Annotated in this window: 41 protein-coding genes and 1 riboswitch; of the genes, 22 read left to right on the forward strand and 19 right to left on the reverse strand. The window is 73.0% G+C overall.

Annotation, left to right across the window (positions count from 1 at the left end):
- Window positions 1–147 precede the first annotated feature (147 nt).
- Genes F9B16_RS24065 through F9B16_RS24085 form a run of 5 tightly spaced genes read left to right on the forward strand, consistent with a single transcriptional unit; the run spans window position 148 to window position 3,925 of the window.
- Window positions 148–582, forward strand: coding sequence for a roadblock/LC7 domain-containing protein (locus tag F9B16_RS24065; protein WP_225991901.1), 435 nt, complete (start codon window positions 148–150; stop codon window positions 580–582).
- Window positions 579–932, forward strand: coding sequence for a DUF742 domain-containing protein (locus F9B16_RS24070; protein WP_151542385.1), 354 nt, complete (start codon window positions 579–581; stop codon window positions 930–932). Before F9B16_RS24065 ends, F9B16_RS24070 begins: the two co-directional genes overlap by 4 nt.
- Window positions 910–1,524 carry a GTP-binding protein gene (locus F9B16_RS24075; protein ID WP_151542386.1) on the forward strand — a complete coding sequence of 205 codons (615 nt, stop codon included), beginning with the start codon at window positions 910–912 and terminating at the stop codon, window positions 1,522–1,524. Before F9B16_RS24070 ends, F9B16_RS24075 begins: the two co-directional genes overlap by 23 nt.
- Window positions 1,521–2,732, forward strand: a complete 1,212-nt coding sequence (locus F9B16_RS24080; protein ID WP_151542387.1) for a cytochrome P450 — start codon at window positions 1,521–1,523, stop codon at window positions 2,730–2,732. The genes F9B16_RS24075 and F9B16_RS24080 overlap by 4 nt, the downstream gene beginning before the upstream one ends.
- Entirely contained in the window at window positions 2,729–3,925 is a 1,197-nt protein-coding gene (locus F9B16_RS24085; RefSeq protein WP_151542388.1) for a cytochrome P450, read from the forward strand. Before F9B16_RS24080 ends, F9B16_RS24085 begins: the two co-directional genes overlap by 4 nt.
- Here the strand turns inward: F9B16_RS24085 and F9B16_RS24090 are convergent.
- The gene (locus F9B16_RS24090; protein WP_151542389.1) at window positions 3,879–5,315 is read right to left on the reverse strand and encodes an SPFH domain-containing protein; all 1,437 of its coding nucleotides are present in this window, start codon (window positions 5,313–5,315) and stop codon (window positions 3,879–3,881) included. The genes F9B16_RS24085 and F9B16_RS24090 overlap by 47 nt on opposite strands.
- Before the next feature lie 94 nt (window positions 5,316–5,409).
- Between F9B16_RS24090 and F9B16_RS24095 the strand changes: the two genes are divergently transcribed.
- Window positions 5,410–7,203: a cytochrome c oxidase assembly protein gene (locus F9B16_RS24095; RefSeq protein ID WP_151542390.1), complete on the forward strand. Its 1,794-nt coding sequence runs from the start codon at window positions 5,410–5,412 to the stop codon at window positions 7,201–7,203.
- On the opposite strand, the gene F9B16_RS24100 is transcribed toward F9B16_RS24095, so the two are convergent.
- Complete coding sequence (locus F9B16_RS24100; RefSeq protein ID WP_151542391.1) at window positions 7,157–8,077, reverse strand: NADP-dependent oxidoreductase; 921 nt, start codon at window positions 8,075–8,077, stop codon at window positions 7,157–7,159. The genes F9B16_RS24095 and F9B16_RS24100 overlap by 47 nt on opposite strands.
- A 103-nt stretch (window positions 8,078–8,180) precedes the next feature.
- Here F9B16_RS24100 and F9B16_RS53670 point away from each other — a divergent pair, with 103 nt between their 5' ends.
- The 3 genes from F9B16_RS53670 (at window position 8,181) to trxA (ending at window position 9,383) form a co-directional block, all read left to right on the forward strand.
- Window positions 8,181–8,603: a winged helix-turn-helix transcriptional regulator gene (locus F9B16_RS53670; protein ID WP_192808968.1), complete on the forward strand. Its 423-nt coding sequence runs from the start codon at window positions 8,181–8,183 to the stop codon at window positions 8,601–8,603.
- A gap of 89 nt (window positions 8,604–8,692) precedes the next feature.
- The gene (locus F9B16_RS24110) at window positions 8,693–9,187 is read left to right on the forward strand and encodes a MerR family transcriptional regulator (RefSeq protein ID WP_151542393.1); all 495 of its coding nucleotides are present in this window, start codon (window positions 8,693–8,695) and stop codon (window positions 9,185–9,187) included.
- On the forward strand, window positions 9,069–9,383 hold the full coding sequence (trxA, locus tag F9B16_RS24115; protein ID WP_151542394.1) for a thioredoxin: 315 nt from the start codon (window positions 9,069–9,071) through the stop codon (window positions 9,381–9,383). Before F9B16_RS24110 ends, trxA begins: the two co-directional genes overlap by 119 nt.
- 56 nt (window positions 9,384–9,439) lie before the next feature.
- On the opposite strand, the gene secY is transcribed toward trxA, so the two are convergent.
- The 3 genes from secY to F9B16_RS24130 form a co-directional block, all read right to left on the reverse strand.
- Window positions 9,440–10,726: a preprotein translocase subunit SecY gene (secY, locus tag F9B16_RS24120; protein WP_151542395.1), complete on the reverse strand. Its 1,287-nt coding sequence runs from the start codon at window positions 10,724–10,726 to the stop codon at window positions 9,440–9,442.
- Between the two features lie 145 nt (window positions 10,727–10,871).
- The gene (locus F9B16_RS24125; protein WP_151542396.1) at window positions 10,872–11,294 is read right to left on the reverse strand and encodes a hypothetical protein; all 423 of its coding nucleotides are present in this window, start codon (window positions 11,292–11,294) and stop codon (window positions 10,872–10,874) included.
- Window positions 11,295–11,369: 75 nt separating this feature from the next.
- A complete protein-coding gene (locus F9B16_RS24130; protein WP_151542397.1) occupies window positions 11,370–11,840 on the reverse strand; it encodes an SgcJ/EcaC family oxidoreductase in 471 nt (156 codons plus the stop codon).
- Between the two features lie 91 nt (window positions 11,841–11,931).
- Between F9B16_RS24130 and F9B16_RS24135 the strand changes: the two genes are divergently transcribed.
- The gene (locus F9B16_RS24135) at window positions 11,932–12,369 is read left to right on the forward strand and encodes a MarR family winged helix-turn-helix transcriptional regulator (protein WP_151542398.1); all 438 of its coding nucleotides are present in this window, start codon (window positions 11,932–11,934) and stop codon (window positions 12,367–12,369) included.
- 13 nt (window positions 12,370–12,382) lie between these two features.
- On the opposite strand, the gene F9B16_RS24140 is transcribed toward F9B16_RS24135, so the two are convergent.
- From F9B16_RS24140 to F9B16_RS24165, 6 genes are all read right to left on the reverse strand, one after another.
- Window positions 12,383–13,360 (reverse strand): LysR family transcriptional regulator, encoded by a 978-nt coding sequence (locus F9B16_RS24140; protein WP_151542399.1) that lies wholly within the window; start codon window positions 13,358–13,360, stop codon window positions 12,383–12,385.
- Between the two features lie 51 nt (window positions 13,361–13,411).
- Window positions 13,412–14,116 (reverse strand): Crp/Fnr family transcriptional regulator, encoded by a 705-nt coding sequence (locus F9B16_RS24145; RefSeq protein ID WP_151542400.1) that lies wholly within the window; start codon window positions 14,114–14,116, stop codon window positions 13,412–13,414.
- A 327-nt stretch (window positions 14,117–14,443) separates the two neighbouring features.
- Window positions 14,444–15,214, reverse strand: a complete 771-nt coding sequence (locus F9B16_RS24150; protein ID WP_151542401.1) for a succinate dehydrogenase/fumarate reductase iron-sulfur subunit — start codon at window positions 15,212–15,214, stop codon at window positions 14,444–14,446.
- The gene (locus tag F9B16_RS24155; protein WP_151542402.1) at window positions 15,211–17,184 is read right to left on the reverse strand and encodes a fumarate reductase/succinate dehydrogenase flavoprotein subunit; all 1,974 of its coding nucleotides are present in this window, start codon (window positions 17,182–17,184) and stop codon (window positions 15,211–15,213) included. Before F9B16_RS24155 ends, F9B16_RS24150 begins: the two co-directional genes overlap by 4 nt.
- 12 nt (window positions 17,185–17,196) lie before the next feature.
- On the reverse strand, window positions 17,197–18,027 hold the full coding sequence (locus F9B16_RS24160) for a hypothetical protein (protein WP_151542403.1): 831 nt from the start codon (window positions 18,025–18,027) through the stop codon (window positions 17,197–17,199).
- Window positions 18,028–18,372: 345 nt separating this feature from the next.
- On the reverse strand, window positions 18,373–19,032 hold the full coding sequence (locus F9B16_RS24165) for a helix-turn-helix domain-containing protein (protein WP_225991902.1): 660 nt from the start codon (window positions 19,030–19,032) through the stop codon (window positions 18,373–18,375).
- A gap of 133 nt (window positions 19,033–19,165) precedes the next feature.
- Here F9B16_RS24165 and F9B16_RS24170 point away from each other — a divergent pair, with 133 nt between their 5' ends.
- Together F9B16_RS24170 and F9B16_RS24175 are read left to right on the forward strand one after the other, a co-directional pair.
- Window positions 19,166–19,711 (forward strand): hypothetical protein, encoded by a 546-nt coding sequence (locus F9B16_RS24170; RefSeq protein ID WP_151542404.1) that lies wholly within the window; start codon window positions 19,166–19,168, stop codon window positions 19,709–19,711.
- Between the two features lie 5 nt (window positions 19,712–19,716).
- Window positions 19,717–20,292, forward strand: coding sequence for an OmpA family protein (locus tag F9B16_RS24175; protein ID WP_151542405.1), 576 nt, complete (start codon window positions 19,717–19,719; stop codon window positions 20,290–20,292).
- A 9-nt stretch (window positions 20,293–20,301) separates the two neighbouring features.
- Here F9B16_RS24175 and F9B16_RS24180 read toward each other — a convergent pair whose 3' ends face one another.
- Window positions 20,302–21,156: a serine/threonine-protein kinase gene (locus F9B16_RS24180; protein WP_151542406.1), complete on the reverse strand. Its 855-nt coding sequence runs from the start codon at window positions 21,154–21,156 to the stop codon at window positions 20,302–20,304.
- A gap of 181 nt (window positions 21,157–21,337) precedes the next feature.
- Here F9B16_RS24180 and F9B16_RS24185 point away from each other — a divergent pair, with 181 nt between their 5' ends.
- On the forward strand, window positions 21,338–22,813 hold the full coding sequence (locus F9B16_RS24185) for an LCP family protein (RefSeq protein WP_151542407.1): 1,476 nt from the start codon (window positions 21,338–21,340) through the stop codon (window positions 22,811–22,813).
- A gap of 30 nt (window positions 22,814–22,843) precedes the next feature.
- On the opposite strand, the gene F9B16_RS24190 is transcribed toward F9B16_RS24185, so the two are convergent.
- Window positions 22,844–23,464: a prepilin peptidase gene (locus F9B16_RS24190; protein WP_151542408.1), complete on the reverse strand. Its 621-nt coding sequence runs from the start codon at window positions 23,462–23,464 to the stop codon at window positions 22,844–22,846.
- A gap of 212 nt (window positions 23,465–23,676) precedes the next feature.
- On the opposite strand from F9B16_RS24190, the gene F9B16_RS51125 reads away from it, so the two are divergent.
- The 6 genes from F9B16_RS51125 (at window position 23,677) to F9B16_RS24225 (ending at window position 31,653) form a co-directional block, all read left to right on the forward strand.
- Entirely contained in the window at window positions 23,677–24,162 is a 486-nt protein-coding gene (locus tag F9B16_RS51125; RefSeq protein WP_192808969.1) for a DUF4282 domain-containing protein, read from the forward strand.
- A gap of 11 nt (window positions 24,163–24,173) precedes the next feature.
- A complete protein-coding gene (locus F9B16_RS24205; protein WP_151542411.1) occupies window positions 24,174–26,564 on the forward strand; it encodes a serine/threonine-protein kinase in 2,391 nt (796 codons plus the stop codon).
- Window positions 26,561–27,691 (forward strand): response regulator receiver protein, encoded by a 1,131-nt coding sequence (locus F9B16_RS24210; RefSeq protein WP_151542412.1) that lies wholly within the window; start codon window positions 26,561–26,563, stop codon window positions 27,689–27,691. Before F9B16_RS24205 ends, F9B16_RS24210 begins: the two co-directional genes overlap by 4 nt.
- A gap of 97 nt (window positions 27,692–27,788) precedes the next feature.
- The gene (locus tag F9B16_RS24215; protein WP_151542413.1) at window positions 27,789–29,702 is read left to right on the forward strand and encodes an AAA family ATPase; all 1,914 of its coding nucleotides are present in this window, start codon (window positions 27,789–27,791) and stop codon (window positions 29,700–29,702) included.
- Window positions 29,699–30,469 carry a 4Fe-4S single cluster domain-containing protein gene (locus F9B16_RS24220; protein ID WP_225991903.1) on the forward strand — a complete coding sequence of 257 codons (771 nt, stop codon included), beginning with the start codon at window positions 29,699–29,701 and terminating at the stop codon, window positions 30,467–30,469. The genes F9B16_RS24215 and F9B16_RS24220 overlap by 4 nt, the downstream gene beginning before the upstream one ends.
- Complete coding sequence (locus tag F9B16_RS24225) at window positions 30,457–31,653, forward strand: FHA domain-containing protein (RefSeq protein WP_151542414.1); 1,197 nt, start codon at window positions 30,457–30,459, stop codon at window positions 31,651–31,653. Before F9B16_RS24220 ends, F9B16_RS24225 begins: the two co-directional genes overlap by 13 nt.
- A 67-nt stretch (window positions 31,654–31,720) precedes the next feature.
- Here the strand turns inward: F9B16_RS24225 and typA are convergent, their stop codons facing one another.
- Complete coding sequence (gene typA, locus F9B16_RS24230; RefSeq protein ID WP_151542415.1) at window positions 31,721–33,574, reverse strand: translational GTPase TypA; 1,854 nt, start codon at window positions 33,572–33,574, stop codon at window positions 31,721–31,723.
- 214 nt (window positions 33,575–33,788) lie between these two features.
- Window positions 33,789–33,933, forward strand: a riboswitch (cyclic di-AMP (ydaO/yuaA leader).
- A gap of 7 nt (window positions 33,934–33,940) precedes the next feature.
- On the opposite strand from typA, the gene F9B16_RS24235 reads away from it, so the two are divergent.
- On the forward strand, window positions 33,941–34,969 hold the full coding sequence (locus tag F9B16_RS24235; protein WP_151542416.1) for a C40 family peptidase: 1,029 nt from the start codon (window positions 33,941–33,943) through the stop codon (window positions 34,967–34,969).
- 39 nt (window positions 34,970–35,008) lie between these two features.
- Here the strand turns inward: F9B16_RS24235 and F9B16_RS24240 are convergent, their stop codons facing one another.
- The 3 genes from F9B16_RS24240 to F9B16_RS24250 are packed head-to-tail and all read right to left on the reverse strand — an operon-like array spanning window position 35,009 to window position 37,523.
- Window positions 35,009–35,377: a (deoxy)nucleoside triphosphate pyrophosphohydrolase gene (locus tag F9B16_RS24240; protein WP_264159775.1), complete on the reverse strand. Its 369-nt coding sequence runs from the start codon at window positions 35,375–35,377 to the stop codon at window positions 35,009–35,011.
- A gap of 42 nt (window positions 35,378–35,419) precedes the next feature.
- Window positions 35,420–36,196 carry a Mut7-C ubiquitin/RNAse domain-containing protein gene (locus F9B16_RS24245; protein ID WP_225991904.1) on the reverse strand — a complete coding sequence of 259 codons (777 nt, stop codon included), beginning with the start codon at window positions 36,194–36,196 and terminating at the stop codon, window positions 35,420–35,422.
- 40 nt (window positions 36,197–36,236) lie between these two features.
- Complete coding sequence (locus tag F9B16_RS24250) at window positions 36,237–37,523, reverse strand: amidohydrolase family protein (RefSeq protein WP_151542418.1); 1,287 nt, start codon at window positions 37,521–37,523, stop codon at window positions 36,237–36,239.
- Window positions 37,524–37,583: 60 nt separating this feature from the next.
- Between F9B16_RS24250 and F9B16_RS24255 the strand changes: the two genes are divergently transcribed.
- A complete protein-coding gene (locus tag F9B16_RS24255) occupies window positions 37,584–38,108 on the forward strand; it encodes a MarR family winged helix-turn-helix transcriptional regulator (protein WP_151542419.1) in 525 nt (174 codons plus the stop codon).
- Between the two features lie 106 nt (window positions 38,109–38,214).
- Complete coding sequence (locus F9B16_RS24260; RefSeq protein ID WP_151542420.1) at window positions 38,215–38,646, forward strand: ribonuclease domain-containing protein; 432 nt, start codon at window positions 38,215–38,217, stop codon at window positions 38,644–38,646.
- Between the two features lie 51 nt (window positions 38,647–38,697).
- Here F9B16_RS24260 and F9B16_RS24265 read toward each other — a convergent pair whose 3' ends face one another.
- On the reverse strand, window positions 38,698–39,762 hold the full coding sequence (locus F9B16_RS24265; RefSeq protein WP_151542421.1) for a C40 family peptidase: 1,065 nt from the start codon (window positions 39,760–39,762) through the stop codon (window positions 38,698–38,700).
- A complete protein-coding gene (locus F9B16_RS24270) occupies window positions 39,759–40,397 on the reverse strand; it encodes a hypothetical protein (protein WP_151542422.1) in 639 nt (212 codons plus the stop codon). Before F9B16_RS24270 ends, F9B16_RS24265 begins: the two co-directional genes overlap by 4 nt.
- Between the last annotated feature and the right edge of the window lie 152 nt (window positions 40,398–40,549).

Here is a 40,549-nt window from a genome sequence, read left to right on the forward strand (position 1 = left end):
CACCTGGGCCGAGCCGGTGCGCCCGCCGCGGGAGACCGCCGCCGGGCTCGGCGCCTGGCAGCGCGGCACCCGGTCCGGCCGCGCGGGCACGCCGGCCACCGGCACTCCGGTGCCGCCCCCGGGCGTTGAAGGAAAGGACCTGCGGCCATGAACGAGGGGTGGAACGGCGCGATGGACGACGGCACGAACCGGCTCGGATGGATGCTCGACGACGCCCTGCGGATGCCCGAGACGCGGTACGCGATCCTGCTGTCGGCCGACGGGCTGCTGATGGCCCACTCGGAGCGCATCGGCCGGGACGAGGCGGAGCGGCAGGCGGCCGGCATGTCCGGGCTGCAGTCGCTGGCCCGCAGCACCGCCGAGTTCTGCGGCGACGCGGGCACGACGTGGCGGCAGACCGTCAGCGAGTTCGACGACGGGTACGTGTTCCTCGTCGCGGCGGGGCCGGGCGCCTACCTGGCGGTGTCGGCGACGCAGCACGTGGACATGGAGACGGTGTCGTTCCGGCTCCAGGAGCTGGTGCAGCGGCTGGGCAAGGAGCTGACCAGCCCGCCGCGCCCGGGCGCGGACACCCGCGCATGAGCCGCCGCAACGAGCGCGCGCTGGTGCGCCCGCACGTGGTCACCGGCGGCCGGGCGCACCCGTCCCGCAACGTGTTCGACCTGGTCACGCTGGTGATCTCGGCCGGCGACCTGCCTCGCGCGGGGCTGTCCCCGGAGAAGCTGCGGATCGTCGAGCTGTGCCGGGGCGGCGCGCTGTCGGTCGTGGAGATCGCCGGGCACCTGGCGCTGCCCGTCGGGGTGACGAAGGTGCTGCTGTCCGACCTGGTCGACAGCGGGCACCTCACCACGCGCGCGCCGGCGGCGGCCGCCCCGGCGTCCCGGACCCGGCTCCTGCAGGAGGTGCTCGATGGACTCCGCGCCAGCCTCTGACACCGCTCTCGCGGGGAGCGGCCCGTACCTGCGCGAGACCGTCCGGACCGCGGTCAAGATCCTCATCGTGGGGCACTTCGCGGTCGGCAAGACGACCTACGTCGGGACGCTGTCGGAGATCCGTCCGCTGCGCACCGAGGAGCGGATGACGCAGGCGGGCGCGACCGTCGACGACCTGGCCGGCGTCCGCGACAAGACGACGACCACCGTCGCGATGGACTTCGGCCGGCTGACGCTGAGCGACGACCTCGTCCTGTACCTGTTCGGCGCGCCCGGCCAGCAGCGCTTCACCCGGCTCTGGAACGACCTGGCGCGCGGCGCGCTCGGCGCGCTGATCCTGGTGGACACCGCGCGGCTGCAGGAGTCGTTCGCCGTGATGGACATCGTGGAGAAGCAGGGCCTGCCGTACGCGGTGGCGGTGAACCGGTTCGACGGGTCGCCGGAGTTCCCGGACGCGGAGGTGCGCGAGGCCCTCGACCTCGCGCCGTCGACGCCGCTGGTCACCTGCGACGCGCGGGACCGGGCGTCGTCGACGCACGCGCTGATCGCCCTCGTCGACCATCTGCTCGCCCTCGGCCAGGAGGCGCCGTGACCGTCGACCAGACCCGTCCCGTGGACGGCGCCGGCGGCGACGAGCCCGAGCCCGGGCGGCTCTACGGGCCGGAGTTCGCCGCCGACCCCGGCCGCGTGTACGCGGCGCTCCGCGAGCACGGCGACCTCGCCCCGGTCGAGCTGTCGCCCGGGGTCCCGGCGACGCTCGTCCTCGGCTACGACGCGGCGCTGGAGATCATGCGGGACGCCGAGACCTTCCCGCGCTGCAGCACGGTGTGGGAGGTGGCGGTGGGCCCGGAATGCCCGGTGCTGCCGATGATGATGAGCCGGCCCAACGCCCTGTTCACCAACGGCGCCACGCACGCGCGCCTCCGCGCGGTGATCAAGGAGAGCCTCGACCGGGTGGACCCGGCCGCGCTGCGCGAGCACACCGAGAAGGCCGCGGCGACGCTGATCGACGCGTTCGCGGGCGCGGGCGAGGCCGACCTGATCGGCGAGTACGCGCGCGTGCTGCCGCTGCTGGTGTTCCGCGAGCTGTTCGGCTGCCCGCCCGAGATCGGCGACCGGCTCGTGCGCGGCATGAGCGGGATCTTCGACGGCGTCTCCCCGGAGGAGGCCAACACCATGCTCGGCGAGGCCGCGCGGGACCTCGTCGCGCTGAAGCGGCAGAGCCCGGGCGCGGACGTGGCGTCCTGGATGATGAGCCATCCCGCCGAGCTCGACGACGACGAGATGGCCGAGCAGCTCACGCTGCTGCTCGGCGCCGGCACCGAGCCGGAGCAGAACCTCATCGCCAACGGGCTGCGGCTGCTGCTGTCCGACGACCGGTTCGGCGGCGACCTGTCCGGCGGCAGCCTGCCCGTCGAGGACGCCCTCGACGAGATCCTGTGGACCGACCCGCCGATGGCGAACTACAACACCGCCTTCCCCCGGCAGGACGTCGACTTCCACGGCCACCGGCTGCCCGCCCACCAGCCCGTGCTGATCTCGTACGCGGCGGCGAACACCGACCCGTCCCGCGCCTCGCACGCCCGGACGGGCAACCGCGCCCACCTGGCCTTCGGCGCGGGCCCGCACACCTGCCCGGCCAAGGGCCACGCGCGGGTCATCGCGTCCGCGGCGATCGAGATGCTGCTCGACCGGCTGCCCGACATGGAACTGGCCGTCCCGGCGGACGAGCTGGAATGGCGCCCCGGCCCCTTCCACCGCGCGCTGGTCGCGCTGCCCGTGAGGTTCCCCCCGCAATGACCGGAGCGCCTGTCGAGGCAGACCGCGTGCCCATGTACGGGCCGGAGTTCGCGGAGGCGCCCGAACGCGTCTACGCGCGGATGCGCGAGCACGGCGACCTCGCCCCGGTCGAGCTGGCGCCGGGCGTCCCGGCGACGCTCGTCCTCGGCTACGACGCGGCGCTGGAGGTGCTGCGCGACCCGGCGACGTTCCCGAAGGACGCGCGCCGCTGGCAGGAGGGCGTGCCCGCGGACTGCCCGGTGCTGCCGGTGATGATGTGGCGGGAGAACTGCCAGGCCGCGGACGGCCCCGCGCACGCGCGGCTGCGGTCCGCCGTCGTCGACGGCCTGGCCCGCGTCGACCCGGCCGCGCTGCGCGAGAACATCGAGCGCAACGCCGACCTCGTCATCGACGGCTTCGCCGCGGACGGCGAGGTCGAGCTGATCTCCGGATACGCGCGGACGCTGCCGACGCGGGTGGTGCTGGAGCTGTTCGGGTGCCCGCCGGACATCGGCGAGCGGATGCTGACCGGGCTCGGCGGCATCCTCAACGGCGTCGACGCCGAGGCGAGCAACGCGCTGCTGGGCGGCGCGACGATGGAGCTCGTCGCGCTGAAGCGGGAGAAGCCGGGCGCGGACGTGACGTCGTGGCTGCTGGCCCACCCGTCCGAGCTGACCGACGGGGAGATGCTGCACCAGCTCGTCACGCTGCTCGGCGGCGGTGTCGAGCCGGAGCAGAACCTCATCGCCAACGGCATGCGGCTGCTGCTGTCCGACGACCGGTTCGGCGGCGACCTGTCCGGCGGCAGCCTCCCCGTCGAGGACGCCCTCGACGAGATCCTGTGGACCGACCCGCCCATGGCGAACTTCGGGATCACCTATCCGCGGCAGGACGTCGAGTTCCACGGCCGCCTGCTGCCCGCCGACCAGCCCGTCGTCATCTCCTACGCGGCGGCCAACACCGACCCGTCGCGCGCCGCCGCCGGGCGCGCGGGCAACCGCGCCCACCTGGCGTTCAGCGCCGGCCCGCACACCTGCCCCGCGAAGGGCCAGGCGCGACTGATCGCGTCCGTGGCCATCGAGAAGCTCCTCGACCGGCTGCCCGACATGGAGCTGGCCGTCCCGGTGGACGAGCTGGAATGGCGTCCCGGCCCGTTCCACCGGGCGCTCACCGCGCTGCCCGTCCGCTTCCCTCCGGAGCCGCCCCGCCCGTGACGGAGGGGGCCTCCGCGGTCGCGGCGCGCAGCGCGCCGATCACCGCGGCGAGCTGGGTCAGCAGCCCGGCGACGCTGGTCTGGTCGGCGCCGTTGACGGTGACGGTGCGCAGCTCGTCCGGCTTCGGCAGCCGCTCCAGGATGTCGGGCAGCCGGGTGATCAGCCGCGCCTGGATCGCCGCGGGCGTCTGCTCGTTGTCCATCGCCGCGCGGGCCCGGTCGCGCTCCAGGCCCAGCAGCGCCGTCTCGTGGTGCGACCGCTCCCGCGTCTCCTTCAGCGCCAGCTCGCCCTCGACCCGCAGCCGGTTCAGCTCGTGGTCGCGCTCGATCCGCAGCCGTCCCGTCTCGGCCTCCTCCGCGTGCCGCTCCCGCTCCATCCGCAGCGCGTGCCGGGTCGTCTCCGTCTCCAGCTCGGCGACCTCGCGGGCGTCGTCGTGCTCGCGGCGGGTGCGGCGCAGCCTCTCGGCCGTCTCGGTGTCGAACCGCTCCGCCTCGTTGCGCGACCGCAGCTCCGCCAGCTCCCGCTCGTGCTCCAGCCGCTGCGTCTCCTTCACCCGCTGCGCCGCCATCTCCCGCTGCGCGACGGCCTCCTCCGCCTCCAGCTCCGCCAGCCGCGCGATGCGGCCCTGCTCGGCCCGGTACGGCTTCTGCAGGTTCTCCCACAGCCGCGACGAGCTGACCACCGCCTCCTTGATCTGGACGGTGACGATCCGCAGCCCGAGCCCGCGGTCGCTGTGGTCCTCGCCCTCGGCGACGGCGCGCAGCCGCGCGGTCAGCTCCTCGATGATCGGCTGCTTGTCGCTCAGCACGTCCCGCACGCCCATGCTGGAGACCTTGTCCTTGATGGCCGCCTCCGCCTGCTCGCGCAGCTGCAGGTTCACCACCCGCATCGGGTCCTGCGCGTCGCCGAAGTCGAGCTTGCGGTAGGCGGTCGCGAAGTCCTGGATGATCCACTGGACGTAGCCCTGGACGAGCACGCCCTGCAGCTCGCTGCAGATGCAGTACGCGTTGATCAGGATGGTCTGCGTCGCGCCCGGCACCACCAGGAACGAGTCCGTGGACGGGTTGAACCGGAACGACACCCCCAGCCCGATGTGCAGCGGCTCCGCGCGCCCCCGGCGGGTGTGCACGACGAAGGCGTTCGGCGGGACCAGCACGTTCTTCCACCGCCAGAAGCCCTTGATGCGCACCTCGACCGGGCCCGCTTCGGCGTGCTCGGGGGCGGCGGGCGCACCGCCGAGCACGCGGTCCCGCTTGGCCAGCGGCCCCGGCGGCGGCACCGCGCCGGGCGGCGGCGGCGCCGACCGGCGCGACCTCAGGTCGCCCTCCAGGACGGCCTGCTGCGCGACGACCTTCTCGAGGTAGGTGTTGCCACCGTCGTTGGCGCTCATCGTCCCCTCACCGGATGTCCGTACGCGTCGCCGGAATGGCGGACACTTTAGTGCGCGCTGAACCTTCCGCCCCGGTTCCTGCGTATCCTCCGCCGTGGCAACGCAACCGCGGCAGGCACCCGGGACCGACCGCCCCCTCCTCGTGACGGTGGCGCTCGCGGCGGCCCTGCTCGTCCTCGCGCTGGTCGTACGGCTCGGCGGGTCGCTCGGCGCCGCCGCGGCGCCCGGGCTGTCGGAGGCCGGCGCGCTGACCGAGACCGGCCTCGCCGTCGCCAAGCTCGGCGTGAACGCCGCGTCCACCGTGACGGTCGGCTGGCTGCTCGCCGCCGCCGTGTACGTCCCGGCGACGGACGCCGCGCGCCGGTGCCTGCGGGCGGCGTCGCTGAGCGCGCTGGCGTGGGCGCTGTGCACGCTCGCGCTCGCGGCGTTCAGCGTGTCCGACCTGTTCGGGATCGGTCTCACCGGGATCAGCGGCGACATGCTGCGGGCGTTCCTCATCGACCTGCCGCAGGGCCGGGCGCTGGTCCTCGTCTTCGCGACCGCCGCCGCGCTCTGGTGGACGGCCCGGCTGCCCGCCGCCCCCGGCGCCGCCGGATACCTGCTGCTCGCGGCGGTCGCCGGGCTGATGCCGCCGCTGTTCACCGGCCACGCCGCGACCGGGTCCCACCACGCGCTCGCCGTGTTCAGCCTCGCCGCCCACATCGCGGGCGCCGCGCTGTGGATCGGCGGGCTCGTGGCGCTCGTCCTCCTCGCACCGGAGATCCGGGACCGGTTGCCACGTGTGGTGGAGCGCTACAGCGGGCTCGCGCTGGTCGCGTTCACCGTCGTCGGTGTGAGCGGCGCGGTGAACGCGTGGATCCGGCTCGGCGGCCTGCACCTCGGATCGCGCTACGGCGCGCTGATCGTGGCGAAGGCCGCCGCGCTCGTCGCCCTCGGCGCCATGGGCTGGTGGCACCGCCGCGCCACGATCCCCGCGCTGGCGTCGGCGCCCCGGCCGTTCGTCCGGCTCGGGTCGGCCGAGATCGTGACGATGGCGGCGACGATGGCGCTCGCGACCGGCCTGTCGCGGACGCCGCCGCCCGAGGTCTCGCCCGGCACCATCGACGCGGTGGCGCTGCGGCTCGGCTTCCCGCTGCCCGGCCCGGCCGGCGTCGCCGCGTACCTAACGCACTGGTGGATCGACCCGTTGTTCCTGGTACTCGTCCTCCTCGGCGCCGTCCTGTACGGAGTCGGGGTGGCACGGGCAGGGAGCTGGCCCGTGGGACGTAGCGTCGCGTGGGCCGCCGGGTTGAGCGTCCTACTGTTCGCCATGGGCAGCGGCATCGCTCGCTACAGCATGGTCCTGTTCAGCGCCCACGCCCTGCAGCACGTCCTGGTCGGAGTGGTGGCGCCGATACTGCTTCTGTACGGACGTCCCTTGCAGCTCGTACCTGCGGGCTCGCTGCCCGCCGCCGCCGTCGACAGCCGGGGCGTGCGGTTCCTCAGAGAACCGGCCGTGTCCTCAGCGCTGTTCCTTCTGAGCCTCTACGCCTATTACGTCTCGCCCCTGTTCGGTGCGTCGCTCGCCAACCACGCACTCCACTCGCTGGCGATGGCCTGCTTCCTCACGATCGGCCTGGCGTTCTTCAGCAGCGTGCGCGTACCGGTCGTCCTGCCACTGCTGCTCGTCGCCGCCGGGATCGTCCTCATGCTGGACGGGACCGTCCTCGGCGGCGGCTGGTACGAGGGCCTCGGACGCCGCTGGGGCGCGGCTCCGCTGCACGACCAGCACGCGGGCGCCGCTCTCCTGTGGACCGCGGCTGCGCCCGCGGCGCTGTTCCACCTCGTCCGGCGGGTCCGCCTCACACGGCGAGGACGATCTTCCCCGTCACCCGTCCCGTCTCGCTGAGCGCGTGCGCCTTCGCCGCGTCCGCCAGCGGCAGCACCTCCTCGACCACCGCCCGCACCCCGGCGTCCGCGGCCTCCGCCAGGTCCGCGCCGGACGGCGTGAACCCGAACTCGACGAACCGCACGCCCCGCTCCTCGGCCAGCCGCCGCACCTCCGTCCGGTCCGGACCGGTGCCGCGCACGTCGACCAGCAGCCCGCCGGGCTTCAGCGTCCGCAGCGACCGGGGCCCGTAGTCGCCGGCGATCGGGTCCAGGACCACGTCGACGTCCCGGACGGCCTCCGCGAAGTCCTCCGCCGTGTAGTCGACCAGCTCATCCGCGCCGAGCCCGCGCAGGAACGCGTGCTTGGCGGCGCGCGCCGTGCCGATCACGTGCGCGCCGCGCGCCTTGGCGATCTGCACGGCCAGATGCCCGATCCCGCCCGCCGCCGCGTGTACGAGCACCCGCTGCCCCGCGCTCACCCCCGCGACCCGGACCAGCGGCTGCCACGCCGTCAGCACCGCGGTGGGCAGCGCCGCCGCCTGCACCAGGTCCAGGCCGTCCGGAACGCGGGCGAGCCGCTCCTGCGGGACCGCGACGAACTCGGCGTACGAACCGTTCGGCGGGAACGTGTTCCCGAACACCGCGTCCCCCGGCCGGAACCCGGACGCGCCCTCGCCGACGGCCTCGACCACGCCCGCGACGTCCAGGCCGAGCGTGAACGGCGGCTCGGCGAGCCTCCGCACGGCCCCCGAACGGATCTTCCAGTCCGCCGGGTTCACCCCGGCCGCCGCGACCCGGACCAGCACCTCGCCCGGCCCCGCGTCCGGCCGCGGGACCTCGGCGACCTCCAGCACCTCCGGACCGCCCCACGTCCGCTGGACCACAGCACGCATCTCCGGCACCCCTTCCCCGCGGCCGCCCGGCCGCCCGGCGTCCATGCTGGAGGAGCCCGGTACCCGTTGTGAAGAAGGCACCTGTTTGATATCCAGGTACCTTGTGGATACCACCCCGAGTGATCGCTGGCCCCTGACCTACCGCCGCGACTGCCCGTCCCGCACGGTCATCGAGGTCCTCGCGAACAAGTGGACGCTCTACGTGCTCGGCGCCCTCCGCCGCAGCGACGGGCCGATGCGCTTCAACGAGATGCGCCGCGCCCTCGACGGCATCACCCAGAAGATGCTCACCCAGACCCTGCGCGCCCTCGAACGCGACGGCCTCGTCAGCCGCACCGTCTACCCGACCGTCCCGCCGCGCGTCGAGTACGGCCTCACCCCGCTCGGCGCCGAGGCCGGCCGCCTGACCAGCGCCATCGCCGACTGGGCCATCGCCAACGTGGGCGACATCCTCACCGCCCGGGAGTCCTTCGACGCCCGTCCCGACCCCGCGCCGCTCGACCTTGCCGCGCCCGCTCGACCTTGACGCGCCCGCTCGACCTTGACGCGCCCGCTTGACCTTGACGCGCACGTCAAGGCGTACGGTCGCTGACGGCCACCGAAGGAGGATCTCCGATGCTGATCGGCGAGCTGGCCGAACGCGCCGGCGTCAGCACCCGCACGCTGCGCTTCTACGAGCAGCAGGGGCTGATCACCGCGCGCCGCGCGCCCAACGGGTACCGCCAGTACGACGAGTCCGACCTGCGGCTCGTCGCGCAGATCCGGTCGCTGCTCGCGGCCGGGTTCACGCTGGAGGACACCCGCCCGTTCGTGGACTGCCTGCGCTCCGGGCACGCCACCGGCGACGCGTGCCCCGAGCCGGTCGCGGTCTACCGCCGCAAGCTCGCCGAGATCGACGCCGAGATCGCCACCCTCGTCCGGCGCCGCGCCGACGTGGCCGCCCAACTCGCCCGGGCGTGCCCGGGCTGCACCGTCCCGCAGGAGGCGACCGATGATCACCGTGACCAGCGCGACCTTCGACGAGCAGGTCCTGAACGCCCCGGGCCCCGTCCTGGTCGACTTCTGGGCCGACTGGTGCCCGCCGTGCAAGATGATCGCGCCGATCCTTGAGCAGCTCGACGCCGAGCTCGGCGACCGCCTCACCATCGCGTCGCTGAACGGCGACGAGAACCCCGACATCGCGAGCCGGTACGGCGTCCTCGGCTTCCCGACGCTGACGCTCTACAAGGGGGGCGAGGTCGTCCATCAGATGGTCGGCGCCAAGCCCAAGCGCCACCTGCTCGCCGCTCTGACCCCGCACCTGTGAACCCGCGGTGACGCGGGTCCGCCGCCGGGACGGCGCGTCCCGGCGGCGGGCCACGTTCAGCGGAGGAACCCCTCGTAGTTGTGCTGCTGGAGCCGGCTCTCGATCTGCTTGACGGTGTCCAGCCCGACGCCGACGGCGATGAGGATCGTCGTCCCGCCGAACGGGAACTGGTCGCCGACGTCCAGGAGCGTCAGCGCCGCCATCGGGATGAGCGCGACGAGGCCCAGGTAGGCCGCGCCGGGCGCGGTGACGCGGGTCAGGACGTGGTCGAGGTACTCGGCGGTGGGGCGTCCCGGCCGGATGCCGGGCACGAAACCGCCGTACTTCTGCATGTTGCCGGCGACCTCCACCGGGTTGAACGTGATCGCCACGTAGAAGTAGGTGAAGAACACGATCAGCGCGAAGAACGCGCCCATGTGCCACGGGTTCGCCTGGTCCAGGTAGGGCTGGATCCGCTGCAGCCATCTCACGTCAGGCCACAGCCGCGTGGCGAGCAGCGGCAGGTACAGCAGCGACGAGGCGAAGATGACCGGGATGATCCCCGCCTGGTTGACCTTCAGCGGGAGGTAGGTCGAGGTGCCGCCGTAGACGCGGCGGCCGACCATCCGCTTGGCGTACTGCACCGGGATGCGCCGCTGCGCCTGCTCGACGAGGACGACACCGGCCATGATCGCCAGCCCGACGACGATGACCAGCGCGAACACGAACCCGCCCTTGGCCTGGTAGATGCCCCACAGCTGGCCGGGGAAGACGGCCACCACCTGCGTGAAGATCAGCACCGACATCCCGTTGCCGACGCCCCGCTCGGTGACGAGCTCGCCCAGCCACATCGTGACGGCCGTCCCGGCGACCATGCAGACCACCATCGTCGCGATCGGGAAGATCCCCTTGTCGTGCAGGATGCCGTCCGAGCCCTGGAACAGCTGCCCGGCGGACGTCATCGCGACGACGCTCGTGCCCTGCAGAATCGCGAGCGCGACCGTGAGGTAGCGGGTGTACTGCGTGATCTTCGTGGTGCCGGACTGCCCCTCCTTCTTCAGCGCCTCCAGCTTCGGGACGACCACCGTCAGCAGCTGCAGGATGATGCTCGCGGTGATGTACGGGTAGACGCCGAGCGCGAAGACCGACAGCTTCAGCAGCGCGCCGCCGCTGAACAGGTCGAGCAGCCCGTACAGCTGGTTGCTCTTCTTCGCGGCGTCGGCGGCGGACTTCAGCGCCGCCACGTCCACGTTCGGCAGCGGCACGTTCTGCCCCAGCCGGAACACGAGGACGACGAACAGGGTGAACAGCAGTCTCTTGCGCAGGTCCGGGGTCCGGAACGCGCGGGCGAACGCGGTCAGCACGCCGCGTCCACTGGGGGGTGCGCGGGCAGGGTGAACCGGGCGAGCGCATGGCGCGCTCGCCGCATGGCGAAGCGGAAGATGACCGACCTCCATACGGGGACGCCGCAGCGTCCGCAGGACTACTGCGGCCGATGACAGATGAGCGTCAGGAACCCGTGCAGGTAGGAGGCCCTCGCACCGGTGCGGTGCCGATGTGGACGGACGCCGGGACGACCGTGCGCGACCGGGCGGCCGCGGCGCGGACCCGCTGGAGTGCCAGGTCGGGAGCGGCGGACGGCAGGACCGAGTGGTCGCCGTGCCGCTCGGGCGAGACGAACCCGAGCCGTTTCCAGAGGTGGACGTCCGCCGCGGAGAACCGCGGCCAGGCGGGCGCGGAGCGGCGTTCGCGGGCGGGCGAGGACGCGAGGCCCCGCGAGCCGGCGCCGCTCGCCGCCGCTGCCGTCCCGACCCGGACGATCTCGACGGCCGCGGCGTTCGGGACGACGGACAGGGTGGCCGTCAGGGCGAAGCCGAAGAAGCCCGCCAGCAGCCTCACCAAGTGGCGCTGCCGGGAGGTGCGGTCGTCCACACCGGCCTCCCCTCGCCGCCCGCCGCCCGTCCCGCAACCGTACAACGCCTTCGGCGGCCGGGCCGCCGAACCGGATCAGCGGGCCGCCGGCGCCGCGGCGGGCATCGTGTTGGGCGCCGCGGCGGGCTTGGTGGCGGGCTGGAACCGGAAGGAGACGGCCTCCATCAGCGACTTGTGCAGGGTGTTCTGGAAGGCCGCAAGCCGCCACCGGCCGTCGGCGCAGCGGACCACGGTGTTCGTCTGCAGCTTCTTCAGCTTGCCGGGCGCCTTCTTGTAGGTGTCGCCGCGCGTGACGACCACGGCGCTGCCGGGCGCCGTCATCCGGATGTCGACGATCTCGCAGGCCAGCTTCGTCCCCTTCAGGAAGCTGTCGAAGAGGGCCTGATGCGCGGCGCCGATCTCCTCCGCGCCGCGGTAGAGGGTGCCGACATAGGTGATGTAGGTGGCGTCGGCGGTGAAGCAGGCGCCGTAGGCGGCGCCGTCCCCGCGGTCCCAGGCGTCGGTGAGCTGCTCGAACAGGGCGCGGATCGCGGTCTCGTCGGTCATGGCGGATCCCTCCATGATAGCTTCTTTGCAGAAGTTTCTGCTTTGAAGATTTCTCTTCGTTGAGGAAGAGATTAAGTGGCGGGAGGTCGCAATGTCAACGCCCGAGCCCGAGTCGGAGACCTACCGGCGCTACCTCAGCGCCGTCATGCTGCACGGGGCCGCCGGCGCCCGCGCCTGCGGGCTCGGCGCCACCGACCTGTACGCGCTGAACATCCTCGACCTCGCCGGGGCCATGACGCCGGGCGAGCTGTCCGCGCGGACCGGGCTGACGACGGGGCCGACCACCCGGCTGATCGACCGGCTGGAGCAGGCCGGGTACGTCCGCCGCGTCCCCTCCCCGGACGACCGCCGCAAGGTGATCGTCGAGCCCGCCGGCGAGCCCGCGGACCTGGACCGCGTCCTCGCGCCCGCCCGCCGCCGGATCGGCGAGATCATCGGCGGGTACGCGCCCGAGCAGCGCGCGGTCCTCTTCGACTACTTCCGGCGCGCCGCCGACGCCTACCGCGAGGCCGCCGACGACCTGCGCTGACGCGCCGCCGCCATCAGTCGCGGAGGAGGGTCTCCACGCCGGCGGGGAGGCTGCCCGCCGCGCCCGCCTCCACGAGGAACGTCATCAGCAGGTCCTGGAACGCGCGCGCCGCGTGCGTCAGGTCGACGTCCTTGCGGTGCGCCAGCGCGATCGTGCGGAGGAGACCGGGACCGTGGTGGCCGCGCCGCGCCTCCTCGTCGGCGAGGACGAGCGGCGTCCCGCGCAGACCGGGCCGTCCCGCGAGGACCATGCTGGGCACGACCGCGATCCCGAGGCCCGCCTCGACGAACCGCAGCACGGCGTCCATCTCGCCGCCCTCGACGGCGAACCGCGGCTCGAACCCCGAGGCCCGGCACGCGCTGATCGTCGCCTCGCGCAGGTCGTACCCCGGCCGGAACATCACCAGCGGACGGTTCCGCAGGTCCTCGATGCGCAGGTAGGAGCGGCGCGGCATCTGCACCGCCGCGGAGTCGCCGTCCGGGGAGGCCACCACCAGGTACTCGCGCAGTATCGGCGTGGTGTCCAGCGGCGGGTCGCCGTGCAGCGGCAGGATCACCAGGGCCAGGTCCAGCGAGCCGCGGGTCAGCTCCTTGACGAGGTCCCGCGACCCGCCCTCCTCCACCAGCAGCTGGATGCCGGGATAGTCGTCGTGGAAGCGGCGCAGCACGTCCGCGAGGAGCCCCGCGCACAGCGACGGCGTGGCGCCCAGCCGGACGCGCCCGCGCCGCAGCCCGGTCAGCTCCTGCACCTCCAGCCGCGCCGTGTCCACGTCCGCGAGGATGCGCTTGGCCAGCGGCAGCAGCGCCTCCCCCGCCGGCGTCAGGGTGATGTTCCCCCGCGCGCGGCTGAAGAGGGGCGCGTTCAGCTCGGTCTCCAGCGCGCGGATCTGCTTGGACAGCGACGGCTGCGCCACCCGCAGGAGCTCGGCGGCCTGCGTGAAGTGGCGAACCTCCGCGACCGCGACGAAGTAGGCGAGCTGCTGTAGCTGCATCCTGCACAGAGTACGGGCCCGCCCCGGCGCCGCCCGCGGCCGCCTCGGCCGTCAGCGCGCGTGGCGGCGCAGGGCCTGCAGGTCGTGCACGATCAGCCGGCGGCGGCCCGTCTCGATCCAGCCGTGCCGGCGCAGCGTCCGCAGCGCCTTGCTGACGGCCTCCCGCGACGCGCCGACCCACCCGGCCAGCTCCTCCTGGGACAGGTTCAGCGTGATCCGGACGCTCTGCCCGCCGGTGCGGCCCGCCGCGCCCGCGCGGCCGTCGTAGGGCTGCCCGAACCGCTCCGCCAGCTCGACGAGGCGCTGCGCCACCCGGCCCGTCGCGTCGAACATGCCGAACTCGACGCGCTTGCGGTCCGCGTCGCGCCAGCGCTGGCACAGCATCCGCATGATGATGATGGACACCCGCCCGTGCGCCTGCAGGAACGCCATGAACTCCTCGGCCGTGACGGCGAGCGCCCGCGCCGGCTCCAGCGCGGAGACGGTCGCCGAGCGGGGCAGGCCGTCGATCGCGGCGACCTCGCCCAGCAGGGCGCCGGGGCCGCGCACCGCGAGCAGCGCCTCGCCGCCGTGCTCGCGGTAGGAGAACGCCTTGACCCGGCCGCTCAGCAGGACCGCGACCCAGCTGGAGCGGTCCCCCTCGACGAACAGCGTGTCCCCCCGGGCGAAGTCGCGGACACGGCCGCGGGATTCCAGGTCGCCGCGTTCCGCCGGAGTGAGCTCGGCGAGGAACGAACCCGGTTCGAGGGGGCTCATGCCCACCACGCTAAGGGGAACCCGGCGGCACGGGTCCCGGGGGATAATCACGAATTTGTCACGCGTTGTGTGCACTCTTCCCTATTCAGCGGGACGCGCGGGCGCCAGGGTTGATCGCGGCGTGTGCGGCCGGCAGGCCGCCGGCGCCCGGCTTGCGCGGAGGCACGGTGGACAGGGGCGCCGTGCCCCCGGCGGCGAGCACGGCGTTCATGGGGAACGGCGGAACGGCGGGCGGCGGTCCGGGGGCATCGCCGCCCGCCGTCGCCGCCCGCCGTCGCCGCCCGCCGTCACCTGGTCAGGCCGTCACCGGTTCGGGGCGTCACCGGGTCACGCGGACGGGGTGTCCTGGCCCTTCTTGACGATGCCGAGCTTGGTGCCGAGCCACACGACCGGGTCGTACTTGCGGCCGACGACCCGCTCCTTCATCGGGATCAGCGCGTTGTCGGTGATCTTGATGTGCTCGGGGCACACCTCGGTGCAGCACTTGGTGATGTTGCAGAACCCGAGGCCGTGGTCCTTCGCCGCGATCTCCCGCCGGTCCGCCTGGTCGGCCGGGTGCATCTCCAGCTCCGCGATCCGCATGAGGAACCGCGGCCCGGCGAACTCGGGCTTGTTCTCCTCGTGGTCGCGGATCACGTGGCAGACGTTCTGGCACAGGTAGCACTCGATGCACTTGCGGAACTCCTGCGAGCGCTCGACGTCCTCCTGCTGCATCCGGAACTCGCCCGGCTTGACGTCGCCCGGGTCGAACGACGGGATCTGCCGCGCCTTCTCGTAGTTGAACGACACGTCCGTCACGAGGTCGCGGATCACCGGGAACGTGCGGATCGGGGTGACGGTGATCGTCTCGTCCTCGGTGAAGGTGGACATCCGCGTCATGCACATCAGCCGCGGCATGCCGTTGATCTCCGCCGAGCACGACCCGCACTTGCCGGCCTTGCAGTTCCACCGGACGGCGAGGTCCGGCGCCTGCGTCGCCTGCAGCCGGTGGATGATGTCGAGGACGACCTCGCCCTCGTTCACCTCGACCGTGTAGTCCGTCAGCTCGCCCGCGCCGTCGTCGCCGCGCCAGACCTTGAACTTGGCCTCGTAGCTCACTGCTCGCCCTCCTCGTCGTCCACAGCGGCGCCCCCGGCGGTCGCATCGGCCTCCGCCGCCACGTCGGCCGGCAGCTCCTCGGCCGTGAGGTACTTCTTCAGCTCGTCGGTCTCGAACAGGCCCAGCAGGTCCTCGCGCATCGGCGTCATCGGCTGGCGCTTCAGCTCGACGTGCGGGGACGACGGGTCCCCGGCGAGGCTGCAGACCAGGTTGACCTTCCGCCACTCCGCCGACATCTGCGGGTAGTCGTCGCGGGTGTGCCCGCCGCGGCTCTCCTGCCGCTCCAGCGCCGCCTTCGCGACCGCCTCCGACACCAGCATCATGTTCCGCAGGTCCAGCGACAGGTGCCAGCCCGGGTGGTAGCCGCGCCCGTCGTCGCCCACCGCGACCGGCGTGACGCCGACGTGGGCGACCCGCTCGCGGAGCTTGCCGAGCGCCTCGATGGCCTGCTGCAGCTCCGCCTCCTTGCGGATGATGCCGACCAGGTCGTTCATCGTCTGCTGCAGCTCGGCGTGGACGGCGTAGGGGTTCTCGCCGTCCTCCCGCTCGAACGGCGCGAGCGCCTCCGCGACCGCCGCCTCGATCTCCGACTCCGGGACGCTGGGGCGCTCGGGAAGGGCGTCGATGTACTCCGACGCGCCGAGCCCGGCCCGGCGGCCGAAGACCAGCAGGTCGGACAGGGAGTTGCCGCCGAGCCGGTTCGAGCCGTGCATGCCGCCGGAGACCTCGCCGGCCGCGAACAGCCCCGGCACCTTCGCCGCGCCGGTGTCCGGGTCGACCTCGACGCCGCCCATCACGTAGTGGCAGGTCGGGCCGACCTCCATCGGCTCCTTGGTGATGTCGACGTCCGCCAGCTCCTTGAACTGGTGGTGCATCGACGGCAGCCGCCGGACGATCTCCGCGGCGCCGCCCGGCATCCGGTCGACGACGGTGAGGAACACGCCGCCGTGCGGCGATCCCCGGCCGGCCTTCACCTCGGAGTTGATCGCGCGGGCCACCTCGTCACGGGGCAGCAGCTCCGGCGGCCGCTTGTTGTTGTCGGGGTCGTCGTACCAGCGGTCGCCCTCCTCCTCGGTGGTGGCGTACTGGTTCTTGAAGACCTCGGGGACGTAGTCGAACATGAACCGCCGGCCCTCGGAGTTCTTGAGGACGCCGCGGTCGCCGCGCACCGACTCGGTGACGAGGATCCCCTTCACCGACGGCGGCCAGACCATGCCGGTCGGGTGGAACTGCACGAACTCCATGTTCAGCAGCGTCGCACCGGCGAGCAGCGCCAGCGCGTGCCCGTCGCCGGTGTACTCCCAGGAGTTCGACGTGACCTTGAACGCCTTGCCGATGCCGCCGGTCGCCAGCACCACCGAGGGCGCCTCGAACACGACGAACTTGCCGGTCTCGCGGACGTAGGCGAACGCGCCGCAGATCCGGTCGCCGTCCTTCAGCAGCCGCGTCACGGTCGTCTCGGCCCACACCTTGAGCCGGGCCTCGTAGTCGCCGTGCTCGGCGTGGTCCTCCTGCTGCAGCGCGACGATCTTCTGCTGCGCGGTGCGGATCAGCTCCAGGCCCGTCCGGTCGCCGACGTGCGCCAGCCGCGGGTACTCGTGCCCGCCGAAGTTGCGCTGGCTGATCTTGCCGTCCTTGGTGCGGTCGAACAGCGCGCCCCAGTGCTCCAGCTCCCAGATGCGCTCGGGCGCCTCCTTGGCGTGCAGCTCGGCCATCCGCCAGCTGTTCATGAACTTGCCGCCGCGCATGGTGTCGCGGAAGTGCACCTGCCAGTTGTCGTTGGGGTTGACGTTCCCCATCGCCGCGGCGGCGCCGCCCTCGGCCATCACCGTGTGCGCCTTGCCGAACAGCGACTTGGAGATGATCGCGGTCTTCTTGCCCTGGAGGCGGGCCTCGATCGCCGCCCGCAGCCCGGCGCCGCCGGCACCGATCACCACGACGTCGTAGGCGTGCCTCTCGATCTCAGTCATGATCCTTTGGCCTCAGTTGAAGATGCGGGGGTCGGAGAAGACGCCGCCGGCCACGAACGCGACGTAGGCGTCGGCCACCACCAGCGAGCCCAGCGTGATCAGGGCGTAGGTCCCGTGGTTCTGGTTGATCTTGGAGACCCAGCCCCACATGCGGTACCGGAGGGGATGCTTGGAGAAGTTCTTCAGCCGCCCGCCGACGATGTGCCGGCACGAGTGGCACGACAGCGTGTACAGCCAGAGCAGGACCACGTTGGCGACCAGGATGATCGTGCCGAGCCCGATGCCGAACCCGCCGTCCTTGCCGTGGAAGGCGCGGACCGCGTCCCAGGTGTTGATGACGGAGATGAGGAACGCGGCCATCCAGAAGTAGCGGTGCAGGTTCTGGCCGATGAGGGGGAAGCGGCGCTCGCCGGTGTACTTGCCGTGCGGCTCGCGCACCGCGCAGGCCTGCGGCGACGCCCAGAACGAGCGGTAGTAGGCCTTGCGGTAGTAGTAGCAGGTAAGCCGGAACAGCAGCAGGAACGGCAGCGTGATGATCGCGAAGGGGATCCAGCCGCGGGTGCCCGCCGGCAGGAAGGTGCCGAACTCGGCGGCGTCGCCCGTGTGGCCGTTGACGGTGACGTTGCTGCAGATGTCGTTCAGGCAGGGCGAGTAGAACGGCGTCAGGTAGTGGTATTGCGGGACGTAGAACGCCGCGCCCCAGAAGGCCCTGACGGTCGCGTACACCACCCACGCGGTGAAGATCACGAACGTCGTGATCGGATACAGGCGCCAGTTGTCCTTGCGGAGCGTGCGTTCCTTGATCTGGGCGCGCGACTTGGCCGGCGCCTCCATAGTGCTCATCGATCGCTCTCCTGAGCTCGGGTCGTCGTGTCCCCGTACCACGGTCTGAGCGCACTCGCGCGGCCGTCGCGCCCGGCCTGGGGCGCCGTCCCGCATGCGCGCGGTGACGCCTCGTGTGCGCTTCCAGCGAAGCGACCTTACGCCACCCCGCGGGAGCTGTGACATACATAACAGCCAGACCCGCATGTGACCCTGACCACAGACTTTAGCCCCGGAAACGCGCTACTGCACCGCCCGGTTCTCATAACCAGTCGTTATGGCCCAGCGGAATCGAGACGAGCACGCCGCGGCATGACCGAGCGGCCATCCGGCCAGCGAGAGCGCGCATGCGGCGGGCGAACGCGCTCAGTGACCGCGGGCGTCCCGGACGATGCGCGCGTAGTGGGCCTCGGCCTCGCTCGTGCGGCCGTTCCCGTACACGCGGAGCAGTTCCGCCAGGTCCGGGAAGCGGTCGCCGATGAGCGCCGCCGCGGCCTCGATCTCGGCGGCCGAGGCGACCTCGCGCAGCAGCGCCTGGACGAGCCGCGCCGGCTGCTCGGCGTACACGGGCCCGCCGCCCGCGACGCCCTGCGCGACGCCACCACCCTGCGCGACGCCACCACCCTGCGCGGTGCCGCCGGACGTGTCCCGGTCGGCGGCGCCGCCGACCGGGACGCGGCCGGACGTCGCGGCGCGCAGGCCCGAGGTCGTCGCGGCCGACTCGGCGCCGATCGCCTTCAGCCGCTCCCTGACCTCGGCCGCCGCCATCGCGTCGAAGCCGGGGTCGGCGGCGAGGTCCTCGGCGGCCAGCAGCCGGTGCAGCACGGCCGGGTTGCTGATCTTGGCGCGCTGCCCCGACATCAGCTGGGAGAGCATCGGCGCGGACAGCCCGAGGACGCCGGCGAGCGCCGACTGGGAGAGGCCGAGCCGGTCCAGGAGCCGGCGGACGCGGTCGCCCAGCGGCTCGCCGTACCACTCGGTCTGGAGCGCCCGGTTCCGGTCGACCGTCTCCGCGGCAACGCCCACTTTCGCCGCCCCCTCTTGACTCTTCACAGTTGCAAACGATAGATTCTCGAACGCAATGATGCGCGGTGACCTCGCCACCATCGTGCCACGGCGAGCGATCTTTGCATATGCGACGAAACGGAAAGGGCCGTCCATGCGCCTGTCACACCGCCCGGCCGCGACGGCGGCGGCCGCCCTCCTCCTCGCCGGCGGGCTGGCCGGCTGCTCCCTCTCCGACGGCGACTCCGGCCACGGCGCGACACAAGGATCGGTCGGCAAGGCGAGCGTCGACCGCTTCGACAAGCCCGTCGCCAAGGCGACCTTCACCACTCCGATGGCGCCCGGCGCCAAGGTCGACATCGCGGTCATGGGCCTGCGGGTCAAGGGCAAGCTCGCCACCCTCAGCCTCCAGTGGACGCCGCACGTGCCCGGCAACACCAACACCCCGACGCCCTACCGCCTCAACGGCGAGCGCGGCCTCGACGCCTCGCTGATCGACCCGGTGAACCTCAAGCGCTACGTCGTCGTGACCGACTCCGGCAGCCGCCGCCTCGAAAGCGACGACGTCCTGACCAACCTGCCGAACGAGCAGACCACCCTGACCAGCCACACGTTCGCCGCGCCGCCCGCGAACGTGAAGAGCATCGACCTCCAGCTCGGCTCATGGCCGACGTTCCGCGACGTCCCCGTCGAGAGGTGAGCCGCGTGCGCCGGACCATCGCCCTCGCCGCCGCCGTACTGCCGGCCGCCTCCCTCCTTCTCACGGCCTCCGGGCAGGCCGGAGCCGACACCGACCCCGTCGTCCCCGACGCGAACCTCGCCGCGTCCATCCGGACCCTCGACGCGGCCGGCGCGGTCCGCGGCATCGACCTCACCCGGGCCGTCGTCCCGCTCGAGACCGAGGACGTCAACGGCTCGCAGGTCACCGTGCACATCTCCGCGGACGTCCTGTTCGACTTCGGCAAGGCCGCGCTCACCGACGCCGCGCGCCGCCGCATCGCCGACCTCGTGCCGCGCCTCCGCGACGCGCGCGGCACCGTGCGGGTCTCCGGCCACTCCGACTCGGTCGGCTCCCCGTCCTACAACCTCGACCTCTCGCAGCGGCGCGCCGAGGCGGTCAAGGCCGAGCTGGCCCGCGCCCTCGGCGGCACCGCTCTGCAGATCGAGGCCAAGGGCTACGGCGAGACGCGTCCGATCGCCCCCAACAGCGTCGGCGGCAAGGACGACCCGTCCGGGCGCGCCAAGAACCGCCGCGTCGACATCAGCTTCGAAAAGACCTGAGGCCCCGCGTCAGGCGTGCGGCGGGGGCGGGCCCAGGTGGTCGAAGATCTGGAGGGGCTCCCCGTCGAGGGTCTGCACGGGGAACCGCAGGTCCAGGTCGCAGGACGACAGCGCACGGCGCGCGGCGCCGGCGTCCACGAACCGGCGCTCGGGATCCGGGTCGCACAGGTGGGACAGCACCGTCCACAGCATCGGCGGCACGCCGCCGGGCCGCGCGCCGATCCGCTGGCGCGGCTCCGGGTCGCCCGCGCCGGTGAGCATCCGCCAGCCCACCATCCCCGCCGCGTACAGGTCCTGCCGCGGCCCCGGACGGTTCCAGTCGAGCACCTCCGGCGCCAGGTAGCCCGGCGTGCCGACCGTGAAACCGGTCGTCGTGAGGCGCACGCCGTCGTCGCCGAGCGCGATCCCGAAATCGGCGAGCCGCACGTGCGGAGCCCCGACCGGGCTCGGCTCCAGCAGCAGGTTCGCCGGCTTCACGTCCCGGTGGACGATCCCGGCGCGGTGGATGTGGCCCAGCGCGGCCAGCACCTGGTCCAGCACCTCCGCCGCGTACGCCGGCGGCAGCCGCCCGTAGTCGCCGAGCAGCGTCTCCAGCGACCCGCCGCTGACCAGGTCCATCGCCAGCAGCACGTCCTCGCCCGCCGCGCACGACGCGTACGGGGTCACCACGTGCGGATGCGCCGGCCGCAGCGCCCGCTCCCGGACCGCCCGCAGCACCGACGTCGGGCCCCTCCGCCGGACGAGCTTCGCCGCGCAGTACCGCCGTTCCGCCCCGTCGTAGGCGCGCCACACCCGGCTCGTCCCGCCCGCCCCGATCCGGTCGAGCATGGTGAACCGGCCACCGATCACCCACGCCTCGTCCACGGACGAGATCGTACGGAAAACACCGCGGCAAGGGATCCGGGCCACAATCCACCCGAAGATGACAACAGATCGGGCGTATCGCGCATCAAACAACAAGATGTACGTGACTCCCACCCCCTGCCTACACTGACGGACCTCCCAGACCACGCGCCCCGGACAGGGCCCGCCCGAAACTGGACGAATGAGCGACAAAGACCCCGGCCGCGAAGACCTCGCGGGGGACGCCGCCGCCGACAGCACCACCGACACTCCCGCCCCCGCCGACGACGGCGCGCCACCCTCGCGCGCCGCGGCGGCGCGGGGCCGCCGCCGCCGGATCCTGCGCTGGACCGCGATCGGCACGGCGTCCGTCGTCCTGCTCGGCGGCGCCGGAGCGGCCTGGCTCTACCACGACCTCGTCGGCGGCATCGACAAGAAGCACGTCGACGGCAAGCTCGGCGCGAACCGGCCGAAGAAGCTCAACAAGTCGCTCAACATCCTGCTGCTCGGGTCCGACACCCGCGCCGGCGACAACGCCAAGTACGCCGCCGACGGCGTGACCGGCGCCCGCTCCGACACCGCGATCCTGCTGCACCTGTCGCCCAACCGCGACCAGGCCGTCGGCGTCAGCTTCCCCCGCGACTCGATGGTGAAGATCCCCGCGTGCGAGAAGGACGGCGGCGGCACCGTCCCCGCCCAGTTCGGCATGCTGAACTCGGCGTTCGCCCTGGCCGGGCCCACCTGCACCTGGAAGACGCTGGAGAGCCTCACCGGCATCCACATCGACCACTTCGTGCAGATCGACTTCTCCGGCTTCAAGCGGATGGTGGACGCGCTCGGCGGCGTCCAGATCTGCGTCGCCAAGCCCGTCGACGACCCCCGCGCCGAACTGCACCTCAAGGCCGGCAAGCAGACCGTCAAGGGCACCCAGGCCCTCGGCTACGTGCGGGCCCGCTACTCCCTCGGCAACGGCTCCGACCTCGAGCGCATCCAGCGGCAGCAGAAGTTCATGGCCGCCGTCGTCGACAAGGCCACCAGCGGCTCGGTGCTCACCGACCCGGCGAAGACCTACAAGTTCCTCAAGGCCGCGACCAAGTCGCTGACGACCGACGACGGCCTCGACCTCGCGACCATGAAGAAGCTCGCGGACGGCCTCAAGGGAATGGACGCCGGCAAGGTCCGGTTCGTCACGGTCCCGGTCGAGGGCTACGCCCCCGACCCCAACCGCGTCCAGTGGAACCAGGCCGAGGCCAAGCCGCTCTTCGACGCGATCCGGCACGACAACGACCTGCCCGCCGAACCGGCCAAGCCCGCTCCCGCCGAGCAGGCCCCGCCCGACCCCGGCAAGGTCACCGTCACCGTCGTCGCGGCGGGCGCCCCGAAGGCCATGGTCCAGCGGGTCGTCGCCCAGCTCGGCAAGCGCGGCTTCAAGGTCGCGAAGAAGACGGAGAAGGCCGCGTCCGCCGCCGAGAGCCGGCTCGTCTACAACCCGTCCGCCGAGGCCCAGGCGTCCGCGCTGGCCCGCGACGTGCCCGACGCGCTCCTCACCGCCGACGGCTCCGCCCCCGCCGGCGGCGTCCGCCTCGTCCTCGGCAAGAACGGCGTGCACTTCGCCCCGCAGACGCTCAACAAGATCACCGGCGGCGTCAAGGCGGGCCAGAAGGACCCCTGCACGTGACCCCCGGGCCCTACCCGGTGACCCCGGGCCCTACCCGGCGGCCACGAGCACCCCGACGAGCGTCCCGACCAGCATCGACGGCCCGAACGGGAACTCCCCCTTGCGGGACCGCCGGACGATCAGCACGCCGACCGCGATGACGCCGCCGAGCAGGTAGGTCGCCAGCAGGCCCGTCACCCACGCCCGCGCCCCGAACCAGCCGAGGCACAGCCCGAGCACGCCCGACAGCTTCACGTCCCCCAGCCCGATCCCCGACGGCACCGCGAACGCCTGGACGGCGTAGAGCGCGAACATCGCCGCCATCCCGATGAGGGCGTGCTCGAAATGCCGCCACCCGCCGCCGGTGAACGGCGCCGCCGCGGCCAGCAGCGCCGCCACGGCGCCGTAGGAGGGCAGCGTGAAGCGGTCGGGCAGCCGCTTGACCTCGACGTCGACGAACGCCAGCAGGGTGCCGGCCGCGACGAGGTAGAGCAGCGCGCCGAGAACGGGATGCGCCCCGACCCGCCACCCGATCACCCCCGAGACGGCCGCGGCGACGACCCCCATGGCCGTCCGCCGCGTCCACGGCATCACCCCGGTGAACGGGGTCGCCAGCGGGGCCAGAAGGAGCCCGACCACGAACCCGGCCGGAACCAGCACCAACGCGACCATCGCACCTCGCCCATTCCGGCCCTCAGAGGGAGCTTCCGGCACGATAACCCGCCCGCGGACCACCCGACCGCGACACCGCGGACAACGCCCTGAACGGAAACGCCGCGGGAAGCGCGCACGAGGCCGGTGAGCCGCGCGTCCCGTTCCGGCCGCACGCCCGGCTCAGGCTCTAGAGTCTTCCTATAGGCGGCCCCAGACTGGAGACGACGGCGATGACGCACCCATCGGACCCCGGCCAATCACCGCGCCCACCGGGCCCCCCGCCGGGCCCGCCGGGTGGACCGTACGGCCCGCCGCCACAGCAGCAGCCCGGCCCGATCCCCGGCCCCCGCCCGTCCAGCCCGTTCGGCACCGGCCCCTACGAACAGCCCCAGAGCTGGCAGCCCCCACCCCGCGACCCGCAGTCCAAGGGCCTGCTCAGTGCATTGTTCGACACCAATTTCGACCATATGGTCACCACCCAGATGATCAAGATCATCTATCGGCTGGCACTGGTCCTGATAACGCTGCTGGCCTTGCTGGTCGCCTGGTATGGCGTGGCGTTCCTGGAATGGAACACGACGCTGGGGCTGCTCACGCTCATCGCGACCCCGCTGCTGTGGATCTCCCAATTGCTGGCCACCCGGATGGTCCTGGAGTTCCTGATCAACCAGTTCAAGATCAGTGAGTACCTGCGGGTCATCAAGGACAAGGACTAGACGGGGCTGCGGTGGGCGAGTTCGACGCGACCGGGTCCGGCGAGGCCGGATCCGCCGGGAGCGGGCCGCGGGACACGCGGCGGGACGCCGGGGCGACGCGGCGGGACGAGCGGGTGCCCGCGCCGCGCACGCCGCCCGCGTCCGGGCCGGGGACGACGCGGCGGGACGGGGAGGCGGCCGGCGATCCGCTGATGCGCCTGCCCGCGGCGCTGGCGGAGCGGTACGAGGCGGTCGCGGAGCTGCCGGTGCAGGGCGCCGAGTCGGACCTGCTGCTGGTGCGGGACGGGAGCGGCGACCGGTTCGTAGCGAAGGTGTTCCGCCGCGGGTACCACGCCGACCGCGACGTGTGGGCGAAACTGCCCGGGCTGGATTCGCCGCACGTGCTGCGGATTCTGGAGACGGGCCACGCGGACGGCCGTGACTACGAGGTCACCGCGTACGCGCCGGACGGCAACCTGCGCAACCTCATCGACGGCCCCCTCCCCGACGGGACCGTGACGGAGATCGCGGCGCAGTTGGCGGACGGTTTGGCGGCGCTGCACCGGGCGGGCATCGTGCACCGGGACCTGAAGCCGGAGAACGTGCTGGTCCTGGAGGCGGAGCCGCTGCGGCTGGCGATCGCCGACTTCGGGTTGAGCAAGGTGCTCGACGAGAGCGTGGTGTTCGCGTCGTCGTCGCGGACGCTGGCGTACGCGGCGCCGGAGTCGCTGTCGGGGCAGGTGTCGCCGGCCCGGGACTGGTGGTCGCTCGGGATGATCGTGCGGGAGTGCGCGACGGGCCGTGCGCCGTTCCGGGGCTTGAGCGAGACCGTGGTGGTCGACCATCTGGCGACGCGTCCGGTGAGCGCGGACGACGTGCCGGACGCGCGGCTGCGGCTGCTCTGCCAGGGCCTGCTGACGCGGGATCCGCGGCGCAGGTGGACCGGCGTGGAGGTCGCCGAGTGGCTGGACGGCGGGTCCCCGCAGGTCATGGAGGAGACCGCGCAGCCGGGCGTCGGACTGCCGTTCCACGGCGCGCGCTATGCGAGGCGTGACGAGCTGGCGCGCGCGCTGGTGGAGAACTGGGAGCATGCCGCGCAGTACTTCTTCGGGCGCGGCGAGTCCGGTGAGGCGTGGCGGAGCCTTCGGGACTGGCTCGCGGACGTGCCGGACGACAGCCGCATCGCGCTGGTCGACGGCCCGCTCACCGCGGCGCTGCCGCCGGACGTGAAGCTGCTGCACCTCGTGCTGTGGCTGGATCCGGAACTCCCGCCGCACTACCTCGGCCGCAGGACGTCCGCCGGGGACCTGCCGGCGCTCGCCGCCCTCGCGGACGATCCCCGCCATCCCGACCATCGCGTTGCGTGCCAGATCGGCCGGGACCTGTGGGAGCACGGCCTGCTGCGCGTCCTGGCGGGTTTCGCGGGCGCCGGGGACCTGGCCGGGATCGACGGCCAGTGGCGCGCCAACGTCGCGGCGTGGAACGACCTCGCGCGCTGGCTGCGCGGGCAGGACGCGACGCCCGCCGGGCTGGCGGCGCGGCTGCCGGACGCGGAGGCCGGGAACCCGCCGGCGGTCCTGCTTGCGCTGCTCGCGCTGGCGGCCCGTCCGGCGGAGACGCACCGGTCGCTGGCGGAAAGCGCGGCGCGGGCCCGGGAGGCCGTCCCGGAGCCGGTGCCGTGGTTCACGTGGATGGCGGACGGGGCGGGCGACGATCCGCTGCGGCTTCTCGCGGTCGCGCGCGCGCTGCCGGAGGCCGTAGTGGAGGCGGAGGCGAGGGCGCGCGACCGGCACGCCGCGGCGCGGCGCTCGGAGGCGCTGCAGGCGCAGTGGGCGGACCGGGAGCGGCAGCGCCTCGCCGGTCGCGGCGCGGCGGTGACGCGGGCGGTCGTGTGGTCGCTGCCGATCCTCGCGATCTGGCTGGCGGGCAGCTGGGTCGTCGGCAGCCTGTTCGGCGCGGGGAAGCACGACGACGGGACGACGTCGGTGGGGCTGCACGCGTCGTCGGGCGGCGGTGTGCCGTTCGCGGCGCTCGCCGTCCTCGCGGTCATCGCGTGGGGCGTGCAGTGCGGCGCCGAGGTGATGCTGGCGCGCGCGCAGGGCGGCGACTATCTCCCCTACGGGCCGTGGTCGCTGATATCGAAGGTGCTGGGCGCGGGCGGCCGCGGGCTGTCCAAGGCGTCGCGGACGATGTCGGGGGCCGCGCGCCGCAACGACCGGCGGGGGTGCGGGTTCCTGCTCCTCGCCGGTACGGTGCCGCTGCTGCTCCTGCTTCTGCTGGCGGCGGCGCTGACGTCCATCGCGAGCGTGCTGTGGGTGCTGGTGATGGTCGCCGGGGCCGTGGCGCACGGCGTGGCGGCCGGTGTCCGGATGCACCGCTGGCAGCAGGCCCGCACGAGCCACCCCGGAGGGACCCCCACATGAGCAGCGGCGTCGAGGCCGACATCGTGCTGGACGCGGCGGTCGTGCTGACCCTGGGCATGAACCGGGTGCTCGGGCGCGGCGGCGACGCGGCGGGACGCGGCGCGCAGGCGCTGGCGGCGCTCGCCGCGGGGCGGGCGGAGGCTCGGGAGGCGGCGCTCGCCGAGGTCCGCACGCACGAGCGGGCGCTGCGCGAGGTGGTGGAGCGCAACGCGCGCATCGCGGCGCTCGCCGAGACCCGCGCCAAGCTCGGCGCGGACGTGGCGCTGCCGCCGCCGCTGCGGCCCGCCGACGAGCCCGCGCAGGAGCTGACCGCATGGTGCGCGGCGACGGACCCGCTCCTGGACGAGGCGGAGCGCCGCCTGTCGGAGCACCTCGCCGCGCAGGTCACCGCACAGGTCTTCACCGCGCCCGCCGAAGGCCTCCGCGCCGACACCGGCCGCACCACGCCCCCGCCCCGCCGCGGCGGCGACGACACCCAGCGGACCCTCGAACGGATCATGGCGCGGCTGCTGCCCGACGCCGGCGAGGACGAGCGCCGCGCGGTCGCCGAGGCGGCCCGGCTGCTCGCCGCCGTCGGCACCGCCGAGGAGGCCGAGGGCGTCCTGCACGAGGTCCGGCTCCGGATCCGGGAGGCCAACCGGCGCACCGAGGACGCCCGGGAGCGGGCGCGGCGCCGCGCGGCCGAGCGGGAGGCCGCCGAGCAGGCCGAGGCGGAGCGCCGGTACGTGCTCGACTCGATCACCGCCGCGTTCGAGGACATGGGCTACGAGGTCCAGCCGGGTTTCGAGACGCTGACGGCCGGGGACGGCTCGGTGGTGCTGACCAAGGGCGCCTGGCCCGACCACAGCGTCCGGATGCGGGTCGACGGCGCCGCGCGCGTCGAGGCGGCGATGGTCCGGGAGCGGCCCGCCGAGAGCGAGGACGACCGGCGCGTCGACGTCGAGCGGGAGCGCGAGTGGTGCGCGGCGTTCGAGGCCGCGCGGGCGCGGCTGGCGGACGGCGGGATCCGGTCCGAGGTGTCCTGGCGGCTCGACCCGGGGGTGCGGGAGCTGCCGGTCAGCGCCGCGCCACGGCAGACTGGGGCGCGTTCGGGCCAACGCGAACGGCGCCGGGAGCGTCCCACTTGACGTGCCGTCTCCCGCCGGCGGCGCGTGATCGGAGAATGGGGGCCGCGGGGCGCGGGAGGCCGGCGCCCCACGGGACATGCGGAGTGGAGCGAGCCAGATGAGCATTGATTCGCCGACCCTGGGCGGCCGGCTGCAAGGCTGGCCGCCGTTCATCCGCGAACTCGACGCGACGCTGTCGGTGCACTCCCAGTACGTGCTGTCGGGCAACCTGTACGACAGCTTCCTGGCGCCGCCGGCAGAGGGCGGCGGGCCCGCGCGGCTGCTGCCGCTGCGGTCGCTGCTGTGGGAGACGCTGCGCGCCAGCGGCGCGTCGTTCATGGTCGTGTACGACCCGGTGGACGGCCTGGAGATCGTCCCGCCGCCGGGCGACGAGGCCGGCGACGAGGCGGAGCGCGCCGCCGAGCGGGTGCTCGGCAAGATCAAGGACGAGCGGCCGTCGCTGGAGGCGCTGACCCGGCACCTGGCTGCGGTGGCGCGGCCGCAGGAGAACGTGCGGGCCGCGTTCGTCATCGACTCGGCGTCGCGGATCGCCCGCACCCCGACCGAGATGGAGCCGGCCGAGCGGGACTTCTTCCGGTTCTGCGCGAAGCTGTCGCGGACGGCGCGGCCCGTCCGGGGGAACGGGGCGCGGCCGAAGCCGCTGTACAACCCGGTGGTGTGGCTGGTGGAGCGGCCGGGCGACCTGCCGTCCTGGCTGACCGCCGACAACGACACGATCCGCGAGATCACGATCCCGCGCCCGCACCTCGGCGACCGGCAGGAGACGGCGCGGCTGCTGGCCCGCGCGTTCGGGGTCAGCGACGTCGGCGCGGACGAGGCGGCCGCGGCGGCGTGCGACTCGTTCGCCGAGCAGGCCGACGGGCTCACCCTCCAGTCGATGATCGAGGTGACCCGGCTGGCGAAGGAGCGCAACGTCGACCTGGCGGACCTGCCGGACGCGGTCCGCACCTACAAGCTCGGCGTCCTCGACAACCCGTGGAGCCGCGGGCACCTGCGGCGCCGCGTCCTCGAAGGCGAGAAGCGCGTCCCGGAGCGGGTGATCGGGCAGCCGCAGGCCGTCACCAAGACGCTCGACATCCTCAAGCGCGCCGTGCTGGGCCTGTCGGGCGCGCAGGCGACCCGGTCCGGCAGCCGGCCGCGCGGCGTGCTGTTCTTCGCCGGGCCGACCGGCACCGGCAAGACCGAGCTGGCCAAGGCGATCACCGAGCTGGTGTTCGGCGACGAGGGCGCCTACCTGCGCTTCGACATGAGCGAGTTCTCCGCCGAGGGCTCCGGCGACCGGCTGATCGGCGCGCCGCCCGGGTACGTGGGGCACGAGGCGGGCGGCGAGCTGACCAACGCCGTCCGCGAGGACCCGTTCCGGGTGATCCTGTTCGACGAGATCGAGAAGGCGCACCCGCGGATCCTGGACAAGTTCCTGCAGATCCTGGAGGACGGCCGGCTCACCGACGGGCGCGGCAACACCGTGCACTTCTCCGAGTCGATCCTGATCTTCACCTCGAACCTCGGGATGTTCGTGCCGGGTCGCGAGCCGGGCATGCTGGAGGCCGTCCCGGCGCTCGCCGGCGACCGGGTGCGCAACATCACACCCGGGATGTCCTACTTCGAGGTCGAGCAGCGGATCAAGGACGCGGTCGCCGCGCACTTCACCGAGGTGCTGAACCGGCCGGAGCTGCTCAACCGGTTCGGCGACAACATCGTGGTGTTCGACTTCATCTCCGGCGACGCCGCGCACAAGATCTTCGACCTGCAGTTCGCGAACATCTGCAAGCGGGTCGCCGACGAGCACCGGCTCATGCTGACGGTCCAGGACGACGCGCTGCGGACGCTCCGCGAGTGGTGCACCGACGAGCTGGACAAGGGCGGGCGCGGCATCGGCATGGCGCTGGAGTCGCACTTCGTCAATCCGCTGGCGCGCGCGCTGTTCCACCGTGAGCTCGGCGCCGACGAGCAGATCACCGTGTCCGGGATCCGGCGCGAGGGCGGCATCGTCCACCTGGACATCCAGTGACCGCCGAACCCCCCGGCGAGGCTCAGGACGAGGCCCAGGACGAGGTTCCGGGCGGGGCGCCCGCGCTGCTGCTCGCCAAGGCGCACTATCCGGTGACCACACTCGGCCCCGGCACGCGCGCGGGCATCTGGACGCAGGGGTGCACGCTGCACTGCCACGGCTGCCTGTCGCGCGACACCTGGGAGGCGGACCCGGCCAAGGCCGTGCCGGTCGAGGCCGTCCTCGGCTGGCTGGAGTCCCTCCCCAGCCCGCTGGACGGGATCACGATCTCGGGCGGCGAGCCGTTCCAGCAGCCCGCGGCGCTCGCCGCCCTGCTGCGCGGGATCCGCGCATGGCGCAACGCCCGGCGTGAGACGATGCCATTGGACATATTGGTGTACAGCGGATATGTCTACTCACGGCTTTCGCGGGTCCGGGGGTCGCGCGAGATCCTCGGCCTGTGCGATGCCGTGATGGCGGGGCCGTACGTCGACCGGCTCAACCCGAGGGGGCGACACCCGGAAGGTGGCTCTCTACTCTGGAGGGGGTCGGCGAACCAGCGCGCCGTCCCGCTCACCCCGCTGGGGGAGGAGCGGTACGGGGCATCGGCCGGCATCGGTAAGACTAGGGAACACGCAGGGCCCCGAGTGCAGGTGTCCGTGGACGAAGGGCCGGAGGGAAGGCGGGTGTACTACATCGGGATCCCGCGAAGGGGTGACATGGAGCACCTCACGTCGAGGCTCGAACGCGCCGGCGTGCGCTCGGGGGATGTGTCATGGCGACCTTGAACTGTCCTGTCTGTGACGAGCCGTACCAGCAGGGCGATCTGCTCTGCCTGAGCTGCGGGGCCAACCTGGCGCGCCCGGGGGGCGGCCACCGGGCCGGTCCGGGCGGGTACGACCAGGGCCCGCCGCAGCACGGCGCTCCCCAGCACGGCGGTCCGCCCCAGCACGGTGCTCCGCAGCACGGCGCCCCCCAGCACGGCGCTCCCCAGCACGGGGGCTTCCCGCCGCAGCAAGGCCAGCCGTACCAGCAGCCTCCCCAGCACGACTACCAGCAGCCCCCGCAGCACGGCGCTCCCCAGCACGGTGCACCCCAGCACGGCCAGCCGCAGCAGGACCAGTGGGGGCCGCCGCCGCAGCAGCAGCCGGACCAGTGGGGGCCGCCGCCGCAGCAGCCGCAGCAGCCCGACCAGTGGGGCCCGCCGCCGCAGCACCAGCCGCAGCACGGCGCCCCCCAGCAGGGCCAGCAGCAGGCCGACCCGTGGTCCATGCCGCCGCCGCAACAGCAACAGCAGCCGCCGCAGCCGGACCAGTGGGGACCGCCGCCGCAGCACCAGGCGCCGGCGCCCGACCAGTACCGCCAGCCCGAGCCGCAGTACCAGCAGCCCGAGCAGCAGTACCAGCAGCCGCCGGACCAGTACATGCCGCAGCCGGGGCCGGCGGACCACCAGTACGGCCCGCCGCAGCAGCCGCCGATGCCGCCCCCGCACGGGCGCGAGGCGACCCTGCTGCCGCCCGACCAGCAGCACGGCGCCCCCCAGCACGGGCACCCGCAGCAGCCGGACAGCACGGCGTTCATGTGCCCGTACTGCGAGGCCGTGCTGACCAACCCGGGCGCCGCGCAGTGCAACTCGTGCGGGCGGCAGCTGCCGCAGAAGGGCACGCCCGTCCTGCGGGTCCAGTTCCCGACCGGCGAGCTGAAGGTGTCCGTCGGCCAGCACCTGGTGCTCGGCCGGGACGCCGGCCAGTCGCCGGTGGCCGCCACGTTCACGCAGTACGACAACGTGTCGCGGCGGCACTCGACGGTCTGGCTCGACCCGTCCGGGACGGCCTGGGTCCGCGACGAGGGCTCCACCAACGGGACGTTCGTCAACGGCGAGCGGCTCCCCCGCGGCGTGGAGGCCCCGCTGCGCGACGGCGACCAGCTCCGCCTGGCCGCCGACGTCACCGGCACCGTCCAGCTGAACTAGCACCACACGCAGAAAAGGAAGCGGCCCCGCGGGTCTCAGAACCCCGGGGCCCCTTCCGTGTGATCCGTCAGCCGGCGCGCTTGGTGCGGGCGCGCTGGCGCTCGCGCTCCTTGGCGTCCAGGACGACCTTGCGGATGCGGACGTTCGCCGGGGTCACCTCGACGCACTCGTCCTCGCGGCAGAACTCGAGGGCCTCCTCCAGCGACAGGATCCGCGGCGGGGTGAGGCGCTCCAGCTCGTCACCGGTGGAGGAGCGCATGTTCGTGAGCTTCTTCTCCTTGGTGATGTTGACGTCCATGTCGTCGGAGCGCGAGTTCTCCCCGACGATCATGCCCTCGTACACCTCGGTGGTCGGCCCCACGAAGAACGTCCCGCGCTCCTGCAGGTTCGTGATCGCGTACGCGGTCGCGGCGCCGGACCGGTCGGCGACCAGCGAGCCGGACGGCCGGGTGCGCAGCTCACCGAACCAGGGCTCGTAGCCCTCGAAGACGTGGTGCGCCATGCCGGTGCCGCGGGTCTCGGTCATGAACTCGGTGCGGAACCCGATCAGGCCGCGCGCCGGGACCAGGAACTCCATCCGGATCCAGCCGGTGCCGTGGTTCGTCATGTGCTCCATGCGGCCCTTGCGGACCGCCATCAGCTGCGTGACGGCGCCGAGGTGCTCCTCGGGGATGTCGACGGTGAGCCGCTCGACCGGCTCGTGCTTCTTCCCGTCGATCTCCTTGGCGACCACCTGCGGCTTGCCGACGGTCAGCTCGTAGCCCTCCCGGCGCATGTTCTCGACCAGGATCGCGAGGGCCAGCTCGCCGCGGCCCTGCACCTCCCAGGCGTCCGGGCGCTCGGTCGGCAGCACCCTGATCGACACGTTGCCGACCAGCTCCCGGTCGAGCCGGTCCTTCACCATCCGGGCGGTGACCTTGGTGCCCTTCTCCCGGCCCGCCATCGGGCCGGTGTTGGTGCCGATCGTCATGGAGATCGCGGGCTCGTCCACCGTGATCAGCGGCAGCGGCCGCGGGTCGTCCGGGTCGGCGATGGTGTCACCGATCATGATCTCCGGGATGCCGGCGATCGCGATGATGTCGCCCGGGCCCGCCTCGTCGGCGGGCTTGCGGGTCAGCGCCTCGGTCATCAGCAGCTCGGTGATCTTCACCTTCTCGATGCTGCCGTCGTGCCGGCACCACGCGACCTGCTGGCCCTTCTTGATCGTCCCCGCGTGCACCCGGCACAGCGCGATCCGGCCCAGGTAGCTGGAGGCGTCCAGGTTCGTCACGTGCGCCTGCAGCGGCGCGTCCGGGTCGAACGACGGCGCCGGGATCGTCTCGGTGATGACCTTGAACAGCGGCTCCAGGTCCTCGCTGTCGGGCATGGCGCCATCGGCGGGCTTGTCCAGCGACGCGCGGCCCGCGCGGCCCGAGGCGTACACGATCGGGAAGTCGATCTGGTCCTCGGCGGCGTCGAGGTCCATGAACAGCTCGTACGTCTCGTCGACGACCTCGTCGATGCGGGCGTCGGGCCGGTCGGTCTTGTTCACGACCAGGATCACCGGCAGCTTCGCCTCGAGCGCCTTGCGCAGCACGAAGCGGGTCTGCGGCAGCGGCCCCTCGCTGGCGTCCACCAGCAGGACGACGCCGTCCACCATGGACAGGCCGCGCTCGACCTCGCCGCCGAAGTCGGCGTGGCCGGGCGTGTCGATGATGTTGATCGTCAGGCCGTTGTGCCGGACGGCCGTGTTCTTCGCGAGAATGGTGATGCCCTTCTCGCGCTCCAGGTCGTTGGAGTCCATGACGCGGTCGTCGACGTCCTGGTTCTCGCGGAAGGCACCGGACTGCCAGAGCATGGCGTCGACCAGCGTCGTCTTGCCGTGGTCGACATGGGCGACGATCGCGACGTTCCGGAGGTCGTCGCGCGTGGAGATGGGCATGCGGGCTCGCCTTGCGTGAGAGTTCGGGAGTCGCCGCAGACGCGCGGCTGCCACCATTCTACTTGGCGCTCGGCACCGCCCGCTCAGAGCCGCCCGTTCCCCGCCGCACGGCCCCCTCGTCCCAGGCCCCCCACGGGCCCCGATTGGCCATCTTTGCCCATCCTTTGTAATCTTCCCGAGATCCGGTCGTCCGGAGCCCCACCCCCCCGGGGCTGCGATCGGACCGCCGAATCCCCCGCGGCACCCACCCGCGGGCGAACCGGGGACCCATCCCCCCTGGGGTGAATCGACGCACGTCGTAGGGCGACTCCTGGCCCGAACCCGTCAGCTAACCCGGTAGGCGAGCGAGGAGAGGAGAACACCGGCTTGGCACCGGACCCCCGTTCCCGGCGGCGCGTCGCGCCCGCCGCGACCACCGCCGCAGTGCTGATCATCGGCCTCGGCACCACCGCGCCCGTCGCCGCGCACGCCGCGACCCCCTTCGGCCCCGCCGCCGCCCCGCAGGCGTCCGGCACGCCCAGCCCCCTCCCCACCACGGAGAAGGGGCTGAAGCAGAGCCTGAAGGAGCTGAACGACGAGGCCGAGACGCTCACCGAGCAGTTCAACAAGACCCGCGTCGACCTCGGCCGCGCGGTCAAGGCCGAGAAGGCCGCCACCGCGTACGCGCAGAAGCTGCTCCAGCAGACCGAGCCCGCCCGCCAGCGGCTCGCCCAGCTCGCCGCCGCCAACTACATGAGCGGCGGGCCCGACGCGATCTTCAGCTCCGGCGGCAGCGCCGACAGCCTCTCCGACTCGGCCTACCTCCAGCAGAACCAGGCCACCACCGTCCTCGCGTTGCAGAAGCAGGTCGACCAGGCCGAGGCCGCGCAGCGCGCCGCGCAGGAGCGCACCGAGCAGGTCAAGCAGGCCCAGGCCAAGGTGGTGGCCGCGCGCAAGGCCGCCAAGGCCAAGGTGGGCGAGGTCATGAAGCGCCTCGACAAGCTCACCACCACCCACACCACCGACCCCAAGTCGGGCCTCACCGCCACGATCAAGGGCTCGGACCTGCCCGCGAAGATGGCCCGCAAGGCCCTCACCAAGCTCGGCAGCCCCTACGTGTGGGGCGCCGCCGGCCCGAGCTCCTTCGACTGCTCCGGCCTCGTCGTCTGGGCGTACGCGCAGGTCGGCAAGCCCGGCCTGCCGCACTACACCGGCGACCTCTACCAGCTCGGCACCAAGGTGGACCGCTCCTCGCTGCGCGCCGGCGACCTGGTCTACTTCGGCAGCAACCTGCACCACATGGGCATCTACGTCGGCGACGGCAAGTTCCTCCAGGCCCCCCAGACGGGCGACGTGGTGAAGATCTCCAAGCTCTCCACCCGCTCCGACTACGCGGGCGCGAACCGGATCTCCTAGCCCCCGGCGGCGCGGGCTCCCCGCGCCGGGGGGCCGTCGTCAGCGGAGGTCGGCTTCGAGCTCGGCGATGACGGGACGGTCGCCGGGGAGCCACGCCACGTCGTACAGGTCGTCGCGGGCGAGCCAGCGCAGGGCCAGGTGTTCCAGGGCCCGCGGCTCGCCCTCGACGATCTCGGCGGTCCAGACGCGCAGCAGCGCGCGCTCGCTCAGCCGCCAGTCGCCGCCGACGCGGCGGACCGGGCGGATCTTGATCGCGAGCTCCTCGTGGCACTCGCGGACCACGGCGTCCTCGTCGGACTCGCCCGGGTCCACCTTGCCGCCCGGCAGCTCCCAGCCGCCGGCCATGTGCGGCGGCTCGGCCCGCTGCGCGGCGAGCAGCCGCCCGTCCCGGATGATCGCGGCGCCCACGACGACGAGCTCGGCGATGGTGACCAGCCCCTTCCAGAGTCCCTATCCGTCTGAGACGGCCGCCCGGGGCCGGGCGGTTCCGGCGCGGGCCGTCTCGACCTGACGGGTCGCTTCCTCGACGATCCTCTCAAGGTGGTCGCCGTGGGCGCCGCGCCAGTAGACCTGGCCGCAGCCGGCGCACCGGCCGTAGACGTCGTAGCTGCGGCGGGTGCCGGCCTCCAGGTCGCGCTCGATCTCCTCCTTGTCGACGGGGACGAGGACGCCGTTGCAGGCAGTGCAGCGCGTCCAGGGGCTGAGGACGGGCGCGAAGCGGTCCAGGAGGTCGCGGAGCTGGTCGTCGGGCCGGGACCCGCGGACGTAGGCGCCGAACCAGAGCGCGCGGCGGCGCAGCAGCCCGCGGTCCTGGGTGAGCAGGACGCGGCGCTCGGCGTTCGCCTGGACGACCAGGGACGGGTCGTCCATGTCGTTGTGGTAGGCGGTGTCGAGGCCGAGCAGCCGCATCCGGCGCGCGAGCGTGCCCAGGTGGACGTCGAGGAGGAAGCGGGGCGCGTCCTGGCCCGGGTCCAGCGGGACAGGCTGGGGGCGCGAGACGGGCTCCACCTCCACCTCGTCGCCGGCCGCGGGGCGGGCGGACGGCTCCGCGGTCTCGCCGCGGACGGCGAGCCGGCCGATCTCGGGGAGCGGGACTCCGAGCGACTCCACGATGTGCCCGAGCGTGGACGTCCCGTCCCATGCCACCCGGCTCACCGGTTCGCGGCGGGTGGCGGGCAGGAACATCAGCAGGTCGTCGGCGATGCGGACGCGTATCTCGGACTCCACGCCGCCAGCATGCCACGCGCCTGCGACGATCCCCGTCCGATTATTCGCCGGTGATGCGGGCCGCCGCGCCCCGCAGCGTGTCCAGCAGGGACGGGACGTCGTGGCCCTGCAGCACTCCCCCGCGCTTCAGCACCCGGCCGCCGACGAGGACCGTGTCGACGTGCCTCGTCTCGGCGGACAGCACGACGGCCGCGATCGGGTCGTGCGCCGCCGCCATGCCGAGGGTGTCGGTGCGCAGGACGACCAGGTCGGCCTGCTTGCCGGGGGTGAGGGACCCGGTGACGCCGGCGAGCCCGGCCGTCTCGGCGCCGCCGAGGGTCGCGGCGCGGAGGGCCTCGGCGGTGGTGAACCAGGTGCCGGCGCCGCCCGGACGGGCGCGTTCGAGGAAGTACGCCGCGCGCATGACGCCGAACATGTCGCCGGGTCCGCTGGCGACGGTGTCGCAGCCGAGGCCGGTCGGGACGCCCGCGGCGTGCGAGCGGCCGGTGGCCGGGTCGCCGATGCCGAGCGCCGCCTCCACGCCGGGGGTCGCGGAGACGGTGCCGCCGTTGGCGGCGATCTTCTTGAAGTCGTCGCCGGTGTAGAAGTTGGCGTGCACGTACATGGCGGGGTGGCCGATCAGGCCGTTGTCCTCGAGGAACGCCAGTCCGCGCGCCGCGCTCTCGGCGCCGTGGCCGCCCATGTGGACGGTGACCGGCAGATCGAGGTCGCGGGCCAGCCGCCATTCGGCGAGCGCGCGTTCCTCGCCGGCGATCTCGGGGCCGAGCGCCGCCATCCACATCGAGACGTTCCCGGGCGGCGCGTCGAAGTACTCGCGGCGGACGCGGGTCGTTTCGGCGGCGAGCGCGGCGAGGTCGTCGCCACCGCCGTAGCAGTAGCCGAACACGGCGCGGATGCCGGACGCGCGGAGCGCGGCGATGTCGGCGTCGGTGTGGTCGGGGCTGAACATGATGTGCGACCAGTCGACGACGGTCGTGATGCCGGAGTCCAGGCATTCGAGGGCGCCGGCGAGGGTGCCGCTGTACACGTCGTCGGGCCGGTAGCGGGGCGCCAGCTCGCCGAGGACGCGCTGCAGGTAGGCGGGCAGCGTGCTGTCGGGGAGGGTCGCGCGGATCGCGGTCTGCCAGGTGTGCCGGTGCGTGTCGACGAAGCCGGGCATCACGATGCGGCCCGCCGCGTCCAGGATCTCGGCGCCCGCGGGCGGGACGAGGCCGGGGCCGACGGCGGCGATCCGGCCGTCCTCGACGAGGACGTCCGCGCGTCCGAGAACTCTGGGCGCGGGGGCCGTGTCGATGACCGTGCCGTTGCGGAGGAGAAGCGATGTCATGCGACAAAGCTTAGAAAGAAGCTTTTCGAAAAGCAATATGGCGACCGGTATCCTCGGCTTGTGCGCGATGACGACGGCGGCCGCCGTGACGAGGTGGACGAGCTGGCCGCGGCCTGGCGGCGGGACGGCCTCGGCGAGGACGTCATCGCGATGCTGGAGGTCAGCAAGCGCGCGTCGCGGATCGGGGCGCTCGTCCAGCAGGCGCTGCGCGGGGAGCTGGCCGACCTCGGCCTCACCTACGCCGAGTTCGAGGTGCTGACGGTCCTGAACCGGGCCGGGAAGCCGTACCGGCTGAGGCCGAGCGAGCTGACCCGGTCGGCGTTCCTCACCTCCGGCGGCACGAGCAACGTGCTGCAGCGACTGCAGAAGGCCGGCTACGTCGAGCGAGAGGCCAACACCGGCGACGCCCGCAGCAGGTTCGTCCAGCTCACGCCGGAAGGCCTACGGGTCACGGCGCTGGCCTTGGACGCCTCGGCGCGCGCACACAGAGAGGCGATGGCCGGGGTACCGGCGGAGGCGGTCCGCGACGCCGCCGACGCGCTGCGCGACATCCTGCTCGTGATCGGCAAGCGGCGGTTCCGGTGACCAATCGCCCGATCCGTGCCGAATCACCGGTGACGCCCTCGGCAACTTCCCCTGAATTGACGGGATCGACCGTGACGCGGCGAACCGTCCGGGCGACACTCGCCCCATGACGACCCCCCGCCACCGGCTCCGCCGCGCGCTCCTGCCGGCCGTCCTGCTCGTCGCAGGGCTCACCGGCCCCGCGGCGCACGCGGCCACCGCCACCGCACCCGCTCCCGCCTCGTCCACCGCCACCGCCACCGTCGCCGTCGCCGACATCTGCGAGTCGACGCTCCCGTCGCAGGCCGACGACACGATCGCCCTGATCGACAAGGGCGGCCCGTTCCCGTACCCGCAGGACGGCACCGTCTTCCAGAACCGCGAAGGCCTGCTGCCGCAGGAACCGCAGGGCTACTACCACGAGTACACGGTGAAGACGCCGGGCAGCTCGACGCGCGGCGCCCGCCGCGTCATCACGTCCGACGACCTCGGCCACGACGGCATGTACTGGACGCCCGACCACTACAGCACGTTCTACGACATCGACTTCGGCTGCTGATCCCGCCGATCCGGCACCGGACGCCCCGGCCGCCCGCCGGGGCGTCCCCGGTCAGCCGCCCGGCTGCTGCTGCGCGGCCAGCTCCGCGACCTTGCCCTTGAGCTTCGGGCTGGCCAGCGGGCGCGTCACGCCGATCCAGTCGGGCCGCTTGTAGGTCTTCACGCCGATCGCGGGCACGCATGACGAGCAGCTCGCCACGATCATCTTGCCCTTGCCGATGACCATCCCGACATGGCCGGGATTGTCCGCCGACGTGCCCGGCCCGGAGTTGAAGAACACCAGGTCGCCGGGCTGCTCCTTGCCCTTGGCGATCTTCAGTCCGAACGGCCACTGCTCGAACGTGGTGCGCGGGATGCCGAGCCCCGCCGCCCGGTACGCCGCCTGCACCAGGCTGGAGCAGTCCCACGCGTCCGGGCCGGTCGCGCCGAACACGTACGGCTTCCCGCGCTGCGCCAGCGCGAACGCGATGATCTTCTGGACGAGCGCGCTCGCGTTCGCCGGCAGGTCGTTGTCCTGGCAGTCGACGCCGTTGGACTGCACGACCTCGAAGTCGCCGCCGCCGTACCGCTTCGCCCACGCCAGGACCATGTTCACGTAGTCCCACGAGTGGTTGTACTGGAAGATCGCCGTCTTCATCCGCTGCGGGGCGCCGTTGTGCTTGAGGTACGCGGCGGCGGTCGGGATCGCGTCGGCCGGGTCGTAGCGGTCCTTGCGGCCGTCCTTGTTCCCGTCCACCGCGAACGACTTGAACGTCGCGGCGAGGAACTGCATCGGCCCGCCCGCGCCCGCGTAGTTCTCGCCGCTGTGCACCCCCTGCGCGTTCGACGTGCCGTGCCCCGTCTCGACCTCGCCGATGCCCGCGAGGACGTTCCACGGGATGCCGTAGTCCTTGCCGGCCTTCTTGTACAGGTCGAGGTAGTTCGCCGGGATCGACTTCGCGTCGCCCGCCTCCGCGGGCTGCGCGCCCGCCCCGGAGGTGTCGACGCAGCCGCCGTTCACGCTGCCGCCGAACATGAACTGGCTCGCGCCGAACAGGATCGGAACGAAGATCAGCGCGACGAACAGCGCCGCGGCGGCGGCGAGCGCGCACGCCGCCAGCACCCGTTTCGGGGTCATCCGGTGTCCCCCGCCTGCCCCGCGTCGGCGGGCGCGAACGCGTACACCTTCAGCGAGCCGCCGTCGCGCGACACGGTCACCGCGTACTGCTTGCTGTCGCTGCTCGCCGTCCCGTTCCTGGTGAGCTGCTGCTTGCCGGTCACCAGGAAGATGATCGAGTTGTTCTCGATGGTGCGGACCTGGTCGAGCGACGCGCCGCCCTGCGCGACGACCTGCTCCTTGCGGCGCTCGTCCTGGATCCCCGGCGCCGCCGCGCCCGCCTCCAGCTGTCCGCGCAGGTCATCGGTGACCAGGCCGGACAGCCGGCCGATGTAGGCGGCCGGGTCCTCGTCGTAGCGGTACGTCCCGTACGCCGCGACGAACCGCTGCGCCAGGTCCGCGGCGGACGCGAAGTCCTGCTGCGAGAACGGCAGCAGCCGGTAGATGTCGAAGTTCTTCGGGTCGACGGTGCTGTGGATCCCCGGCGGCGGCGACGCCGGGGCGCTCGGACCCGCCGTCACCGTCGCGCTCGGCCGCGCGTCCGCCTTGTCGTGGTCGTGCTCCGGCGCCGCCAGCGTCAGGTAGACGCCGACGGCGGCGAGCACCACCACGAGCCCCGCGAACAGGAGCTTGCGCTGGCGGTCGTTCAGGTTCATCACTCGTCCCGGTCGGACTCGCCGGAGCGGGGCTCGACAGGACGGAGCCAGAACGGGATCGGCGGGCCCTCCTCGGAGCCGCGCCGGCCCCACAGCGGCGGCGGCGCCTGCCGCCCGCCCGGACCGCCGTTCGACGGCGCGGCACCGCCGCC

Source organism: Actinomadura montaniterrae (assembly GCF_008923365.1).
Lineage (GTDB): Bacteria > Actinomycetota > Actinomycetes > Streptosporangiales > Streptosporangiaceae > Spirillospora > Spirillospora montaniterrae.

Coding starts and splice junctions, on each gene's coding strand:
- F9B16_RS24065 (WP_225991901.1), top strand. CDS start 148: ATGAACGAGGGGTGGAACGGCGCGATGGACGACGGCACGAACCGGCTC.
- F9B16_RS24070 (WP_151542385.1), top strand. CDS start 579: ATGAGCCGCCGCAACGAGCGCGCGCTGGTGCGCCCGCACGTGGTCACC.
- F9B16_RS24075 (WP_151542386.1), top strand. CDS start 910: ATGGACTCCGCGCCAGCCTCTGACACCGCTCTCGCGGGGAGCGGCCCG.
- F9B16_RS24085 (WP_151542388.1), top strand. CDS start 2,729: ATGACCGGAGCGCCTGTCGAGGCAGACCGCGTGCCCATGTACGGGCCG.
- F9B16_RS24090 (WP_151542389.1), bottom strand. CDS start 5,315: ATGAGCGCCAACGACGGTGGCAACACCTACCTCGAGAAGGTCGTCGCG.
- F9B16_RS24100 (WP_151542391.1), bottom strand. CDS start 8,077: ATGCGTGCTGTGGTCCAGCGGACGTGGGGCGGTCCGGAGGTGCTGGAG.
- F9B16_RS24110 (WP_151542393.1), top strand. CDS start 8,693: ATGCTGATCGGCGAGCTGGCCGAACGCGCCGGCGTCAGCACCCGCACG.
- trxA (WP_151542394.1), top strand. CDS start 9,069: ATGATCACCGTGACCAGCGCGACCTTCGACGAGCAGGTCCTGAACGCC.
- F9B16_RS24130 (WP_151542397.1), bottom strand. CDS start 11,840: ATGACCGACGAGACCGCGATCCGCGCCCTGTTCGAGCAGCTCACCGAC.
- F9B16_RS24135 (WP_151542398.1), top strand. CDS start 11,932: ATGTCAACGCCCGAGCCCGAGTCGGAGACCTACCGGCGCTACCTCAGC.
- F9B16_RS24140 (WP_151542399.1), bottom strand. CDS start 13,360: ATGCAGCTACAGCAGCTCGCCTACTTCGTCGCGGTCGCGGAGGTTCGC.
- F9B16_RS24145 (WP_151542400.1), bottom strand. CDS start 14,116: ATGAGCCCCCTCGAACCGGGTTCGTTCCTCGCCGAGCTCACTCCGGCG.
- F9B16_RS24155 (WP_151542402.1), bottom strand. CDS start 17,184: ATGACTGAGATCGAGAGGCACGCCTACGACGTCGTGGTGATCGGTGCC.
- F9B16_RS24160 (WP_151542403.1), bottom strand. CDS start 18,027: ATGAGCACTATGGAGGCGCCGGCCAAGTCGCGCGCCCAGATCAAGGAA.
- F9B16_RS24170 (WP_151542404.1), top strand. CDS start 19,166: ATGCGCCTGTCACACCGCCCGGCCGCGACGGCGGCGGCCGCCCTCCTC.
- F9B16_RS24185 (WP_151542407.1), top strand. CDS start 21,338: ATGAGCGACAAAGACCCCGGCCGCGAAGACCTCGCGGGGGACGCCGCC.
- F9B16_RS24190 (WP_151542408.1), bottom strand. CDS start 23,464: ATGGTCGCGTTGGTGCTGGTTCCGGCCGGGTTCGTGGTCGGGCTCCTT.
- F9B16_RS51125 (WP_192808969.1), top strand. CDS start 23,677: ATGACGCACCCATCGGACCCCGGCCAATCACCGCGCCCACCGGGCCCC.
- F9B16_RS24210 (WP_151542412.1), top strand. CDS start 26,561: ATGAGCAGCGGCGTCGAGGCCGACATCGTGCTGGACGCGGCGGTCGTG.
- F9B16_RS24215 (WP_151542413.1), top strand. CDS start 27,789: ATGAGCATTGATTCGCCGACCCTGGGCGGCCGGCTGCAAGGCTGGCCG.
- F9B16_RS24225 (WP_151542414.1), top strand. CDS start 30,457: ATGGCGACCTTGAACTGTCCTGTCTGTGACGAGCCGTACCAGCAGGGC.
- typA (WP_151542415.1), bottom strand. CDS start 33,574: ATGCCCATCTCCACGCGCGACGACCTCCGGAACGTCGCGATCGTCGCC.
- F9B16_RS24250 (WP_151542418.1), bottom strand. CDS start 37,523: ATGACATCGCTTCTCCTCCGCAACGGCACGGTCATCGACACGGCCCCC.
- F9B16_RS24260 (WP_151542420.1), top strand. CDS start 38,215: ATGACGACCCCCCGCCACCGGCTCCGCCGCGCGCTCCTGCCGGCCGTC.
- F9B16_RS24265 (WP_151542421.1), bottom strand. CDS start 39,762: ATGACCCCGAAACGGGTGCTGGCGGCGTGCGCGCTCGCCGCCGCCGCG.
- F9B16_RS24270 (WP_151542422.1), bottom strand. CDS start 40,397: ATGAACCTGAACGACCGCCAGCGCAAGCTCCTGTTCGCGGGGCTCGTG.